This window comes from Gordonia sp. NPDC003422, from assembly GCF_053588675.1.
Window position 1 is genome coordinate 1 of the sequence record NZ_JBSFQL010000035.1, and the last position, 53,504, is coordinate 53,504.

The window sequence follows — 53,504 nt, forward strand, 5'->3', positions numbered from 1 at the left end:
TCCGCCACAAAAAGTAGGGGAAGAAGAAACTCTTCCCCGAGATTTTGCGGGTAGGATACCACGACATTTCCGCAGGTCAGCGGGGTCGGTCACCAACTCTTCGAGTCAGCCGCCGAAGCCGAAGTACCGTGCGATCCGTCCGCGTTTCGGTGCCGGTTCGGCTTCCTCGGTCACGGGTGTGCTCGGACCGTTCTGATCGCGATAGGCCGACAGATCGGTTTCCGTCGGCTCATAGTCGGATGGGTGGATCACGAAGCCGGTCACCGGGATTCGACGCGGATCGAGATCTGGTTCGACGACGGGCGGGGTGAACCGGAATCCGAGCCACGCCCGATTGGATTCCTCGGCGAACTGCGAGGGATGGAAGGGCAGCGCCATCGGTTCGGCGGGCACACCTTCGGCGTAGCGCAGCGGAACCTCACCACCCCAGAACGGGCCCTCGAAGGTGAACGGCAGTCCCTCGTCCTCGTCGATGTTGACCGGGTCGGCGGCGAACGAGCGGCGCAGGCTCCCCGATTCCCATCGGGCGAACACGCCGAGGGAGTCGTCGGGGTTGGTCCACAGCAAGGTCGACACCGCGCTCGGGCGGATCGTGGCGATCGTGCGGGTGAGGGTGGACGGTCGTCGCGTCGCGAACAGGGAACACGACACCACGGCCAACGGTCCGTAGCAGCCGGCGTAGACGTGGGAGTCCTGCGCGCCGGCAGCAGTGACCAGGTCGGTGTCGATGGCAGGCACGAGGACGCTGTCGCCGAAGATCTGGGTCGCAAGCTCCTGCGCGTGTCCGACGTCGTTGGGAAGGCCCTGCTCGACGTGGGCCCTGAGCGCATCGACGGGTTGGTCGGTGTCGATGAACCAGAGCGTGACGGCGCGCGCGGCCACCGGTCAGCTGCTCCCGTTGCTGCGCACGCCGAGCAGTACGTCCTCCCACGCAGGCACCGCGGGTTTACGCGATTTGCGTCGACGCTGCTTGTGATCGGCCGGGCCGCTGTCGGCACCTGCCGGGATGGGGTCGACAGCAGACTCCTCGGTGGAGGAATCCTGCGCGGGCGTCGGGTCGCTGGGGGCCGCGTCGGGCTCGGAAACGTCCCCGGGCCCGACGCGGGGATCGGGGTCCGCGACCGTGAAGTCTGTGGTCGAATGCACGGTCGCCGAATGATCGTCGGATTGGTTCGACGGCGGAACCTGATGCGACTCGTCATCGATCGCGTCGAAATCGAAGGGGACCGTGCCGTGTGCGTCGGAGTCGGGGAGCCGACGTTCGAGTCGGGCGCGTTGGGCGCCGATCACGGAGTTGGCGTCGACCGTGACCGCCTCATGTCCATCGGCGGCGACGTCGACCGGCGGGGTCAGCTCGGGGGTCGCAACCGGAGTCAGGCGACGTCGCGGGGCAATCCATTCCGGGTGGCTGAGCTCGTCGGCGAGGTCGTCGAGAGGGTCGACGGTGCCGCCGTGGGAGCCCGGTTGGAAGCGCCAGTGCGCAGCGTTGTCCGAGCGTCCGACCTGCCAGGTCACCTGGACGACCCAGTATCCGTCCTCGCCCTTCCACGCGTCCCAGGCTGCGTCCTGCGGATTCTGGCCGTAGGCCATGAGCGCTTCGGTGACGGACTCGTCGAGGGTCGACAGTGACGGGCCGTCGTGTCTGATCGGGTGAGCGTGGCCGGCCAGTTCGGCGGCGCGGGTGCGCTCCAGGAGCACCGGATGGGCGAAGCGTTCGATCTTGTCGACCGGCGCCCCGGCGATGGCCGCGACTTCGGCGACCGTGGCTCCCGCCCGGATGCGTGCTTGGATTTCGCGGGGTCTCAGTGCACTTTCCATCTCGATCTCGATCTGTCCCAATCGTGAGATGTCGCCGCGGGCCGCGGCTCGCAGACGTTCGTCGGAGGCGACGCGGAACTTCTCACCGGACTCAGGATCCTGGCAGATCACATGCGCGCCATCGGTTTCTACCCCGACGACCCGGAGCTCACGCATCTGCTCCTCCTCCGCTGAGTGCTGCAATTCCATCGCCACACTAACCGTTGCTCTGATGAATCCACGGTTGACACGCGGCAAAACCGCAGTTCAGAACTACTGTGGCCATAGATACACGCGTGATCGATGTGGTCATTGGTGTCCACGGTACGCGCGAAGTCAACCCCGCTCACACGGGGCGGCGTCGGTCAGAGACGCTCGACGATGTAGTCGATGCACTGGGTCAGTTTGGTGACGTCCTCGGGATCGATGGCCGGGAACATGCCGATGCGCAGCTGGTTGCGGCCGAGCTTGCGGTACGGCTCGGTGTCGACAACCCCGTTGGCGCGCAACGTCTTCGCGACGGCCGCGGCGTCCACCTCGTCGTCGAAGTCGATGGTGCCGACCACCTGGCTGCGATTCGACGGCTCCGCGACGAACGGTGTCGCGAACTCGCTCGCCTGCGCCCAGTCGTAGAGCCGCGAAGAGGAGTCAGCGGTGCGCGACACACACCAGTCGAGTCCGCCGTTGCCGTTCATCCACTCGATCTGATTCGCGAACAGCAGCAGCGATCCGACGGCAGGCGTGTTGTAGGTCTGGTTCTTGCTGCTGTTGTCGACCGCGGTCGGCAGCGACAGGAACTCCGGGCACCAGCGGTCGGTCTCCGCGATGCGTGCGACCCGCTCGAGGGCGGCCGGGCTCATCAGTGCAACCCAGAGTCCGCCGTCGGAGGCGAAGCACTTCTGCGGCGCGAAGTAGTAGACGTCGGCGTCGGCGATGTTCACCGGAAGACCGCCCGCACCCGAGGTCGCGTCGATCGCGATGAGCGCGTCGTCGGACTCGGCGGGGCGGACCACCGGCACGGCCACGCCGGTCGACGTCTCGTTGTGTGCCCAGCCGATCAGGTCGACGCCGCCGAAGTCATCGGCGGTCAGCGCGGCCGGATCGGGGGCGGTGCCGGGCTCGGTGGAGATGACCGCAGGCGAATCGAGGAACGGTGCCTTCTTGGCGACCGTCGCGAACTTCGATGAGAACTCGCCGTAGGTGAGGTGCAGCGACCGACGCTTGATCAGGCCGAACGCCGCGGCATCCCAGAACGCGGTGGTGCCGCCGTTGGACAGCACCACCTCGTAGCCGTCGGGCAGCGAGAACAGGTCGGCGAGACCGGCGCGAATGGAGCCGACGACGTTCTTCACCGGCGCCTGACGATGGCTGGTGCCGAACACCGATGCACCGGTGTCGACCAGCGACTGCAGCTGTTCGGGACGCACCTTCGACGGCCCGCAACCGAAGCGACCGTCGGCAGGCAACAGATCGGCGGGCAGGGTGATGGGTGCGGTGGCGGTATCGCTCATGCTCGCAATTCTAGGGTTGTGACCGCGACCACTATGGTGCGGCCCTGGTCGCCGCGTCGATCCCGGCCCGCCAACCGGGCGCGCGGCAACCGTCGGGCAATCCCGCGTCCTCGGTGTCGACGCCGCTCGCCGTCAACAGCCAGGCCAGGACAGCGTTCGAGTTCCACATCTCCGACGTCCCGGGTGCACGTCGGCCCCAGACGTGCGCAGGAACCGACGCGGTGAGTTCGACGACGCTCCGTGCAACGGTCTCGTCGTCGGGGACGGAGTGGCTTGCGATCGCGTACGCGAGGTCGGGGATCGGGCCGTCGCGCCAGCACCGGATCTCGTACCGGAACAACCTCGACCTTCCCAGGATGCGCAGGCCGACGGGGCCGGTCACCGTCACACCGCGATCGGCAGCGGGTACACCCCAGGCGGGCCTGTTCGACGACGTATCGCCGATGTCGACAGCCGACGCGACTCGTCAGTATCCGAAGCCGCCCGGTGGTATCCCGTGGGTCGGGTCCTTGGGGGCGTTCGCCATGAAGCCGCGTTGGGCCTGGCGGTAGTGGGCACGCCACTCGGGGAAGGCCATGAATCGGTGGCCTGCGCTGCGGCGATAGCTGCGGTACTGGATGTGAACGGTCCGGAACGTCCCCAACGACGCGAGTGCGAGCCGCCGGGCTTCGCCCACTGCCGCCGATTGTTCGTCCGCAGACAGTTCCGGTCCCTCGTCGGTGAAGATCGTCGTGATCGACCGCATGGCGCTCCCTGTCTGCTGCCTGCGAGTTTAGGCGGTCTCGGGCACGGTCGCCCGGATCGTCATGCGCCGGGATGACGTTGGCCGACATCTCACCCTTGACCGGGACTGAACGCGCGTTTAACGTATTAAACGTGCGTTCAACCACGGCCGACGACCGAACGACGCGTGCACGGATACGTGACGCGGCGATCGAGGTGTTTGCCCGTGACGGCTTCGACGCGACGGTGCGCACGATCGCCGACGCCGCGTCGGTCAGTCCGGGGCTGGTGATCCACCACTTCGGCAGCAAGGACAATCTCCGCGCCGAGTGCGACTCGTATGTCCTGACCCGCACCCGCGACGACAACCGGCGGAGCCTCGAGAAGGACGCAGGTGCATCGCCGTTCGGGGCGTTGTTGGCCCAGATGGACACCGTCGAAGACAGTGGCCCGCGCATCATCTACATCGTGCGGAGCCTCCAGTCCGGTGGTGCGATGGCGCGCGAGCTTCTCGACCACCTCGCCACCGACGGCGAGGCGACCTTACGGGCGGGCGTGGCCGCGGGCACCGTCAAACCCGCGATCGACGAGGCCGCCCGCGCCCGCTACCTGCTCGCGCAGTCGATGGGGGCGCTCCTCGTCGACGTCGTGATGTATCCGCCCGACGACTGGTCGGATGCCGGAGCCATCCTGCGGTCCTACGTCGATCGGGTGGTGGTCCCCGCCACCGAACTGGCGGTCCACGGCGTGATGGCCGACGAGAGTTTGCTCGATGCGGTGCTCGCGCACCGGACCGGCGCCAACCGAGAGGACGAAGGTCAATGAACACTCCGGTGATCGAGGTTGCGGGACTTCGCAAGCGGTTCGGGAGATTTCACGCTCTCGACGGCCTGGATCTCACCGTCGAACCCGGGGAGGTCGCGGGATTCCTCGGCCCCAACGGTTCGGGGAAGTCGACGACGATCCGGATTCTGCTGGGCATGTACCGCCACGACGGCGGTACCGCAAAGGTATTCGGACGGCATCCGCTGACCGATGCGGTGGCGATCCATCGGCGCCTCGCCTATGTGCCGGGCGATGTCAATCTGTGGCCGCAACTCACCGGCGGCGAATGTATCGATCTTCTGCTCTCCTTGCGCGAGGTTCGCTCCCAATCTGCCACTCGCAAAGCCGAACTCATCGAACGATTCGAACTCGACCCCACCAAGAAGGCGTCGACGTTGTCGAAGGGTAACCGGCAGAAGGTCGCGCTCGTCGCCGCGCTGTGTTCGGACAGTGAACTGCTGATCCTCGACGAACCGACCTCCGGACTCGACCCGCTGATGACACGTGAGTTCACGCAGTGTGTACGGGAGAGGGCCGCAACGGGATCCGCGGTTCTGATGTCGAGCCACATCCTCGCCGAGGTCGAGGAACTGTGCGAAACGGTGACCATCATCCGGGCCGGCAAGACGGTGCGGTCGGGCACGCTGACCGAGCTGCGGCATCTTCGGCGGTCGCGCGTCACGGTCACCCTCCGCGACGATCCGGCGGGCCTCGAACGTCTTGCCGCCGTCCACGATCTGGTCATCGACGGCCACCAGGCGACGTTCACCGTCGACGAATCCGGTCTTGCCGAGGTCACGCGTGCGCTGGCCAATCAAGGTGTGACAGCGCTCGCGGTCGAACCGCCCAGTCTGGAAGAGCTTTTCCTGCAAGCATATTCGGAGGCGTGATGACTGCACCTGCCGAATTGTTGATCTCCCGGGACGCGTTCGCCAACACGGGGAAACTGCTGCGGCTCATGCTGCGTCGCGAGCGCTGGACGATGCTGATCACGTTCGTGGTGTTCGTGGCGCTGAACGTGTCGACGGCAGCATCGATCGCCAGTGGGTATTCGACGACCCAGGAAAGGCTCGGAGCGCAAGCGGGTCTCGGCGGCAATGCCGCGTTCCGGTTCCTGCTCGGACCGCTGGACCACATCGATTCCACCGCGTCGATGACCGTGTGGCGGGCCGGCCTGTTCATGATCGCCGCGCTCGGTGTCTGTGTGGTGCTTCTGGTGGTTCGCCAGACCCGCAAGGAGGAGGAACTCGGGCGAACCGAACTGTTGCGGGCGTCGGTCACCGGGCCGCTGGCGCCCGTGGTCGCGGCGGCCGTCACCGCTCTGCTGTTCTCGGTGGTCGTGGCATTGGGTATGTCGCTCATGCTGTTTCCGCTCGGTGCGGGCCCGATGGATGTGGTCGCGGTGTTTGCCCAGTATGCGACGACGGGTCTGGCTGCGGCCGGGGCTGCGCTCGTCACGGCGCAGGTGGCGAAGACCTCGCACATCGCGAACTTGGCGGCCGCGTCGGTGGTGTTGGTGGGCTATCTCTTGCGCGGGGTCGCGGACGCGATCGACGGCTGGGATTGGCTGCGGTGGGTCACTCCGCTGGGCTGGGCGCAGTTGATCGACCCGTTCGGCGCCAACAACCTGTGGTTCGCGCTCGCGTCGATGGCGGTGTTCGTCTTCGGCCTGGCGTTGGCGTGCGGCGTGGTGATGCGGCGCGATATCGGCGCTGGACTCATCGCCCCGCGGCCAGGGCCGGCGTCGTCGGACCGACTGCGGTCGGTGCTGTCGATCCACGGGTGGCTGACGGTGCCGTTGCTCGCGTCATGGGCTGGTGGGGTGGCGGCATACGGGCTCATCGTCGGGTTCATGCAGCCCTCCGTCGAGCAATTGGCGTCGGGCAATTCACCTTTCGAGGATGTCGTGCGATCCTCCGAGCTCGGCGCAGACCTGAGCACACTGTTCGGGATGACGATGATGGGGTTCTTCGCGGTCGCCGCGAGTGCGTGGGCGGTGAATGTTGCCACCCGTATGCGTGCGGAAGAGGAGTCGTCGAGAACCGAGCTGATCCTGTCCAGTCCGACGTCGCGCACCCGCCAGCACCTCGCCTATGTCACGATCGCGGCGGGCGGTGTGGTGGTGATCCTGCTGTTGGCGGTCGCGGCGATGACGGTCGGGAATGCGATCGCGGGCGGCAATTGGTCGTCGGCCGGCTCCGATGCCCTGCGCGCCGGCGCGGCCCAGATTCCGGCATCGCTCGTCATGGCCTCTGTTGCTCTGGCGCTGTACGGTTTTCGATCGTCACTCGTGCCGGCCGGGTGGATTCTGGTGATCGCCGCACTGTTCTTGGGTCCGTTGTCGGGGATGTTCGGTCTCCCGCAGTGGGCCGAAGACCTCTCGCCGTTCACGCACACACCGCAGGTCCCGGTCGCGCGGATGCAGTGGACCCCGATCGTCGTGATGCTGTGTGTCGCCGCAGTGGTGACGGTCGCGGGATGGGCTGCCTTCCGCCGTCGCGACGTCGGCTGACCGTGACTTCGAATCGGTAGCATCAGTGCGCGTCTCGAGCTCACTATTGCTACGAATCCGAATTCAGGTTGTCAGAGACCGGGTTTCACCACATCGCCCCAGCCTTCGACGTCCTCCGGGCGTCGCGGTGCGGGGCCGGTGTAGATCGCGGCGGGTCGTACCAGCTTGCCGAGACGCTTCTGCTCGAGGATGTGCGCACACCAGCCGGCGGTGCGGCCACACGTGAACATGGCGGGCATCATGTGCGTGGGGACCTCGGCGAAGTCCAGGATCACCGCGGCCCAGAACTCGACGTTGGTCTCGATCGCGCGGTCGGGACGACGCTCACGCAATTCGGTGAGGGCGGCCTGCTCCAACGCGGCCGCCACCTCGTAGCGTGGAACGCCGAGATCCTTTGCGGTGCGACGCAATACGCGTGCACGCGGGTCCTCGGCCCGGTATACCCGGTGGCCGAAGCCCATCAGCTTCTCCTTGCGGTCGAGGATGCCCTTGACCAATGCGCGCGCGTCGCCGGTCTCCTCGACCTCCTCGATCATCGGTAGTACTCGCGCCGGAGCCCCACCGTGCAGCGGTCCCGACATCGCGCCGATCGCGCCCGACAACGATGCCGCGACGTCGGCGCCGGTCGACGCGATCACCCGCGCGGTGAATGTCGACGCGTTGAGTCCGTGTTCGGCGGCGCTCACCCAGTAGGCGTCGATCGCCGCGATGTGACGCGGGTCCGGGTCGCCCTTCCATCGGGTCATGAATCGCGCGGTGACGGTGTCGCATTCGTCGATGACGTGTTGCGGTACCGCTGGCTGATGGATGCCGCGCGCCGACTGCGCGACGTACGACAGCGCCATCACCGACGCCCGGGCGAGATTCTCGCGCGCGGTGGCGTCGTCGATGTCGAGAAGTGGTTCGTAACCCCAGATCGGGGCGAGCATCGCCAGTGCGGCTTGTACGTCTACGCGCACGTCGCCGGTGTGGATGGGCAGCGGGAACGGTTCGGCGGGCGGCAATCCGTCCCCGAACTTCCCGTCGACGAGCAGCGCCCACACGTCGGCGAAGGTGACCTTGTTCTCGACGAGGTCTTCGATGTCGACGCCGCGGTAGCGGAGATTGCCGCCATCCTTGTCGGGTTCGGCGATGTCGGTGGTGAACGCCACCACGCCTTCCAGACCGGGGACGAAGTCGTCGGGAACCGTGTTGGACATGCTGATCTACCCCTCGTCGACACGCCATCGTGTGCTGAGTTGATACGAACTAACTGAACTGTAGGACAGTCCGCCCCCGTCGGCATACCGGGGAGTAGCCTTTCCAAGGGTGGCGGACCAACCGATAGACCTTCCGAACATGCGCGTCGGGTATGGCGGCGGTATTCCGCCGAATATCGGCGAAGGGGACCGCGCCGCCGGTGCCGACGGCATCCGCGAGAATCTGGACCCGAGTTGGCTACGTGGTGATCCGCCCTGGCTCGAGCTGTTCACGGTGTGGCTGCGCGAAGCAGTCGACGCGCGCATCGCCGAACCGAATGCCATGGTGCTGGGCACCACCGACGCCGAGGGTCATCCCGCCACCCGCACCGTCCTGTGCAAGGGGGTCGACGCGAGTGGCATCGTCTTCTTCACCGGCTACGACTCCGACAAGGGCCGTGACCTCGCCGCCCATCCGTTCGCGTCGGTGACGTTTCCGTGGATCGCCCTCGAGCGTCAGGTGCATTTCCGTGGACCCGTCGAGCACGTGAGCATGGAGGAAACCGAGGCCTACTGGTTCAACCGGCCGCGCGGCTCGCAACTGTCGGCCCTGGCCTCCGACCAGTCCCGGCCCATCGGCACCCGCCCCGACCTCGAGGCGAAGGCCGCTGCCGTGGCCGAGCAGTTCGGTGGGTTCGACGGCGACGCAGACGTTCCGGTGCCACCCACCTGGGGTGGGTTCCGGCTGATTCCGACCGTCGTCGAGTTCTGGCAGGGCCGGGCGAATCGCCTGCACAACCGGGTACGACTCACGCACTCCGACGACGGCTGGCATGCGGCCCGGCTTCAGCCCTGACTCGTTGGGTCCGGTGACCGTCCATTGACCTGCGGGAATCTGTACGAGCCGGCCCGGCCGAGTGCACAGTGCAGTTCGTCGGACTGGGGAGTACAGCTTTCCAACCGTTACCTCGCCTAAGCTTCTCTGGTGCGACGTCTTCTCGCCGACACCACCCCGCTGCAGAATCCGTACTTCCGGCGGTTGTGGACGGCCAACATCATCACGGTCATCGGGGCACAGCTGACCATCGTCGCGGTGCCCGCACAGATCTACGTCATGACGGGGAGTTCGGCCTACGTCGGCCTGACGGGCGTGTTCGGTCTGGTGCCGTTGGTTGTCTTCGGGTTGTGGGGAGGCGCGCTCGCCGACGTCTTCGACCGTCGGACGCTGCTCGTCATCACCACGTCCGGCCTGATCGTCTGTAGTGCTCTCTTCTGGGCACAGTCGGCCATGGGTGTCCGGAATGTCTGGATCATCCTGGTGCTCTTCGCAATTCAGCAGGCATTCTTCGCCATCAACCAGCCGACGCGGACGGCCGTGCTCCCGCGGCTGCTCGACGATCGTGAGCTCCCGGCGGCGCTGTCGCTCAACATGACGGTGATGCAGGCGGGCGCGATCGCCGGGCCGCTGGTCGGCGGAGCCATGATCCCTGTGCTCGGCTATTCGCTGCTCTACTTCCTCGACACGATCTTCCTGATCCCGACGCTGTGGGCCGTCATCCGGCTGCCGTCGTTGCGACCCGAGAGCGACGACGCGCCCAAGGTGCCCGGCCTGCGGTCGGTGATCGATGGGCTGCGCTACCTGGGCGGCCACAAGATCCTGCTCGCGTCGTTCCTGGTGGATCTCATCGCGATGATCTTCGGCATGCCGCGGGCCTTGTTCCCGCAGATGGCGCACGAGAATTTCGGTGGTCCAACGGAGGGCGGCTGGGCGTTTGCGCTGCTGTTCACTGCCATATCGGCGGGCGCGGTGGTCGGCGGAATCTTCTCCGGCTGGGTCACACGGGTCAAGCGGCAGGGGCTCGCGGTGATCGTCTGCATCATCATCTGGGGTCTGGCGATCACCGGGACGGGCATCGCCGTCGGCCTCGCCGGAGGGACGGCCATCCCGATGCTTCCGATCACGCTTGTCCTGCTGATGATCGGCGGTGCCGCCGACATGGCGTCGGCCGCGTTCCGCCAGTCGATCCTGCTCGCCGCCGCCACCGACGAGGTGCGGGGTCGTCTGCAGGGCGTCTTCATCGTGGTTGTCGCGGGTGGACCGCGGATCGCGGACGTGTTACATGGTGCGGCGGCCGCGTCCTTCGGCGTCGCGGTGACGACAACGTTCGGCGGCATTGGCGTGGTGGTGCTGACCATCGTTGCGGCGCTGCTGATTCCGGCCTTCGTGCGCTACCGCGTCGGGCAGCCGAAGGGACGCGACGCCACACCGCCCACGGCCTGATCAGCGCGTTTGCCGATTCGATGTCACCATGGATGCCATGACCGCCGCCACCACCGGTTTTCGTGTGCCCATCGTCGACATCAGCGCGTACACCGCCAACGGGACTCCGGCCGACCGTGCGGTGGTGGCCGCCCAGATCGACGACGCAGCCAGTTCCGTTGGCTTCATCCAGATCGTCGGTCACGAGATCCCGTCCGCGGTGATCGACGAGTTCACCGCGGTGATGGACGACTTCTTCGCCCTGCCGCTCGAGGCCAAGAAGGCCTATCGCACTGCGCCGGAGATCAACCGCGGGTATGCGCCGCCGAAATCGGAGTCGCTGTCGCTGAGTCTCGGCCTCGAGTCGGCGGCCGGGATGAACGATTTCTTCGAGGCGTTCAATGTCGGCGTCGAGGCGGGCGAGTATCCCGAGCTGGAACTCCCCGCCGATCAGTACGCCGACAACACCTGGCCGCAGGTCGACCACTTCCAGGCCGCGGTGTCGACCTATTTCTCCGAGGCCCGACGCGTGGCGCACACCCTGACGCGGATCTTCGCCGACGCCCTCGACATCCCGCCGGACTTCTTCGACGGCTACACCGACCATTCGCTCGATGTCCTGCGCATGAACAACTACGCGCTCGAGCCGGGTGAGGTAACGCTGGATGGTGAACTGACCGGGATGGGCGAGCACACGGACTACGGCATCGTCACCGTGCTGTGGGCCGATCAGGTCCGCGGCCTGCAGGTGCTCGACCCTAACGGACAGTGGCAGGACGTCACACCCACCGAGGGAGCGCTGCTGATCAATCTCGGCGACCTGATGGCGCGCTGGACCAACGAACGCTGGATGTCGACGCTGCATCGGGTCAAACCACCCATCGTCGACGGCACCATCCAGCGTCGACGTTCGGCGGCCTACTTCCACGACGGCAACATCGACGCGACGATCTCCACCTTGCCGTCCTGCGTCGGCGCGGGCAGCCGCTACTCGCCGATCACCGTCGGCGAGCACATCGGCGCCAAGTTGGCGGGTTCGCGTGCGGGACAATCGAATCCATACGCCAAGCGGGAGGCTGCCCGAGTCCAGCGCGCGATGCAGCGCGGTCTCGGCCAGCAGTAGATCAGCTGACGTGCCCCGGATAGGTGGCACGACGCGCAGCGTGCACGGGGCAGTAGTGCATGGGATTGTCGCGTTCGGATTCCGGTGGCAGATTCCGCGTCGGTGATTCGACCAGCGGGGCGTCGGCGGCGACGCGACCATTCACCCGGTCCCAGGCGTCGCGGGCGCGGGGATGCAGCCGATAGCGACGCGGCGTTGCGGCCATGACGAACGCGACCAGCTTGCCGAACCGGACGAACCACCGCTGGTCGCGCTCCGACCAACTCAAGCCCATCATCTCGCGCACCGGCTCGTCGTAGAGGCCGGTGGTGATCCAGCCGAAGAAGCGTTGCGGCCCCACCGAGATGCGCCGCCACATCGGTGCAGGCACCCACGACATGAACGGCCGCGGTGGCAAGGTGGAGATGTCCAGAACGGTCCGCACGGCGGCATGGTCACGAAGAACGTTGCGGCACATGTGGTCCCAGTACTCGAGGAACTCCGTAGGTGTCCGGGCAGGGCCGCATCGATACCCCGTACATCGCATACCAGGTCTGCGATTCGGAGAACAGCTGTCGCTTCTGTTCTTCGGTGATGCGCGGACCGAAGATCTCGGCACTGCGGACCGCCCCGTACCAAAACGTGGCGTGTGCCCAATAGAAGACGTCGGGATCGAGCGCGTGATAACGAGACCCGTCCTCCGTCACACCCTTGACGGTGCGGTGATAGTCGCGAACCTCGTGACCGGTGTCGGTGGTGCCGTCGAACACGGTGCCCATGATCGGGTACAGGGAGCGCATCAGGCGCTGCCATCGTTCGCCGAAGAAATCCGAGTGATCCCACACGGCCGCACCGAGTTTCGGGTGCATGTTCTGCATCGAGCCAGACCACAGTCCCGACACCATGCCACGCCAGTCGCCAAAGAAGTGCCACGTGGCCGAATCCGGTCCGAGCGGTGTGTACGAATCAGCCGACCGTTGCTCGACGTCGGCCGACATCAACGGGTTTCGCTGACATGGCCCGGGTAGGTGGCTCGCCGGGCGGCGCCGACCGGGCAGTAATGCATCGGATTGTCGCGTTCGTTCTCCGGCGGCAGGTTGCGCGCCGGTGTCTGCACCAGCGGAGCGTCCTTGGCGACGCGGCCGCTGACCCGATCCCAGGCGTCACGCGGACGAGGATGGCGCAGATAGCGTTTCGGGGTCAGGCGGTGCATCACGAGGTTGACGACCTTGCCCAGCAGCCGGAAACGTCGCTCGTCGCGCTCGGTCCACGGCAGGTTCATCATCTCGCGGATCGACTCGTCGTAGAAGCCGGTGGTCAGCCAGGTGAAGAACCGCTGATTGGTGGGCACCATGAACTTGTGCCAGATGCCGTCGGGGATGAACGACAGGAACGGCGGCGGCGGGAGCACGGAGATGTCGAGGACCACCCGAACCGACTCGTGGTCGCGAAGAACGTTGCGGCACATGTGGTCCCAGTACTCGAGGAAGTCCTCGTAGGTTTCCGGGACCGGGCGCATGGACACGCCGTACTGGGCGTACCAGGCCTTGGACTCCTCGAACAGTTGCCGCTTCTGGTCCTCGGTGAGCCACGGACCGAACCGCTCGCAGAGGCGGACGTTGCCGTACCAGAAGGTTGCATGTGCCCAGTAGAAGACGTCGGGATCGAGAGCGTGGTAGCGCGAGCCGTCGGGCATCGTGCCCTTGATCTCGCGATGGTAGTCACGCACCTCGTGCCCGGTCTCCGCGCCGGCCACGCTGTCGAAGACGACGCCGCTGATGGGATACAGCGACCGCATCAGGCGCTGCCAGCGTTCGCCGAAAAAGTCCGAGTGGTCCCAGACGGCGGCGCCGAGCTTGGGGTGCATGTTCTGCATCGAACCGGCCCACAGTCCCTGGAACATGCCGGTCCAGGTGCCCCAGATCTGCCAGGTGAGGGAGTCGGGACCCAAGGGCGGGTACTCGCTGGTGTTCTTGGCGCCGGTGGTGGCGATCGTGTCGGCACCAATCGAGCCCTCGTCGTCCATGTGGTGCATCGGGCAGGTGGCCGCGGAGTCGTTGAGAAGCTCGGTCATGAGACGAAAGTTTATGTTCGTCTCAATCAGGTGTCAACGAGCCGGGTCAGCGTCGTCGGAACCGGATCGTCGAACCAGGGACCAGCTGCGCCGCGAGATCGATCGACGCGGCGTCGAGGACCGCGATCACCGGATAGCCGCCGGTCACCGGGTGATCGGCGAGGAAGATGACCGGCCGCCCGTTGGGCGGGACCTGGACCGATCCGTGCACGATGCCCTCGGATCGCAGTTCCTCGGCGTCCGGACGATGTGTGATCAACGGCTCGTCGGAGTTCTGAATTCGGCCGAGCCGGACGCCCACGCGGTTACTCTCCGCTCCCACTTCCCAGCGCCCCGTGAACAGCGCGGCGGGTTCTGCGACGTGGCTGGTGCGCGGACCGGGGGAGCAGATGAGTACTGGCACCGCTGCGTGTGTGGAGTCCCGCGGCGCCGACGACACCTCCGGCCACTCGCCGGCGTCCGTGCCGACCGGCAGCCGGTCGCCGGCGGCCAGCGCGTCGGGACCCAAACCCGACAGCACATCGGTGGACCGCGAGCCGAGGACCGCCGGCACGTCGAAGCCGCCGCGGACCGCGAGGTAGTTGCGGCATCCCCACGTCGGTGGGTCGACGGTCAGTTCGGCCCCGGCGCGCAACACGATGCCGGCGGCGAGCCCGACCGGCGTGCCCGCGAGGCGCACGGTGGCCTCCGCGCCGGTCACCGCCACCAGGACGTCGGTGTCGGCGCGCAACCGCAACCCGCCGAAGGTCGACTCGACGGCCGCCGCCGAGATGCGGTTGCCCACAAGGCGATTGGCCAGGGTGAGCGCGGCGCGGTCGGCGCCGCCGGAACCGGGCACCCCGAGATGTGCGTACCCGGGACGGCCGAGGTCCTGGATCGTCGCCAGCGGTCCGGTGGCGACGACGGTCACGACCGTCATGTGCGGGCCTCGACGAACCGGACGATCGTGCCCGGCGCCAGCAGCGCGGGCGGCGTCGCGGTCTGATCCCAGAGCGCAATTTCTGTGCGGCCCAACAATTGCCAGCCACCCGGGCTCTGCCGGGGGTAGACGGCGCTGTAGCCTGCGGCGATCGCGACCGCCCCCTCGGGTACCCGCGTGCGCGGCTCGGAGCGCCGACCGACGGTGGCAAACGGGTCCGACGCCGGATCCGCCGCTACCAGATATCCGAAACCCGGTGCGAAGCCCATGAATTGGACTCGCCAGGAGGTGTCGCGGTGCAATCGGCCCACCTCCTCGGCGGAGGTGTCGAGCAACCGTGCCACGTCGTTGATGTCGTCGCCGTCGTAGATCACCGGGATCTCGACCTCGGCCGGCGCTCGCGCGGGATCATCCCGCGCGCGACCCGATCGCAGCGCCCGATGAACTCCCAGCACATCGATGCCGCGTCCCGGGGTTGCCTGCACCACGACCGTATGGGCGCTGGGGATCACGTCGGTGACGTGGACGAGCCCGCCCGCCTCGATGGCCGCCCGCAGTGCCGACACCGCAGCCAGAACAGCGTCGGTGGGCGACTCGTCGAGCGCGAAATCGAGCACCACCGCGTCGTGACCGGCCGGCAACTCCCGCATGAACCGAGCCTACCGGCGTGGAACGCCCCGAGCGGGTATCACGCAGTGGCACACTGGGCCCGTGACATGCGTCGATCGGATGGCTCGATGAGGGAGATCGTCGTCTGCGGTGAGGCGCTGGTCGACGTCGTGGCGACCGATCGCGTGGCACGTGGGTCGGGGCGCCCCCTGTCGCCGCTGCAGCCCGCACTCGGGGGCGGCCCGTTCAACGTTGCGGTGACGCTCGGTCGGCTGGGCAGTGCGGTGTCGTTTCTCTCAGCGGTGTCGTCGGACACATATGGCACCGCAATCCTCGACGCCCTCCAGGCCAGTGGCGTGGGAACCGCGTTCGTCCAGCGCCGCGACGAGCCCACCTCACTCGCGCTGGCGACGATCGGTGACGATGGTGCTGCGCACTACTCGTTCTACGTCGGGGGCACCGCGGATCGTGCGGTCGGCGACCCGGGTTCGTTGCCGGCGACCGTTGCCGCCGTTTGTTTCGGCACGCTCTCGCTGGTGTTGGAGCCGGGCGCGACGGTGTACGAGAACCTGCTGCGCCATTGCCACGACGACGGTCGGCTGGTGGCCCTCGACCCGAACATCCGCGCGGCCGTGATCGACGACGCCGACGCCTATCGCCGCAGGTTCCGGGCCTGGATGCCCTTCGTCGACGTCGTGAAACTATCCGACGAGGACGCCGCGTTCCTGGCGTCCGGGACCGATGGAAGTGGTGCGCAGGACTGGATCGACAACGGGGTCACCGCGGTCGTGACCACCGCCGGAGCCGACGGCCTGAGCATCCGGACCGCCGGCGACACCGTGACAGTGTCTGCGCCCGAGGTCGACGTCGTCGACACCATCGGGGCCGGCGACAGCATCATGGGCGGCGTCCTGCACGGGCTCGACCGGCTCGGCGCGCTCACTCCCGCAGCCGTCGGTTCGCTGGGGTCCGAACAGTGGCGCAGCGTCGCCGAATTCGCAGTTCACGTCGCTGCGGTGACCGTCACCCGCCCGGGCGCGGACCCTCCGTGGGCGAGCGAGCTCAGAAGCGACTAGGTTTATACCTGTATGTCCCACCCGGACATCGTCAACTCTGACCTGAGCAAAGGGGTTCGTGTGTCTGCTGAAACAGTCCCAGCCGACCAGGCATCCGACACCGCATCAGCAACCGTCACCTACCCCGGTGGACAGCTGGAGCTGCCGATCCTGAAGGCCACCGAGGGCAGCGACTCCGTCGCACTCGGAAAGTTCCTCGCCGAGACCGGCCTGACCACGTTCGACGGTGGTTTCGTCAACACTGCGTCGACCAAGTCTGCGATCACCTACATCGACGGCGACGTGGGCATCCTGCGCTATCGCGGAATCCCGATCGAGCAGCTGGCCGAGAGTTCGACCTTCATCGAGGTCAGCTACCTGCTCATCTACGGTGAGCTCCCGACGCCGTCGCAGCTCGAAGAGTTCACCACCAAAATCCAGCGCCACACGTTGCTGCACGAGGACCTCAAGCGGTTCTTCGACGGATTCCCGCGCAACGCGCATCCGATGCCGGTGCTCTCGAGTGCGGTGAACGCACTGAGCGCCTACTACCAGGACTCGCTCGACCCGAAGGATCCGGAGCAGGTCGAGTTGTCGACGATCCGTCTTCTGGCCAAGCTCCCGACCATTGCTGCTTACGCCTTCAAGAAGTCGTCGGGCCAGCCGTTCCTCTACCCGGACAACTCGCTGAGCCTGGTCGAGAACTTCCTGCGGATGACCTTCGGCTTCCCGGCCGAGCCCTACGAGGTCAATCCCGAGGTCGCCAAGGCCCTCGACATGCTGTTCATCCTGCACGCCGATCACGAGCAGAACTGCTCGACGTCGACGGTGCGTCTGGTCGGCTCGTCGCAGGCCAACCTGTTCACCTCGATCTCCGGCGGCATCAACGCACTCTGGGGTCCGCTGCACGGCGGCGCCAACCAGGCCGTGCTCGAAATGCTGGACGACATCAAGGCTTCCGGTGGTGACACCAAGGAGTTCATGACCAAGGTCAAGAACAAAGAAGCCGGCGTCAAGCTGATGGGCTTCGGTCACCGCGTGTACAAGAACTATGATCCGCGTGCCGCGATCGTGAAGAAGACCGCCGACACGATCCTGGAATCCCTTGGCGTGCAGGACGATCTGCTCGACATCGCCAAGGGCCTCGAAGAGGTCGCGCTGTCCGACGACTACTTCATCGAACGCAAGCTGTACCCGAACGTGGACTTCTACACCGGGGTCATCTACCGCGCCATGGGATTCCCGACGCGCATGTTCACCGTGCTGTTCGCACTCGGACGTCTGCCCGGGTGGATCGCGCACTGGCGCGAGATGAATCAGGATCCCGCCGGCAAGATCGGCCGTCCGCGCCAGCTCTACACCGGTTACACCGAACGCGACTACGTCTCCATGGGTGACCGCTGACGCGTCCTGCGCACCTCTGATCCGAACGACTCAAAGGAGAGTCCAGTGACCAGTACCGAAAAGCCCGAAGTCGAATTCCAGGACGGCCCCGCGCCCGCCGAGCTGACCATCAAGGATCTGGTGATCGGCGACGGTGAAGAGGCCCAGCGTGGTGGGATCGTCGACGTCCATTACGTGGGAGTCGACTTCGAGTCCGGTGAAGAGTTCGATTCGTCCTGGGATCGCGGTCAGTCGGCCAACTTCCCGCTCGACCGGCTGATTCCGGGATGGCAGGAAGGGATTCCCGGCATGAAGGTCGGAGGGCGCCGTCAGCTGACGGTGCCGCCGGAGCTTGCCTACGGACCTGCCGGTGCCGGACACCGACTCTCCGGGCGCACTCTCGTCTTCGTCATCGACCTGCTGGGTGTCTGACACTTCTCTCCTGTGGTTGCGCCGCGACCTGCGGCTCGACGACCTTCCTGCGGCTGTGGCCGCGGCCGAACGTGGTCGTGTCCTGGTCTGTTTCGTCCTCGACCCGCTGCTGGAGAAGTCGTCGGGCGAGCGTCGCCTCGCGTTCTTGTTCGACTCGTTGCGTGAGCTGAACACCAAGCTCGACGGCAATTTGCTCGTGGTCCGTGGCCGGCCGGAGGTCGAGGTCCCGCGGCTGGTTGCGTCGGTAGACGCCGGTTCTGTTCATGTGAGCGAAGACTTTTCGCCGTTCGGGCGCAGGCGCGACGACGCCGTCGTGCGCGAACTCGGTGACGTGGCGTTCGAGTCGCTAGGGTCGCCGTATCTGGTGTCGCCGGGACGCATCACCAAGTCCGACGGTGAACCGTACAAGGTGTTCACGCCCTTCTTCCGGCAGTGGCGCGAGCACGGTTGGCGCAAGCCTGCGGGTCCGTTTGAGGCGTCGGACGTTGTCGATCCCAGCGATATTCGGAAGTCGGGTCGCATCCGCGTGCCGGCGTCCCCGACGAAGATCGACGTGGTTGCGGGGGAGGACGCCGCGCGTGCACGGTGGAACGAGTTCGTGGCGGAGGATCTCGACGGATACGACTCCGACCGTGACCGTCCCGATCTCGACGCGAGCAGCCGGATGTCGGTCTACCTGAAGTACGGAAACATCCATCCGCGCACGATGGCCGCCGATCTCGACGGGCGGAATCCTTCTGCCGCAGCCTATCTCCGCGAGCTGGCGTTTCGGGACTTCTACGCCGACGTGCTGTATCACTGGCCGGACAGTCTGTGGCACAACTGGAACAGCGGATTCGACGACATCGATCTCGACACCGACAAGGACGCCGAACGCCGATTCGACGCCTGGCGGGAGGGTCGCACCGGCTTCCCGATCGTCGACGCCGGGATGCGTCAACTGGCGCAGACCGGCTTCATGCACAACCGCGTTCGAATGATCACGGCGTCGTTCCTGGTGAAGGACCTGCATCTGCCGTGGTGGTGGGGTGCCCGCTGGTTCCTCGACCAGCTCGTCGACGGCGACATGGCATCGAACCAGCACGGCTGGCAGTGGGCGGCCGGCACCGGAACCGATGCGGCACCGTACTTTCGGGTGTTCAACCCGGAGACACAGGCCAAGAAGTTCGATCCCGACGGTGAGTACGTCGCACGCTGGGTACCCGAGGTCGGTACCGCCGACTACCCCGAACCCATCGTCGACCACAAGGCCGAACGCGAAGAGGCGCTGCGGCGCTACCGTTCTCTGTGACCACCCCTGCTGGTTGGAGCGGCAAGCTGCGCCAAACAACGCACGCCGCCCATTCCGCTGCTGACCTAAAGCGAGCGCAAGCGAGAGCGCTCCGCTGCCTGAGCCTGGATTCGTGGGAACGGAGCCAACCTCCGCTGCCTGAGGTGCGACGAGCGCCAGCGAGGAGCCTCGAAGGCCAGGTGAGACGACATCGCATATCTCACCAGGGGCTTCGAGGCTCGCAGGCTCGCACCTCAGCCGGCGAGTGGGGACTCGCACCGCTCGGCAGTGGATGCATCACCGCGACAGCCGCAGTGCCTCACCCCATTTGACGCGCGATCCGGTGCGGAGGATGGATCGTTGGTACACCTTGGCGGCCAGCCAGGTGGCGATGACGCAGGCCGCGACCATCAGCAGCAGCGAGACGACGATCTGAACCGGATCTGTGTCGCCGGTGGCGATTCGGATCGGGATGAGCACTGAGCTGAACGGCGGTATCCAGGACAGCGTCTGAATGAACGTCGAGTCGAGTGCCTGGATGCCGAAGATGCCCGAGTACATGACGGCCAGGGACAGGATCGTCAGCGGCGTGATCGTCGACCCGATTTCCTCCTGTCGGGACACCATCGCCCGGCGGCAGCGTACAGCGTTGCGAAGAACACGAATCCGAGCAGGAACCAGATCAGTACCGCGGCGAACATGCCGAGTGCTGTACCCGCGATGGTGAGCATGCCGGTGGCCGTGCCCGCGATGAGCGCGGTGATTCCGAGCAACACCATCTGACCGAGCGCGACCACCCCGATACCGATGATCTTGCCCCACATGAGGTGCAGCGGTTTGATCGTGGCGAGCAGGAGTTCGACGATGCGCGACGTCTTCTCCTCGACCACGCCGACGGCGATCATGTTGCCGCCCATCATGATGGCGGTGATCAGCAGCATCGATCCGACGATGGCGACGACGATCCGCTGCCCCACGGCGGGGTCCGCGGGTTCGGTCTCGCTCATCGAGATGGATGGCTGCGGCAGTGTTGTGGCGTCGACGTTGCGCGCGGCAAGACCGCGAGCGAGTTCGGTCTGGGCGATCGCACCGCGCAGGACGCCGGACAGCGACTCCTCGATGCCGTCCTTGCTGATCAGGGTGTACGACGAGTTGGGCCCGGTGACGACCACGGCTTCCAGATCGCCGTCGGCGACCCGGTCACGGGCCTGATCGGTGGACGCCAGTGTCACCACAGTGACCGGTGTGCCACTCTGATCCCCGACCGCGGTGATCGCGGCGGTCAGGGTAGAGTCGTTGCCCACCAACCCGATTCGTTCCTTGGAGTCTCCGCCGCCGCTGAAGACCGACCACACGATGAGGCCCGCGATGATGACGATCATGAGGATCGCGGTCGTGGCGACAAACGACCTGGTGCGTACGCGAGTCGTGATCTCCCGCTGGGCGATGAGAGCGATCGACGTCGTCGCGCGGGTTTCGGGGGAAATGCTGTGCGTGGTCGTCATACGGACACCACCTCTCGGAAGAGTTCGGTGAGGGATGGGGTGGAGGTGGCGAACCGGTGCACCGGACCGTGGTGCAGTGCGGCAGCCAGGATCTGCTGATCGTCGACGCCGTCGGGATCGATCCGCAGTACGGTACGGCCGTCGCGCTGGTCGGAGTAATCGGCATCGAGGACGCCGGAAATTCCATCGGCCCAACGGATGTCGGTCCTTGGGCCGATCACCTCCAACGTCATACCGTCCCGCCCGCGAAGCGCGTCGACAGCGCCGAGGGCGCGCATCTGTCCCTTGGCGACGATTCCCACCCGGTCGCACAATCGCTGCACGAGGTCGAGTTGGTGCGACGAGAAGATCACCGGGATTCCCTCGGCGGCCTTCTCTTTGAGGACGTCGCTCATCACGTCGACGGCAACCGGATCGAGTCCGGAGAATGGTTCGTCGAGCACCAGCACGTCGGGGTCATGGACGAGTGCCGCGGCCAGTTGGACGCGTTGCTGGTTGCCGAGGCTGAGGTCGCCGACGTTGTCGTCGACCCTTTCGCCGACCCCGAGACGCTGCGTCCACCGTCTCACGGCGTCGGCTGCCTCCGACGGCGTCATGCCGTGCAGTCGGGCGAGGAACCGAAGTTGTTCGCCAACCTTCATCTTCGGATACAGTCCGCGCTCCTCGGGCATGTAGCCGATGCGTCGGCGGAGTTGCAGGTCGATGCGGCGGTCCCCGAGCCGAACCTCGCCGGCATCGGCGGACAGCACACCGAGGACGATCCGCATGGTGGTGGACTTGCCTGCCCCGTTACTGCCGACGAATCCGAAGATCTCACCGGGATCGACGTGAAAGGTCATGTCCTGCAGGGCTATCAGGTCGCCATAGCGTTTGTGCAGGCCGTCGACGATGAGCGGTGCGGTCACTGTGTGGTCCTTTCGGTATCGTCGAGATCTTTGGGGATGGCGAGGTCCTCGGGGTCGGGTTCGCTCATCCACCAGGCGGTGAGCATCGTCGGGACGCACATCGCGGTCAGCAGCAGCGAGATGAGCAGTACCGCAGTGCCGTACACGAGGTCGGCGGACACCGGGTCGTCGCCGATGCTCAGGGCGATGAGGACGAGGTACGGGACGAACATGAGCACGAACATGACGAACAGGCCGATCGAACGCGCCGAATTCCGCTGTGCCAGTTGTATTTCGTCGAGTGCGGACACCGGGGCGTCGGCCACCGACCCGGTGACGATGCGCAGCAGATACAGCGAGGCCATGACCCCGGCGAGGCCCACCAGGAACGGGATGACGAACCAGGTTCGGCTGCTGAACGCCATGACGGTTGCCACGATCATCATGGCGAGCATGAAAGCGAGCAGCAACACGAGCCGCCGATACCCAGGGCGATTGCGCCACGTCGAGAGCTGATGTGCGTGACGCTGATTGAACTGAAGGTATCGATTGCCGCGCCATTCGTCGTAGCGTCGCCAGAGGGCCGGTGTTGCCTCTGCGGGTATCGCGACGTTGGGGTCGTTCATTGCATACCTCCCTAGTCGGGTGCTTGTGTCAGTCGGGTGCTGGTGTCATCGTGACGTCGGTCTTCGTGCCGGTGATCTGCGTGTCGCCGCGTTCGGCGGTGCGGCGGTAGAGCTCGGCCGACATCGCGCCGAACTCGGTGCGGCTGAACACGGCTTCGACGGGGAGGTCGAAGACCGCGCAGATCCGGAACGCGAGGTCGAGGCTGGGGTAGTTGTCGCCGCGTTCGAGTGCGCCGACCGACTGAACATTGATGCCGACCAGCGCGGCGAGATCGGCCCGCGACATCCTGCGCTCGGCACGCAGCACCGCGATGCGGTTGTAGATCGGGAGCTTGTCTCCGCGTCGTACTGGACTCACATATCAGAGTGTTGTGAAAACACAACGAAATGTCAACAGCGACCATCACTGAGGAGCCGAATTGTTCGGTTGTGTTAATGATCTGGGTGGGTCGCCCGATATGACCGATGTGACGTGGCCGACAGTGCCCGCACATCACCCGCAGACGAAAGGAAGTTCGTGAGGAATACCGCTCGCACCGCCATCGCTGTCTCGGCACTAGGGCTCGGTGCCGCTGTCCTGCCCGCTGCCGTGTCAGCGCCTGCGCAGGGTGCGACCACCCAGTTGTGCTCGTTCACCTATGCGAATCCGAACCTGTTTGTCATCCAGGCGAACAGCACCGCGTCGGCGACCCAGATCGGCTCGGACACAGTGACGTTCACCCTGAAGACCAACTCGATGTCGTTGCTGGGATACCAGCAGACCTTCCGCGTGACCTGGGCGAATCTCGACACCGGCAAGAACGGTGGCGGTGACGTACGTAAGCGGGTCGTCGGATCTGCCAATACCCTCACCGTGCCGAATCTGAAGACCGGCAAGGGGCGGATCGCGCTGGTTCTCGCTGCGGCGAATACCTCGAGCATCGGCCCGGGCAGCACCAACGGCGACTGCGGCAAAGAGCTCCGCGTCGGCTGATCGGAGCGTACTGCTTTGGCCTTCTGAACTGCGGGAATCTGTACCTGGGGGCCAGATCAAGTGCACAGTGCACTTGGACGGGCTGGGGCGTACAGACATCCAACGGATTGGCTCGCACGTCAGCCGGCGGAGGAGGGTCTCGCGAGCAGATCGCGAGCCACGCGGGCGGCCTCGCGCCCGGCGCGGTTCGCGCCGATGGTCGACGCCGACGGTCCGTATCCGAGAAGTTGGACGCGGGGATCGGATTCGACGACGGTGGCGAGACGTCCGGTCATGGTGATGCCGCCGCCCGGTCCACGCAGATGCAGCGGCGCGAGATGGTCGAGGGCGCTGCGGAATCCGGTGTTCCAGAAGATCACGTCGACGTCGAGGTGGTCGCGGCCCTCGTCGCAGTCCCAGCACACACCGGTCTCGGTGATTCGGGTGAACATCGGTCGCCACGTGAGGATTCCGTCGTCGCGGGCCGCTGCGACCGCCGGCGTGAGCGCCAGCCCGGTCACCGAGACCACCGATGTCGGGGGCAGGCCCGCGCGGACGCGACGTTCGACGCGGGCCACCGCTTCCCGCCCCTGCTCGGGCGAGAACGGGCGGGGATTGAACACCGGTTCGGTGCGTGAGCACCAGAAGGTCTGTGCGCCTTCGGATTCACGTGCGATCTCGATGAGAAGTTGGATCGCGGAGATGCCCGCACCTACCACCAGGACCCGTTTGCCGGCGAACTCGTCGGGGCCGGTGTAATCGTGGGTGTGCAGTTGTCGCCCACCGAAATCCGCGGCACCGGGCACATGTGGGATGAACGGACGATCCCAGGTGCCGGTGGCGTTGACGATGAGTTGCGACCGCACCTCGCGGCCATCGTCGCGCGTCGACAAGAACCCGTCGGCATCGTGGTGGACCGAGCGCACGTGCACGGGACGCTCGACGCGTAGGCCAAACTTCTTCTCGTACTTGCCGAAATATTCGGGTACTGCCGTTCGTGCCGGGAACTCGTCGCACTCGACACCGAGCGCCTCGATCAATCCGTATCCGGGAAGATCGTGGACGTGGTTGGCTGCGGCCAGCGTGAGCGTCGGCCAGCGGAACTGCCAAGCGCCACCAGGGTGAGGGGCGTGGTCGACGACGAGATATCGGTCGTCGAGGCCGAAACGCTGCAAGAAGTAGGCTGCCGACAAGCCCGCTTGGCCCCCACCGATCACCAGCACGTCGGATTTGGCGGTGTTGTCCACTCTGCAAGCCTGGCATGGCAAGAGAAAATTGACCTGCGCGACACCGGCGGGCACAGCGATCGGTAGGCTTCCGCGCATGGTCAGTTCAGCTCAGCGGATTCACTTCAGTACGCAAGATGCCGTCGTCACGATCGAGTTGGATCGCGTAGACAAGCGCAATGCGCTCGACGAGCTCATGGTGTCCGAACTGGCGGACGCTTTCGCCGGAGCGGTCGAGCAGGGGGCGCGCGCGATCGTGCTGACCGGCCGTGGTCATGTGTTCTGCGCCGGGGCCGACCTGTCAGGACCCGTCTACGACAAGAACTTCCTCGACAAGCTCATCGCGACACTGCAGTTGATCGAGTCGACGCCGGTGCCGGTGATCGCCGCGCTGAACGGAAGCGCGCTCGGCGCGGGCCTGCAACTGGCGATGGCAGCCGACCTCCGGGTGATGGCGCCCGACGCTCTGGCCGGCATTCCGGCCGCGAAGATCGGTGTGGCGGTTGATGAGTGGACGATCCGACGGCTGGTGTCGCTGGTTGGTGCCGGGCATGCGCGCGGCATGCTGATCGGCTGCGATCCGCTGACCTCCGACCGGGCCCACCAACTCGGATTCGCCAACCGCATCGGCGATCTCGCTGACGCGCAGCACTGGGCGTCGACGATCGCAGCGTTCGCGCCGCTCACCCTTCAGCACTACAAGCTCGTCCTCAACGGTGACGGCGCGCGCGATGCCGCCCCCGAGGAGCGCCTCGCGGCAATGATGCGCGCTTGGGAGAGTGCGGATCTGCAGGAGGGTCGCGCGGCGCGGACCGAGAAGCGGGCCCCCAAGTTCATCGGCGCCTGACAGGCATCGATCATCCCGACATATCGGACATCTGGCCCGAATTATCCTCGCGGAAACATTTCGATCAACTGACCGAAACACGCGATCCTTAGCTTCCCTTCAGGCAATCCCGTCACATAGCAGGGGAGAAGTATGTCGAAGGAAGCTCATCATTTCACCGAAGACATCGGTGATATCGAGAACGCAGAACACAGCATCATCGCCACCGGTGCAGCAGCCGCCGCGGCGCGAGAATCGCTCGAGGACTACACACTGCGGTTTGCGCCGCGCAGCTACCGCAAATGGGGTCCCGGCGTCGTCGCGATCTCCGCGCTCGGCGGTATCGCCTACCTCGCCGACTTCGCGATCGGCGCCAACATCGGCATCGCCAACGGAACGGGTAACGCCCTCTGGGGCATCCTGTTCTTCGCGATCGTCATCATGCTCACCGGCTACCCGCTGTCGTACTACGCGGCCCGGTACAACATCGACCTCGACCTCATAACGCGCGGAAGTGGATTCGGCTACTACGGGTCAGTCCTGACCAACGTGATCTTTGCGTCGTTCACATTCATCTTCTTCGCGCTCGAGGGGTCGATCATGGCCCAGGGCCTCAAGCTCGGCCTCAACATCCCGCTGTGGCTCGGTTATCTGGCGTCGTCGGTGCTGATCATCCCACTGGTGATCTACGGCATGAACACCCTTGCGAAATTGCAGGTCTGGACGACTCCGCTGTGGTTGCTGATGATGGTCGCGCCCTTCCTGTACCTGGTCTTCAAACACCCCGATGCCATCGGTGATTTCCTCTCCTTCAGTGGTGGCACCGACGGCCAAGCCGGGCACGGGGTCTCATTTGCCGGCACCATGCTCGCCGCCGGTGTCTGTCTGTCGCTGATCGCGCAGATCGCCGAACAGATCGACTACCTGCGCTTCATGCCGCCGAAAACCCCTGAGAACAGCCGCAAGTGGTGGACCGCCGTGCTGACCGCCGGTCCCGGCTGGGTCATCTTCGGTGCCATCAAGCAGGTCGTCGGTCTCTTCCTCGCGGTGTACCTCATCATGAACTTCGCCGAGTCGGCTGGAGTGGCCAATGAGCCCGTGCACCAGTTCCTGGCCGTGTACGAAGAGTTCATGCCGCACTGGCTGGCCATGACGCTGGCGGTGATCCTCGTGGTCATCAGTCAAGTGAAGATCAACGTGACCAACGCGTATTCGGGCTCGCTCGCCTGGACCAACAGTTTCACGCGTGTCACCAAGACCTACCCAGGACGTCTGGTGTTCCTGGTCTTCAACGTCACCATCGCCATCGTGCTGATGGAGGCAAACATGTTCAGCTTCCTCAACGAACTGCTGAACTTCTACGCCAACCTGGCAATCGCCTGGATCGTGACCGTCGCCTCCGACATCGCGATCAACAAGTACCTACTGAAGATCTCACCGAAGGAACCCGAGTTCCGGCGCGGCATGCTCTACAACTTCAACCCGGTCGGCTTCGTGTCGGTGATCGTCTCCGGCACCCTGTCGATCATGGTTTACTTCCATGTCTTCGGGGACACCATCCAGCCGTACTCGCCGCTGGTGGCCTTGGTGCTCGCGCTCGTGCTGCCGCCCATCATCGCGCTCGCGACCAAGGGCAAGTACTACCTGCGCCGCACCGACGACGGTATCGACATCCCGATGTACGACGAACACGGCAATCCGACCGACGTGCGACTGTTGTGCTGTGTCACCGGCATCGAGTTCGAACGGCCCGACATGATCGCCTCGGCGGTACCGGGGCCGAACGGGGAGAAGCAGTACATCAGCTCGTTGGCGTTGTCATGTGACAAGACCGGCGAGCACGTGCTGCCCGCTCAGCCGCCCGTGTCCGCGTCGGCGACGTCGGACATCGCGGTGGATGCCCCGGCGGAGTCGGCGGAGAAGGAGCCGACCGACTGATCGTCCTCGGCCCACTTCCGCTCCTGAGCTGAGGTGGGCCGAGTGGTCTCCGTCGCGCCTCAGACAGCGGTGGGGCCGAGCACGCGGTCGAGGTAGGGGTTGGTGAACACCCGGTCGGGATCGTATCGGTCACGCACCGAGAGGAATTCGTCGAATCGCGGATAGACGCTGCGCAGGTGGTCGGCGTCGCGTGTGTGCATTTTGCCCCAGTGCGGTCGACCGCGATGCTCGACCATGATGGACTCGACATCGGCGAAGTAGGCGGCGGCATCGGCCGGGTTGTCGCGGTGATACCGGTGCACCGCGACGTAGCCGCGCGCGCCACCGGAAGCGGTCGACAGCATCAGATCGTCGGCGGCCGCGGCCCGTACCTCGACGGGGAAGCTCACCCGATACCGCCGCCGATCGATCATCGTCCGAATCTCGTGCAGCACATCGGGAATCGCGTCGAGCTCGACCGCGTACTCCATCTCGCGGAATCGGACGGTGCGCGACGAGATGAACACCCGGGTCGAGGTATCGGTGTACGTGCGGGCCGACAGCGCTCGACCGGCGACCTGGGCGATGGCGGGCACGGCGGACGGTATCCGCATTCCGATCTCGCACATGCCGTGATAGAGCTTGTTGCTGAGCAGTTCGTCGTCGATCCACCGCCGCACCCGTCCGGGGCCGGACACCTCGGCGATGGGTCCGAGTCGGGTGTTCGTCTTGGCGAGAGCGCAATTGGTGTGCGGAAACCAATAGAACTCGTGATGGTCGTGGGCGTGGACCCGCTCGAGGAAGCCGTCGATCGCATCGTCCGCCGACACGGGCAGTTCCTCCGCGCGCATGTAGAAGGCCGGCACGCATGCCAGGGTCAGGTCGACGACTACGCCGAGAGCGCCGAGCCCCAGTGCCACTGCGGGCAGGTCCGGGTCGTCCTCGCCGATGGTCCGCACCGCGCCGGTGCCGGTGACGACGGTGGCGCCGACCACCTGCGTGCTGATGCCGCCGAACCGAAGGCCGGTGCCATGCGTGCCGGTCGACGTCGCGCCGGTGATCGTCTGCCGGTCCACGTCACCGAGATTGGCCATCGCAAGCCGGTGTGGAGCAAGGAGTTCCGGGATCTCGAACAGGTGCGTGCCGCCGCGAAGGGTGACCCGCGACCGGTCGGCGTCGGCCTCGATGAGGCCGCGCATGGCCGAGAGGTCCACGAGGATGTCGCCGGGCACCCCGATGCCGGAGAAGCTGTGCCCGGCGCCCGCCGGTTTGACGGTGCGCCCATCGGAGCGGGCCCGGGTGATCACCTCGACGAGCTCTGCGGTGTCGTGCGGCGTCACCACCAGAGAGGGTGCCGCCGACTGGGTTCCACCCCAGTTGCGCCACACCGGCGTTGCCGACCCCTGCGTTATAGAAAGCACTGTCCCTCACCCCGATAGGTCGGGACGACGTCGCGTACCCGGGTGGTGCCGTCGTCGTCCCGTTCGATCAAGGCCACCTCGGTGGCCCGCTCACATGCCTCGCCGGATTTCGTGTGCCGGAACCACACTCGGTCGCCGATGCTCAGCTTTGTGGCGGACCGGCCACGCAAGGGCGTTTGAACCTCGCCGGCCCCTTCTGTGCCGAGGAATCCAAGTCCGCTGGGCCACACCGGCTTCGGTTGACGGTCCGAGCCGGGCGGTCCGGACGCGATCCATCCGCCGCCCGCACAGGTCGCGATGTCGGTGGCCGGGCGGCGGACCACGTCCAGACCGAAGCCCAGGGCTGGCGCCGGCCGGAATCGCCGGTATCCGTCGAACAGGTGACCGCCGAAAAGCCCGCTGCCGGCGGCGATGTCGGTGATCGAACGGTCGCGCGCGGTCTCCTCGATCGAACCGGTGCCGCCCGCGTTGACGATCTCGAGATCGGCAACCTCGCGCAGCGCCGCGATGATGCTGCCGCGGCGACGGCGCAGTTCGGCCATCGATCTGCGCTGCATCAGCGCGACCGCCCGGTTGCGCAGTGCCGATGATTCGACCGCGTCGCCGACCCCGGCGACCTGGGCCTCGTACGACATCGCGCCGACGAGCCGAAATCCGGGCCGCGCAGCGATCTGCCTGGCCAGGCGCACCGCATCGGTCCGGCTGTGCACCGGAGACCGGCGCACTCCGATGTGCACGCGTCCATGCAGCAACCGATAGGAGGCGTCGACGTCGATGGCCACACGGATCGTCGGCCGCCGGTCAGTTGGCACGACCGCGTCGATGAGGTCGAGTTGGTCGGTCGAGTCGACAAGGAGCGTTACCTGCGCCGCTGCCACCTCGTCGGCCGCCAGGGCGGCAATCGCCGAGCGCCTCGTCGACGGATAGCCGACGAGAACGTCCGCGACGCCGGAAACCGTTGCCAACCAGACGGCTTCGGCGAGATCGTAGGCCAGGACGCCGGCGAAACCGGGCCGGCGCAGCACGTCATCGATGACCGACCGCACCCGCAGCGACTTCGACGCGATCCGGATCGGAACCGATCCGGCCCGGGCGGTCAGGTCGGCGACGTTGTGGTCCAGTGCTCTGCGATCGAGAGCGAGGACGGGCGCGTCGAGTCCGGCGTCGCGGACCGCCCGGTCGATTCCCGCCCAGTAGGCGTCGGGATCGTCGGACCAGACCAGAGAGTGCGGATCAGTCCTCGACGACATAGGTCATCATCGCCCGCACGGCCGACGCCATGACCGAGCGGATCACCTCCTCGTCGGCGGTACTCAGATAGATCAGGGTGATCGAGTTGGTGGTGGCGATCACGGTGGGACCCAGCGTCTCGGGTGGTTGACTCCACCGCACCCCCGACCGTTCCGCGGCAATCCGCAACGCGACGGCAGCCACCTCGAACTGCTTCTCGTACATCCGCTTGCCGTAGCTCTGCAGCTCCGGATGGTTGTGTGCGTAGATGCCCAGCGAGATGGTCGCCTGTGTGCGCCCGGGGTCGGCCTTCACCAGATCGAAGAACGTCGTCAGCTGACGTTCCATGTTCTCCTGCATCCCGAGGCGTTTGCTGTTGCTATCTGCATTATCGACGTCGGTGTCGTGAATCACCGTGTCGAGCATTTCCGTGATGTCGGTGGGTACCGCAGTCTCCATCACGGCGCTGAGCAAGGCCGTTCGGCTCTCGAACGCATAGTGAAAGCTCGCGAGGGGCATCCCCGCGTGAGCGCAGATCCGCCGCGTCGTGGCCCCCTCCACGCCGTGGTCGGCAATTACGCGAAACGCTGACTCGATGAGCGCCCTGCGTCGCTCGTCGACCGACATCCGTGCCACAGAACGTCTACCTCTACGCCCGCACGCGACCCAGCGCGTGCGTATGAACAAGTGCTCAGGGAGCTTATCAGTGGCAACGACCTGTCGAGCGATCTTGATCGACCGTGCCAAACTCGTACCACTAGGTTGGTGATCGTGACATCGATGACGGGCAAGGGTGGTACCGAAGTGGCGACACGGGCGATCGGCCGGGTTGCGTTGGCGGGTTCTAAGGTGGCCGACGCCGCAGTCGGCCGGCTCGCCGATGCCGGCCTGGCGCCCGCGATGGCGCTCGGGGCGACCCGCGACGAGATATTGCCGCACGTCGAGGCCTCGCCGCACCGCGTCGGAGGTGCCTTCGACAATCCGGAACCGGCCGGCGAGGCGACCCCGGATCTGTCGGTGTTCGCCGACATGCTCCGGCGTCCCGGCCGCCCGCGTCGTCCCATCATGGTGACGCGGCCCGAGTTCGACGAGCCCGGCTCACTGGCCGTGACCTGGCTCGGACACGCTTCGGCGTTGATCGACATCGACGGGGTGCGGGTGCTCACTGATCCGGTGTTCAGCCTGCGGTGCTCACCGAGCCAGCAGATCGGACCTGCGCGACTGCACCCGTCGCCGGTGACGGTGGCCGACCTGCCGCCCGTCGATGTGGTCCTGATCAGCCACGACCACTACGACCATCTCGACATGGAGACGGTGGCGGCCATCGCGCGAGCGATGCCCGACGCGATCTTCGTCGCTCCCGTCGGTGTGGGCGCACACCTGGTGCGCTGGGGTATCCCGGGAGTCCGTATCCGGCAGGCGGATTGGTGGGGGGACGTGACGGTGCAGACACCGTCGGGCGCAGTGACGTTCACGTGTGGTCCGGCGCGACACTTCTCGGGTCGTGCGCTGGCCCGCAACCTCACCCAGTGGGCCAGCTGGGCGATCCGGGGGCCGGTGCATCGCGCATTCTTCTCCGGCGACACCGGGTACACCGAACGCTTCGCCGACCTCGGCGCACTGCACGGGCCGTTCGACGTGACCCTCATCGCGGTCGGCGCCTACGACCCGGTCTGGCCCGACATCCACGTCAACCCGGAGGAGGCGGTCGCCATCCACCGGATGCTGTCGGGCTCGGCGGGTACCGATGCGGTGATGATCCCGATCCATTGGGGCACTTTCAATCTGGCCCGTCACCCGTGGGGTGAGCCGATCGCTCGGTTGCTGCCGCATGCCGCCCGCAACGCCACTACGGTCCTCGTGCCGCAGCCCGGCGGCGCCATCGACCTCGTTTCCCGCGCAGGCACTGGCCTGACGAGCCGTGACTGGTGGGAGAAGTCCGCGTGACGTCACCGACGACGGCCGCCGTGCCCGGCCTCACCGCAGACGAGGTCGCGGCGCGCGTTGCGGCCGGTCAGGTGAACGCACTGCCGGACCGGTCCGGACGGACCGTCTCCGACATCGTGCGGGCCAACGTGTTCACCCGCATCAACGCGATTCTCGGCGTCCTGTTCGCGATCGTGGCCTTCACCGGTTCGTTCATCAACGGATTGTTCGGATTGTTGATCGTGGCCAACAGTGGAATCGGCATCATCCAGGAGGTTCGGGCCAAGCGGACCCTGGACAAGCTCGCCATCGTTGGGCAGACCCGTCCGCGTGTTCGCCGCGACGGGGTCGTCAGTGAACTCCCACCCGACGAGGTCGTCCTCGACGACATCATCGAGATCGGGGCCGGGGATCAGATCGTGGTGGACGGCGACGTCGTGGAGGCTGTCGCGCTCGACGTCGACGAGTCGTTGCTCACCGGCGAGGCCGACCCGGTCGACAAGGATCCAGGTGCGCACGTGCTCTCGGGGAGCTTTGTGGTCGCCGGCGGCGGCGCATACCGGGCCACCAAGGTGGGTGGCGAGGCGTATGCGGCGCAGCTCGCCGCGGAGGCGTCGAAGTTCACGCTGGTGTCCTCCGAACTCCGGTCTGGGATCGATCAGATCCTGCGGGTCATCACGTGGTTGCTGATCCCCGCGGGCATCCTCACGATCGTCAATCAGCTCTTCATCAGCCAGAACGGGATCAAGGCGTCGCTTCTGGGCATGGTGGCCGCGCTGGTGCCGATGGTGCCGGAGGGCCTTGTGCTGATGACCTCGATCGCCTTCGCCGTCGGCGTGGTTCGGCTGGGTCAACGGCAATGCCTGGTCAACGAATTGCCCGCCATCGAGGGCCTGGCCCGCGTGAACGTGGTCTGTGCCGACAAGACGGGGACGCTCACCGAGAACGGCATGCGATTGGCGGAGGTCCGAGCGGTCGAGCAGTCGCCGCCGGCCCCGCCGGAGACCGTGCTGTCGGCGCTGGCCGCCCACGACCCGCGGCCCAACGCCAGCATGCAGGCGATCGCCGAGGCCCAGCCGCAGGCTCCGGCCTGGACGCCGACCGCCGTGCAGCCGTTCACGTCGGCCAAGAAGTGGAGCGGGATATCGTTCCGCGACGACGCCGGTGGCGCCGACGTGGGCAACTGGGTGATCGGCGCCCCGGACGTGCTGCTCGATCCGGAGAGTGAGACCGCTTCGGTGGCAAGCGAACTCGGGTCCACCGGGCTGCGAATACTGCTGCTGGGCCGCACCGACGTGCCGGTGGACTCGGAGCCGGCGGCCGGCTCGAGCGTGCCGGGTGCCTTTGTTCCGGTGGCGCTCGTGGTGCTCGAGCAGAAGGTTCGTCCGGATGCCCGCGACACCCTGGAATACTTCGCGGAGCAGCGAGTCGCGGTGAAGGTGATCTCCGGCGACAACGCGCGCTCGGTCGGCGCGGTGGCGCAATCGCTGGGACTCGGCTCACCGGAGACGTCGGTGGACGCGCGTGAATTGCCCACGGACACCGAGCAACTCGCCGAGGTCGTCGAGTCCGGCGTGACCTTCGGCCGAGTGCGCCCGGACCAGAAGCGGGCCATGGTCAAGGCGTTGCAGTCCCACGACAACACCGTCGCGATGACCGGCGACGGAGTGAACGACGTCCTTGCCCTCAAGGATGCGGACATCGGCGTCGCAATGGGGTCGGGGAGTTCGGCGGCGCGGTCGGTTGCACAGATCGTGCTGTTGGACAACAAGTTCGCGACGCTGCCGTATGTGGTCGGGGAGGGCCGCCGGGTCATCGGCAACATCGAACGCGTCTCCAATCTGTTCCTCACCAAGACCGTGTACGCGGTGCTGCTCGCGCTGTTCGTGGGCATCGGTGGGGTGGTCGGAAAGATGCTCGGCACCGACCCGCTGAGCTACCCGTTCCAACCCATCCACGTGACCATCTCGGCCTGGTTCACCATCGGCATCCCCGCGTTCGTGTTGTCGTTGGCGCCCAACAACGAACGCGCCCGACGCGGGTTCGTGCGACGCGTCCTGCTGATGGCCGTCCCGAACGGCATCATCGTCGGCCTCGCGGCGTTCACCACCTACGTCCTGGTGAATCCGGGCGGTGCGGGAGTCGAGGTCGGCGGAGATGCTGCCGACCTGTCACCGGCGCAAACGCAGGCCGCCACCGCGACGCTGATGACGTTGATCGCGATCGCCGTGTACGTCCTCGCCGTGGTCGCACGCCCGTACACGTGGTGGAAGGTGGTGCTGATCGCGGCATCGGCCGGTGCGTACGTGATCATCTTCGCCTGGCCGTTCACCCAGCACCTTTTCAAACTCGATTCGTCGAACTGGGAGATGAACTCGGTGGCGTTGACCTCGGCGGCAATCGGGATTCTCGCCGTGGAAGCCGTGTCGCGGATCGTGCCTCGCGTGGTGGCTGCCCGAGACGTGCGTCGCGCCCAAGCCAACTCGAAAGATCAGGCCGACTCGTCAGATCAGGTGCAGTCGATAGACTGATTTCAAGCCGCCGGAGACGCCGGCGCGTCGATCAGGAGATGTGATGGACCTCAAAGGGCTCGTGGACAAGGCCAAGGCAGCACTGAAGGGCAACCCCAGCCTCATCGACAAGGGCGGCGACGCCGTCGACAAGGCGACCGGCGGCAAGTACGCGAAGCACGTCGACAAGGCACAGGACGCCGCTCGCAAGGCCGTCGGCTCGGATAAGCCTCGCGACCCGCAGGCCAACGATCCGCAACAGGGTGCGCCGTAGTCGCTCCATTTCGGTAGTCAGTTCGTTCTCGAAGCACCGCCGACCGCCTTCGGGTGCCGCCGATACGCCGATACCGTCGGGTCGCCGGCGATCCAGTGTCGCCACGGGCGGTCGGCGGCCCGGCGAACCCCCACGCGCGGTCCGGATTCGATGGTGAGCGGACTGCTTTCGATCGCGTCGAACCGAACCGGTCCCGCGCCGGCCAGGTCGGTGTCGAGGTCGGCCATGGTGATTCCGAGCGCCCGCGTCAGGTTGCCGGGTCCGCGCGCCAGGTGTGCCGATGTGCGAGCAGCCGGTCGTCGGGCGAACGCCAGCTCTTCACCCGCGACGACCTCCCCGGCTCGCAGGAGGACGGCCGACGCGCTGCCCTCGGGGCCGTGCACCACGTTGGCGCAGTGGTGGCCGTGGATGCGGTAGACGTAGAGCCGACCGGCGGGGCCGTACATGATTTCCGACCGTGCGGTACGCGTGTAGGCGTGCGACGCCGGGTCGTCCGGACCGGCGTACGCCTCCACCTCGGTGATCCGGAGGGTGACGCCGTGGCCGGTCAGGCGACCGCCCAGCAGTGAGCGCGCGAAGGCGTTGACGCTATTCTCTCTGTCCATGGCCAAGACGAGCAGCTCCATCGAGGTCGACCTGTCACCGGAAGATACCTGGTCGGCGGCGTCGGATCTGTCGCGGTATGACGACTGGCTCGTGCTGCACGACGGTTGGCGCAGCCCGCTCCCGGCAGCCGGTGAGCTCGCCAAGGGCGTCGAGGTGACGTCTGTGGTCAAGGTGAAGGGCACCCGAGTGCGCGTCGACTGGGTGATCGAAGCGTACGAGCCGATCACCAAGGTCCGCCTCAAGGGCAACGGCAAAGGTGGGGTGAAGGCCAAGCTCGAGCTGGGCATCGTTCCCATTTCTGCGGGATCGGCAGTAACCTTCACAGTTGATCTGGGTGGACTGCCACTCATCGGGCCTGCAGGAAAGGCAGCGGCGATGGCGGTGTCGGGGGACTTGCGCAAGTCGCTGGACAATTTCCGTGAGGTTTTCGGCTGATTCATCAGCAGTAGGGGAACGAGGCAAGACATGGGGCGTCACAGCTCCGGCTCCGACCGGCCCGTCAACGGGTCGGGCAGTGCCGATCAATCGAGTTCGAACACAGCGCGAGTTCAGCGCCGCACCACCGGCCAGTCGGCTGGGGGCTCGACGACTGGGGGCTCGACGACACCGTCGGGCCGTGTTCCGTTGGCGACCAAGCCGGTTCCGGCCGACGACGACTTCGGGTTCGAACACCGCGAGGTGTCCTCCTCCGGCGGACGTCGAGGCTGGTGGTGGGCGCTGGCCGCGCTCGTCGTGATTGCGGCGCTGGTCACCGGGTTCATCCTGTGGCGAGCCGGATCATCCGGCTGCGGTGGTGACCGGAAGACGGTGGCGGTGGCGTCCGACGCCGCCATGACCGGCGCGCTGCGCGACATCGCGGCCAAGGCCTCCGCGGATTCCTGTTTCGACTTCGACGTGCAGAGCGCCGCAGGTGCCGACGTTCCGGGCCTGCTCACCCAGGGCGACAAGGCGCCCGACCTGTGGCTGGCCGATTCGCAGGTGCAGGCCCGACGGGTCACCACCCAGGTGCGTCAAGACCTCGACCTGGTGACGCCGTCGATCGCCGTCACGCCGACCGTCGTCGCCGGACGACAGGTGCCTGCGCTGCAGAGCTGGGTCGACGTGATGAAACTGCAGGATCTGCGGACCGGCTCGCCATTGGACACCTCCACCGGCGACGCCCCGATCATCGGCGCGCTCGCCGAGGTCGACTCGGGTGCGTTGACGCAGCAGGAACTGACCGGCGCGATGTCGATCCTGGCGATCCAGCAGAACAACGCCCGTCTCACCAACGACAACGAGGGCACCCGCCTCAATCTGGCGAACACCTCGACCGTGCCCGTGGTCACCACCGAACAGCAGTTCCTGCTGTTCACCCGCACTCACCCGGGTTCCGAACTCAAGGCCGTGGTTCCGGCCGACGGCACCGTCATGCTGGACTACCCGCTGGTGAACACCGCGTCGTCGGCACGGCATGGCGACGCCGCCGACGCCGGCGCAGCGCTTGTCGCGGCGGTGAAGACCGATGACGGGCGCAAGGCGCTGGCGGCTGCCGGCTACCGCGCCCCGGACGGCAGCGGTGCAGCGCAAGGCGGCGTGGGTGAAGACGTGAAGGTTCTCGCCCTGCGCGATCCCGCGGCCGTCGACCGCGCCCTCCGGCAGTGGCAGGTCCTAGGCGTGCCGATCCGCACACTCGTCGTGCAGGACACGTCCGGGTCGATGCAGACCCCCGTCGGCAACACCACACGCGCCGGCCTGCTCATCGACGCGTCGATGACCGGCCTCGACATCTTCCCGCGCAATGCGATGGTCGGCGGCTGGGCGTTCGGGATCAACAAGGGTGGACAGGGTCAGGACTGGGTCGAGCTGGCGTCGATCCGGCGGCTGGATGCTCCCGCGGAGGGCGGCGACCATCGCGACGAACTGGCCGCGGCCGTTCGTCAGGGATTGGCGCCGTCGGCGCTCGGCGGCGGCACGGGTCTCTACGACACCACCTTGGCGGCGTTCAAGAGGGTTCAGTCCACCTACGACCCGAACTACTCCAACAGCGTCATCATCATGACCGACGGCAAGAACGAGGATCCGGACAGCATCAGCCTGAGTGAACTTCTCGCGACGCTGAAGCGGCTCGAAGATCCGGCCCGCCCGGTTCTGATCCTGACGATCGGGATCTCCGAGGACGCCGACACCACCTCGCTCAAGAAGATCGCGCAGGCCACCGGCGGCACCACCTACGTCGCCGAGAACGCGGGCGACATCAAGCAGGTGTTCACCAACGCCATCGCGGCGCGCGTGCAGGCGGCCGGACGATGAGTCGGCGCGGCCTGTCCTTTACCTGAGGATTACCTACTGAAACGTCTGCGGGGGCTGCCTTCCTCGTGTTCGGTGGGCACAATTGTCGTCATGACCGCCACCGCGCCTCGATCGCCCAGCACTGTCCCGACCGCCGGCGCCCGCGGGCAGACGCTGAGACGGACCGGGGAGCCCTCGCCGCAATGGCCGCGGTCGGGATGGTCGCCGCGTGCGGTTCCGACGACGCCGACTCGTCGAGCAGTACCGCGGCCGAATCGACCACCGCAACCTCTGCTGCGGGTTCGACTTCGGCGTCGGGTTCGGGTGAGTACAAGGACGGGACCTACACCGCGACCGGCGAATACACGCGACCCGGTGGTCAGCAGGAGGTCGGGGTGACGGTCACCCTCGCGAACTCCATCATCACCGGCGTCACCATCGACACCAGCTTCGCGAAGGGCCCGTCGGCGGAGTATCAGGGCAAATTCTCGAGCGGCATCAGCGCCGTGGTCGTCGGCAAGAACATCGATGACATCGACGTGCACAAGGTATCCGGCTCGTCGCTGACGTCGGGCGGATTCAACCAGGCGATCGAGAACATCAAGACCCAGGCTCAGGCCTGACCCGGCGCACCTTCGACACGCAGGATCGATGAGCGCGCCGGCCGGTAGTGACTGGGTGTTCGACGCCCTCGGCACCCGCTGGACGATCACCACGCCGGCACCGATGTCCGCATCGGCGCGTGCCGAGGTGGCGGGCGAACTCGACCGCATCGACCGCGTTTGGTCGCGCTTCCGCGCCGACTCGTTGGTCACCGAGATCGCCGCGCGGGCAGGTGATTACCCGATCGCAGAGAGTGATCGGCCACTGATGGACTGGTATCGGCAACTGTACGAACTCACCGCGGGTGCGGTGTCGCCCTTCGTCGGCCAGACCCTCGTCGATGCCGGCTATGACGCCGACTACACGCTACGGCCATCAGAGCGCGTCCGTGCTGCGCCGCCGTGGGAAACCGTGCTCGGTGGTCACGACGGTGTGCTCGACGTCCTGGTCCCCACCGTCATCGATGTGGGCGCTGCGGGCAAGGGTTTCGCCGTGGACCGGGTTGCCGCCATCGTGTCCGAGTCCACAAACGACTACATCGTCGACGGCGGTGGTGACATGTTCATCTCGGCGTTCGACACCCCGCGCCGGGTCGCGCTCTAACATCCCTCCGCCCCGACGAAGGCGATCGGCGTGGTCGAGGTGAGCGGGGCGGCGATCTGTGCGTCGGCGAGCAATCGTCGGACGTGGGCGCAGTGGCATCACATCGTCGATCCGCGTACCGCATCGCCTGCGCGAGAAGTGTTGGCGACGTGGGTGATTGCGCCGACCGCGATGATCGCTGACGGTTTGGCGACCGCCCTGTTCTTCACCCCGGCGGCCGCGCTGCGCACTCGGTTCGACTATTGCCCCGAGGGTTTCCATCACGTGACGGTTCGACGCGGAGGTGGCGTCGAGCACACGGCGGTGCCGGGATTGGAGTTGTTCCTGTGAATCGTATTCTTGGACCCGGTCGATGGGCGTCGCGACGGCTCACTCCGCACCGTGCGGTGCTGCTGGCCCTGCTTCTCCTGGCCGCGGCGGCCTTCGTCGTGTCGGCGCTCGACGCTGACTTCGGCTACGAACCGTCGGACCTGCTGACCTGGATTGTCGTCGCCGTGGTTGTGAGCGGTGCGGTGACGTACTTGTGCGCGTTCATCATTCGCGTTCCGCCCAATTCCGACTCGTGGCTGATCACCGGACTGATCCTGTTCTTCGTGCTGCCCGGTGGCTCGGCGGAGACCGCCGTCGCGACGGTCGCTTTGGGTTCGGCGGCTGCGGCGGTGTCGAAGTACGTGCTGGTTTGGCGGCGTCGGCTCATCATCAATCCTGCTGTGGCGGGGGCGATCACCTGCTACGCCGTCGCCTATGCGGGCGCCGACGACGTGAGCTATCCGTTCTGGTGGGTCGCCGCGAAGCCGTTGCTGATCCCGATGATCGTGATCGGGGCGGTGTTGGTGACGGTGCTGCGGGAGTGGCCGCTGATTGTCGGCTATTTCGTTGGCGCGCTTGGGGCCATCGGCTATGTGCAGCTCGACCAGGGCGGTCAGGATCTCGAGCTGTGGCTGACGTCGAGTCCGATGATCTTCCTGGCGGCGATCATGTTGCCCGAACCGTTGACGTCGCCCGCCACGAGGGTCGCCCGCGTTGTGTACGGCGTGTTGGTCGGCGCAGTTCTGCACTGTCAGCAACTCGTCGAGATCACCGATTCGTACACCCTCGAATTCACGCCGGAGATCGCACTGGGGATCGGTTGTGTGTTCGCCTTCGTCGTGCGGCTGGCCACGCGGTCGGCGCGCCGTGTTCCGCTGACCGATATCCGGGTGGACCCGTTGGCGGAAAACATATTTGGCGTGCAGGGCTCGGTGTCGAGTGGCGCACCGCCCAGCTACGCGCCCGGCCAGTGGGCCAGTGTCAGCGTACCGCGATGGAACCGGCCGCTGTGGCAGAGTTCGCGTCGGGTGTTCTCGTTCGTGTCGGCATCCCGAACCGCGCCCGTCGAGTTCGGCTTCACCGTGGCCGGACCGCCGTCGCCTTTCAAGCAGGACCTCATCGACGGAACTGCCTCGCGAGCCTTCATCGACAATCGCGGTGGCGGATTCGTGCTACGCGATCGGCTGCTCGCACGGTCGCCCGTTGTTCTGGTCGCCGGCGGAATCGGGATCACGCCGTTTGTCTCCATGCTTCGGGCCCGCCTTGATTCGGGTGTTGATCTCTCGAATCTGACTGTGGTGCATATTGTCCGGTCGGATGCGCGTCGGGTGTACACCGACGTTCTCGACGCGGCAGCGGCCGCAGGTGCTCGCGTCGAGGTTGTGGTGTCAGCGGACGGCGGCGTGCCGAAGGGGCTGTTGTCTGCAGGTGCGCACTACTTTGTGTCCGGAGCGCCGACGTTTGTTTCGGACACCTCGTCGTCGATCCGGCGACTGGACCCGTCGACCCGCCTGCGCCCGTGGCGCATTCACACCGACACCTTCGTCGGATACTGAAAGTAGGGGAGGAAGTTTCTTCCCCGGGGTTTGGTGTCTTCCCCTCGAAAATATGCGGGGAGGACACCAAGAGTAGGGGAGGAAGTTCTTCCCCTACTTTCAGGGCGGGCTCTTGTGGCAGCCTGAAAGGCATGGACTTCGAGTACCACTGCGACATCGTGATGCTCGTGGTGTCGCCTCGTCATGCCTATTTCGGCCGACCCAAAGACGGTCCGGCCGACGATGCGCCCACCACGACACCCGACGCCGTGGAGGTGATCGCCGACAAAGGGATCCGCGGCGACCGGTTCTTCGGGGTGCGGGCGCACACCGAGGCTGCCGTGACCTTCCTCGCCATCGAGGCGTGGGAAGCCGCTGCCGGACAGGCGGACCCGATCCTCGCGCGCCGCAACGTCGTCGTCCGAGGCGTCGAACTCGACCCGCTGCGCGGTCGCGAGTTCGCGATCGACACCGGCGACGGACCCATCCGATTCCGCGGCGGCCGGCCGGCGCATCCGTGTGCGTGGATGGACACGATGGCCGGTGAAGGTGTGCGCAAGGCGCTGATCGGACGCGGTGGCCTACGCGCACAACCGCTGTCGTCGGGCACCCTGCACGTCGGGCCCGCACTGTTGCGCTGCGACGTCGAACTCGATGCCACGCGTGCCGCCGATCAAGTGCGACGCGCGCAGCCGATGTGACGGACAGTCAGCCGGCGAGGGCGCGAAGGAAGAAGCCCAGGTTGGCAGGCTTCTCGGCTAGCCGACGGACGAAGTAGCCGTACCATTCCTCGCCGTACGGGATGTACACGCGGACCCGTGCACCCGACTGCACCAGACGGCGCTGTTCGTCGGTCCGGATGCCGTACAGCATCTGGTGTTCCCACGAGTCGGGCTCGCGGCCGAGTTCGCGAGCCAGAACGCCGGCCGCTTCGATGATCACCGGATCGTGGCTGGCCACCATCGGATAACCGTTGCCCTTCATCAGGATTCGCAGACAGCGCAGATAGGCTTCGTCGATCTGACGACGATCGGGGAAAGCGACCGACGCGGGCTCGGCGTAGGCGCCCTTGCACAGCCGGATGCGGGCGCCGGACGCAGCGAACTCGGCGCAGTCGTCCTCGGTACGACGCAGATACGCCTGTAGCACCGTCCCGACCTCGGGGAAGTCGCCGCGGAGCGACCGCACGATCGACAGTCGTTCGTCCACGGTCGTGTGGTCCTCGGCATCAACCGTGACGAGTACTCCCGCCGCACGGGCCGCGGATGCGATGCGCCGAGCATTGGCCTCCGCGATCTTGGCACCATGCTCGGGGAGTGACTGCCCGAGTGCCGTCAGCTTGAGCGACACCTCAAGCTGACCCGAAGCAGTCGCACCCAACCCCGACATCGCCTCCAGTAGCGACAAATACGCGGTGACCGTCGCGTCGGCCTGGGCCTCGACCACGGTGTCCTCACCGAGGAAGTCGATCGTCACCGAGAGTCCGTCGTCGAACTCGGCTCGAATGGCGGCGAGGACGTCGACCTCGCGCTCGCCGGGGACAAATCGGCGCACGACGCGCTCGGTGACCGCGAGGCGCTGTGACGTCTCCTTGATGCGGTCGCTCTTGGCGGCGGCGGTGATGGCCGGCCGGAGTACCGAATCGAAAACCTTGCTCACAACCGTTCCCCCTTCACTCTGCGTTCATGTGCGGATAGCCGGAAACCGTCGGTGGCACAAAGGTTTCCTTGATGGTCCGGGTCGATGTCCAACGCATCAGGTTCGCCTTCGACCCCGCCTTGTCGTTGGTGCCCGACGCGCGCGCACCGCCGAACGGCTGTTGGCCGACGACAGCGCCGGTGGGCTTGTCGTTGATGTAGAAGTTGCCCGCGGCGTTGCGAAGACGGTCGGCGGCCGTGGCCACCGCGCCGACATCGCCGGCGATGATCGAGCCGGTGAGGGCGTAGCGGGCGGTCGAATCCACTTGTGACAGGGTCGATTCGAACTGTGGATCGTCGTAGACGTGCACCGAGAGGATCGGCCCGAAGTACTCGGTGGAGAACGCCTCATCGGTCGGGTCGTCGGAGAGCAGCACCGTGGGTCGCACGAAGAAGCCTTCCGAATCGTCGCATTCACCGCCGACCGCCACCGTCAGCGATGGCGTCGACTTGGCCCGGTCGATCGCGGCGACCTGCTTGTCGAATGCGCGCCGGTCGATCAACGCGCCACCGAAGTTGGTGAGGTCGCGAACGTCGCCGTAAGTGAGTTCGGCTGCCTCGGAGAGGAAGTCGTCGCCCATGCGGTCCCACACCGAGCGTGCGATGTAGGCGCGCGAGGCGGCCGAACACTTCTGGCCCTGGTACTCGAACGCTCCGCGGATGAGAGCGGTGCGCAACACGTCGGGGTCGGCCGACGCATGTGCCACGATGAAGTCCTTGCCGCCGGTCTCGCCGACGATTCGCGGATAGTTGCGATAGCGGTCGATGTTGGTGCCGACCTCGCGCCACAGATGCTGGAAGGTTGCGGTCGAACCGGTGAAGTGGATGCCGGCCAGGTTCTCGTCGGCGAGTGCGACGTCGGAGACCGCGCGGCCGTCGCCGTTGACAAGATTGATCACGCCGGCGGGTAGCCCGGCCGCCTCGAGCAGCTTCATGGTGAGGTGGGCTGAATATGCCTGCGTCGGTGATGGTTTCCACACCACGGTGTTGCCCATCAGCATCGGCGCCGTGGGCAGGTTGCCGGCGATGGCAGTGAAGTTGAACGGCGTGATCGCGTAGACGAAACCGTCGAGCGGACGGTGGTCGAGCCGGTTCCAGACACCAGGAGAGGAGATGGGTTGCTCGGCCAGGATCTCTCGGGCGAAGGCGACGTTGAAGCGCCAGAAGTCGATCAGCTCGCACGGCGCGTCGATCTCGGCCTGCTGCACCGTCTTTGACTGGCCGAGCATGGTCGCCGCGGCGATTCGCTCGCGCCACGGCCCGGACAGCAGATCGGCCGCACGCAGCAGCACGGCGGCGCGGTCGTCGAAGGAGGTGTGCGCCCAATCGGCGGCGGCAGCGCGGGCGGCGTCGACAGCTGCCCGGGCGTCGTCGTGGGTGGCGTTGGTGATGGTGCCCAGCACCTCGCGGTGAGCGTGCGGCGCTACGACGTAGATGGGTTCGCCGTCGCCGACATGTGCGGCGCCGGCGATGACGTGCGGCAGTTCGCGCGGTTCGGCCGACGACTGTGCCGCGAGTTCCTCGGTGATGCGGCGTCGTTCCGGGGTGCCCGGTGCGTAGGTGTGAACCGGCTCGTTGGCCGGTCGTGGTGGCGTGGTGATGGCATCCATACGCCAAGTTCACCCGGAGCAAGGCACTCCCGAGTATGTCTGATTGCAAAAGATAGAGGCGTAGTGTTTGTCCATATGGACAACACGCGCGGTCTGCCACTGGGGCGATTGCTGCTGGCCCTCGACCGCACGGTCGTCACTCTGGTCACCGCTCCGCGAGGGCTGGACGAGTCGGTGTCGTCGCTGGCCATGATCGACATCGACGACATCCACTACGGGTTGGGCCGCGCGGCGCGTGGTGCCGATCTGTATCTGCTGGTCGGGCTCGACGACGAGACGACCCGCAGGCTGCTGGCCGGTCTGGGCGGGCATCGTCCGGTCGCGGTGATGTCGAAATCGCCGTCGGAGGAGGTGGTGGCGCTCGCCGACCGACTCGGGATCGCGGTGATCTCCGTCGATCCGCACGCCCGCTGGGAGCGGCTCTACAACCTCGTCGTCCGGGTGCTCGACGGTGTTCGCGTCCTCGACGACGACGGCGGTGAGTCGATGCGGGCGGGCAACACCGGGGATCTGTTCGAACTCGCGGGCGAGGTGGCACGCCGGACGGGCGGACTCGTCAGCATCGAGGACGAAGGATCGCACGTACTCGCCTACAGCACCGCGGGCGACGAGGCCGACGAACTGCGCCGACTGTCGATCCTCGGCCGGGAGGGGCCGCCGGAGATGCTGGCGTGGCTCCGGCAGTGGGGCGTCATGGACGCCTTGCGCACGTCGTCGGACGTCGTGGTCGTCGACGAGCGTGCAGATCTCGCGTTGCGCCGCAGGTTGGCGGTCGCGATCCGCACACCGAGCGGTGGCGAGCAACTGGGCGCGTTCCTGGGTGTGGTGTGGCTTCAGGAGGGTGCGACACCGCTCGCCGACGATGCGTCACAGGTGTTGGTGGGAGCGGCAGCGGTGGCGGCCCGGGTGATCGCGCGGCGCCGCGCCGCCGGCAGCGACCACGACGACCTCGTGCGGCGACTCGTCGGCAGCCGCGGCGAGGTCATCGACGCCGGACATCTGGGCGCCCAGTTGGGTATCGATCCCGCGAGCCCGGTGTCGGTGGTCGCCTTCGGTGTTGCCGAGGGCGAACCGGCTGCCCTGGACTCCGTCACCGGCCACGTGTCGGCATTGATGTTGCACGCCAGCGCATTCAGTCCGCTGTCGGTCACCACGCTGGTCGGCCCACGGGCGTACGTGGTTCTCCCAGGTGTGAGCGCCGATGCCGCGATGTCGTGGGCCCGAGCCGCGGTGGACGCGACGCATCGTCAGTTCGGTGTTCGGGTCCGGGCGGTGATCGCCGGACCCGCAGACGGTTTGGCGGAGGTGCCCGCGTTGCGGACACACGCCGACCAGGTGCTCGACGCCGCCGAGCGCGAAGGGGAACTCATCGACGACGTCACCACCGTCGAACGTTCGCGTACCGGCGTGCTGCTGGGAGAGATCGTCGGAATGCTCTCGGAGAACCCGGATCTCGTCGACCCTCGGGTGACGTCACTTGCTGCCCTGGACGACGAGTCGGGCAGCGAGTTCACGCCATCGCTGCGCGCCTACCTCGACCACTTCGGCGATGTCCGCACCGCCGCAAGCGATCTGCATGTGCACCCGAACACGTTGCGTTACCGCATTCGCCGTATCCAGGAACTGACCGGCATGGACCTCGACGACCCGGCCACCCGGCTCGTCGTGGCGTTGTCGTTGCGAGTGAGCTGACACACGAAGAGTACTGCCGCCGGCCTCCTGACCTGCGGAAATGCGCAAGCGTCGTGGCCGAAAAACCTAGGGGAAGAGTCTCTTCCCCGGGGTTCGAAGTCGTCCCCTAGGAAATTCTGGGGGAGGACTCCAAGGCTAGGGGACGAGTTTTCTCCCCCTAGTTTCTTGGGCGGAAGACGGTGCTTTCTGTGCTCGACGACGATGTTCCCGAGTCCGAGGACTGCGCTGCGACAGGGACCTCGTGTCTGGTCAGAAACCCGAGGCGCACCAGCGGTTTCTGGCCAGACCTGCGGTTTCTGGCGAGAGGGCTGTTACTGCAGCGAAGCCACGCTCTTCCCGCGTCCATGTTCGCCGACGGGGTCGGCACATGGGTCGCTGACACGAAAGTGCCCGCCGGACACCAGGTCCGACGGGCACTGTCGTCAGTTGCGCGACGATCAGAGGATCGTGAGCATCTCGTTGTAGGTCGGCAGCGGCCAGAGGTCGTCGGCCACAATGGCTTCCAACTTGTCGGCAACCTCGCGTACAGCGGTCATCGCCGGGATCAGGTTGTCCAGCGCGTACTTGGACTCCTCGTACTCGTCCTCGCCGTGCATGCCGGCGATGCCCTCGTCGAGCACCACCATGGCCTTCTGCAGATCGCCGATGAGTGCGGTGATCTCCGTCAGCAGCGGGGTCTCGACAGCGATCTCGGCTGCCTTCAGCGACGCCGCGACTGCGGCCAGCTCACCCTGGTAGCGGATGGCGGCCGGGATGATCATCGTCTTGGCGATCTCCGCGGTCTCCTTGGCCTCCACCAGGATGGTCAGGGCGTAGTACTCGAAGATGACGTCCTCGCGTGCCTTGAGCTCACGCGCGGACAGCACGCCGTACTTCTCGAAGATCTCGATCGCCTCGGGTGAGGTGTACTCGGTGACCGCGTCGACGGTGGTGCGCAGGTTCTTCAGGCCACGTGCGGCGGCCTCTTCCTGCCATTCGTCGGAGTAGCCGTTGCCGTTGAAGATCACCGCGCCGTGCTCGTTGATGATCTCCTGCAGCACCTTCTGCACCGCGTCGGCCAGTTCCATGCCGCCCTCGATCAGGCCCTCGAGTTCACCGGAGATGTAGTCGATGGAGTCGGCGAGGATCGTGTTGATCGCGACCATCGGGTCGGAGATCGACTGGTTCGATCCGGGGGCGCGGTACTCGAATCGGTTGCCGGTGAAGGCGAACGGGCTGGTGCGGTTGCGGTCGCCCGGATCGGCCTTGAGCGGTGGGAGGGTGTCGACGCCGAGCTCGATGACGCCGGCCGACTTGGAGCCGGTGGCCCCGCCCTTGGCGATCTGCTCGAAGACGTCCATCAGCTGCTCGCCGAGGAAGATCGAGATGATGGCCGGCGGAGCCTCGTTGGCTCCGAGGCGGTGGTCGTTGGAGGCCGACGCGACAGCCGCGCGCAGCAACCCGCCGTACTTGTGCACGGACCGGATGATGGCACCGCAGAAGGTGAGGAACTGCATGTTCTCGTGCGGGGTGTCGCCGGGGTTGAGCAGGTTGCCCTGGTTGCTGTTGCCCAGCGAGAAGTTGACGTGCTTGCCCGATCCGTTGACGCCCGCGAACGGCTTCTCGTGCAGCAGGCACTTCATGCCGTACTTCTCGGCGACGGCCTTCATGATGGTCATCATCAGCTGCTGATGATCGTGGGCGAGGACCGACCGCTCGAACACCGGGGCGAGCTCGAACTGGCCCGGTGCGACCTCGTTGTGGCGGGTCTTGGACGGGATGCCCTGCTTGAACAGTTCACGATCGAGTTCGATCATGAAGGCCAGCACGCGCTCCGGGATGGCGCCGAAGTAGTGGTCGTCGAACTCCTGGCCCTTGGACGGCTTGGCGCCGAACAGGGTGCGATTGGTGGTCATGATGTCGGGACGGGCGTAGTAGAAGTGCTCGTCGATAAGGAAGTACTCCTGCTCGGCGCCCGCGTAAGAGACCACGGTGTCGACGTCGGCGTGACCGAACAGCTTGAGCAGGCGCATTGCCTGCTTGCTCATCGCCTGCTGGCTGCGCAGCAGCGGGGTCTTCTTGTCCAGTGCCTCACCGGTCCACGAGATGAAGATGGTCGGGATGCACAGCGTGTTGCCGTTGGGGTTCTCCAGGATGTAGGCCGGGCTGGTGACGTCCCAGCCGGTGTAGCCGCGGGCCTCGAAGGTGCCGCGCAGGCCGCCGTTGGGGAAGCTCGACGCATCCGGCTCACCCTGCAGCAGCGTCTTTCCGGCGAATTCGGCCAGCGACGCACCCGAGGAGTCGGGCTCCAGGAACGAGTCGTGCTTCTCCGCGGTGAAACCGGTCAACGGGTAGAAAACGTGCGCGTAGTGGGTGGCGCCCTTCTCGATGGCCCAGTCCTTCATCGCGACCGCGACGTAGTCGGCGAGGGTCGGATCCATGGGTGCACCGGTGTCGATGGTTGCCGCGACGGCCTTGAAGACGTGCTTGGGCAGACGCTTCTTCATCACGGACAGGCTGAAGACATTGCGGCCGAAGGTGTCCGCCAACGGCTCTGGGAAACCGTCGGTCTCCACTTCGTACGTTGTGACGGCCTTGATGGCCTGACGTCGGGACATGCTGCCACTCATGGTTACTCCTGAGAACCGGTCGTCGTTTGCCGCCCACGGGTGGGTGCGTGCACGACGATGTCGCTGGGGGTGTCGCAGTTTGCGAGCGACTCGACGCTATGAGCGCGGTGTATGCGGGTCGTTTCCCCTGTGTGACGCGCAGGAAAACACAGTCGTGAACCCGAACTTCGACATCAGTCGTGTGCAGTGATGGTGAGTGCGGCGATCACGATGCCCACGACGATGCCGATCAGCGTGTCCAGGACGCGATCGACGGCGGCCACAGGGGAGAGGCCTGCGCTCAACGCGGTGAGCAACAGGGCCATCGGCGTGACGACACTCGACGCGATCGTGTAGTTCACCGGTGCGGTGATCTCGGCGATGACCTGGAAGATCACGATCGCGATGACCGCGCCCCAGTATCCGAGAGGCACTGCGAGCAGCGCGGCGGCGATGGCTGCGCCGGCGACGTTGCCGAGCAGGCGAGACAGTCCGCGGGTCACCGTGACGTGGTACGAGAGTCCCTGCAGCGCGGCGACGGCACCCATCGCGGCCCACATCGGGTGCGACAGCCCGGCGGCAGCTGCGGCGGTCGCACTCGCGGCCGCTGCCAGCATCGTCCGGGTGGCATTGACGACGATCGGTGTGTTGGTCACGCGGGCCAACGACCGCCAGATGGACTCGTAATGCGGGTCTGGCTCGTCGGTGTCGAGGTTGCGTCGTGGGTGCCGAACACGCTGCCACAGCCACGGCGCCAGGGACGCGACGATCCCGATCACGGCGCCGGCGGCCGTCGCTCCGACCGCTCGGATCAGCCCGGATGCGTCGTCGACTGCTCCGGCTGCCGCGGTTGCCGCGAAGACGAACACGACCGCGCCGGGCCCGGCGATCCGGACCGACGCGATGAACGCCGCAGCGGCTCCGGCCAGCGAGGCGATGACCACGATCTCGGTCACCAGCGCACCGCCGCTGAGCCCGACCACCCCGCCGATCACCGTCGCGGCGGTCATGCCCACGCCGAGCGCAAGGAGTCGCACCGATCGCACCCGATACGGATCCGGTCGGCAGAATGCCGAGACCAGCGCGCCAAGGGCGGCGAATCCGGCGATGTCGTGGAGTCCGAGGACGCCGCCGACCACGAGGACCGCGCCGACCGCGACGCCGACGCGGGCCGGGACCGCCCACGACGCCTTGCTCAGGTCCAGCGAGAACGCGTCACGCCACGTTCGTGGCCGGATGGGGTGAGCAAGTGCGTCGACACGGGTACGGATGGTCGTCGGCATGCGGTTACTTTATCACTATTTTACTAGTAAAATAAATGGCATGGCCCCCTCCGACCTCGTCGACCGCATCCAGCAGGAATGGGCGCGCGCCTATCCCGACCTCGACGTCGCACCCGTGGGCGTCCTCGGCCGCGTGCAACGGCTCGCCGCAGTCACCACGCATCGGTTCGACCGCAACCTCGACCGTCACGGCATCACGCGCTCCGAGTACGACGTCTTGGGGGCGCTCGCCCGCGCCGATGGTCCGATCCGGGCGAGCGAGGTGGTGTCCACGACCATGCTCAGCGGTGCGTCGATCACCAAGCTGACCGACAGTCTCGCGAAGCGAGAGTTGCTCGTGCGGAGACGATCGGAACGCGACGGTCGGGTGGTACTGCTGGAACTCACCGACGCCGGCCGTGCACTCGTCGACGTCGAGTTGCCGCGACGGCTCGACGACGACGAGCAGGTTCTCGCGGCACTGACGCCGGCCGAGCGGGAAACACTCGCCGGCCTGCTGCGTCGGGTGTTGAGTTCGTTGGGGGAGTGAACTACTGCAGCGTCCCGTCGTCGCCCATGACGGCACCTTCGCGACGAGGATCGGCACCACCGATCCAGCCGCTCTCGTGGCGGCGGAGCGCGCTCAGTCCGCTGGATTGGTCGGCGACCGAGACCTGTTCGCCTCGCTCCCGGAGTCCTTGCGCGAGTGGATCGTTCGCGCCGTCGTCGGCGGTGTCCACCAGCGGATGCTCACCACCCACATTCGACACGGGCGTATTGGCCGATCCGAAGTCGATCATCGACACCGCCTGCTGCGGGTCGAGTCCCCAGTCGAGCATCGCGACCAGGGTCTTGATCACGAACTGGATGATCACCGACCCGCCGGGCGAGCCGAGAGCGGCCAGCAGGGTCGCCGGTGCGCCGTTGGTGCCGGGTGTCAGGACCAGAGTCGGCGCCATCGACGAGCGTGGGCGTTTGCCGGGTGAGACGCGGTTGGCCACCAGGTTGCCGTCGTCGTCGCGGGGGTCGGCGGAGAAATCCGTCAGCTGATTGTTCAGCACGAAGCCGTCGACCATGTGGAAGCTGCCGAAGGCCGACTCGACGGTCGTGGTCATACTCGCGACGTTGCCGTACCGGTCGGCGACGGTGATGTGACTGGTGCCGTGCTCCGGCCCGGGATACGTGCCCACCGGCACCGGTCCGAGATTCCCGGCGGGCGCCTCGCCCAGCGAGCGGTCGGGGGAGATCAGCGTGGCTCGCTTCTTGAGATATGCGGGGTCGAGGATGGTCGCCACGCCCCGGCCGGGCAGAGGAACGAAATCCGGATCGGCGACGTATTTGTTGCGATCGGCGTAGGCCAGACGCTCTGCTTCGTTGATGAGGTGCACGGCTGCCGGATCGGGTCGTCCGCCATCGCGGTCGAGGTCGGTCGGCTTCATCGACGGCAGGTCGAAGTTCGACAGGATGCCCAGAGCCGAGGCGACCGCGATGCCGCCCGACGACGGACCGGGCATCCCGACGACCTGATGTCCGCGGTAGTCCATGGTGATCGGGGTGCGTTGGATCGCACGGTAATTCGTGAGATCCTGCGCGGTCATGAGGCTCGGCGTCATGCCGTTCGCCGTGCTCGTCGCCTTTGCCACGATCGCGGCCGCGATCGGTCCGGCATACAGCGCGCCGGCGCCGTCGGTGGCGAGCGCGCCGAGGGTCTTGGCGTACGCGGGGTTCGTCAGCCGGGTGCCCGTCACCTTCGGCGAGCCATCGGGATTCAAGAAATAGGCGCGGGCATCGGGGTCGGCGGACAGATCGCCTGCCGCGGCGGCGATGGCGGCGGCGAGGCGGGGACTGATGTCGAAACCGTTGTCGGCGAGCATGATCGCCGGGTCGAAGAGCGAACGCCAGTCCTGTTGCCCGTACGCGCCGTGCAGCATCTCGAGCATCCGCATCGCGCCGGGAATGCCGATGGATCGGCCCGACGCCCGCGCACTCGGTTTCGGTTCGGTCCGATCGGTTGCGCTGACGTAGCGCAGATAGTCCTCGGTGGCCGCGGCCGGCGCCGTTTCGCGGCCGTCGTACGCGTGCACCGTTCCGCTCTTCGCGTCGTAGTACAGCGCGAACGCGCCGCCCCCGATACCCGACGACTGAGGTTCCACGAGACCCAGGACGAGCTGTGCGACGACGAGCGCGTCGACGGCCGTCCCGCCGTCGCGGAGCACTTCGCAGGCGGCCTTGGTGGCGAGCGGATTGGCGGTCGCCGCGGCAAAGGTGCGGGTGGTCACCGGTCGCATCCCGGTCCGGTAGCCGGTGGCCACCTCGGGATTGGTCGAGATGTCGGTGGAGGCGTTCGAGGTCGGCGACGCCGCGATGTGCTCGCCGTTGGGGATCTCCGTGCAGGTCACCGGCGCCGCCGTGTCCGAGTCGTCGCCACAGGCGCTCAGCGCCATGGCCGCGAGGACGATGGCGCCGGCGACGGCGACCAGTCGGAGTCGAAGACGGCCGCGGGGGCGTCTCATAGGGGCCAGATTAGACGGACACTTCGGAGACGGGGCGCTTTGCGATCGTGTAGTGCCGATCACATAGGGTCGGACGTCGAGGCCGGTGGAGGGCCGGTCCGCATTGTCGTTCGTCCGGAGGGAGCCCCGCTGTGGGAGTGGTACGGCATGAAGCATTGATCGACGGTCCGCGCGACCAGATCTTCACCTACGTCAACGGGTACGAGAACGTCCCCGAGTACATGTTCGGCGTGCAGCGGTTCGAGCCGACATCGGACATTAAGTCGGGCCTCGGCTCGGTCTTCGACGTGACCATCGACGTCGGCCCCAAGAAGCTGAAGTCGACCGTCGAATGCATGGAGTGGGTGGAGAACGAGCTCATCGTCCTCAAGGCGATCGAGGGTTTCAAGGCCGACACGACGTGGAAGTTCGCCGACAAGGACGGCGGCACACAGGTCTTGGTCGAATTCGGTTACACGCTTCCGGGTGGACTGGCCGGCCGTGCGCTCGGCGCCACCATCGGACCGTTCGCGTCGCAGGGTGTGCGATACACCGACTCCAAGATCAAAGCCCATCTCGCTCAGGCAGATTGAGCACGGAGGGTCGGGGCCGGCGGCCAGGATCGGGCCCCTGACGGTGGTCGTCCGGGTATGTCCCGGAAGCGGACGCTCTCGGGCCCGATCTCAGTCACCGATTGTCGGCCATCGCGTTCTACCGAACGCGATGCCAGGAACACGCGCCCACAAAAAGCAGGGGAGGAAACTTCTTCCCCGGCCCTTGGTGTCTTCCTCCAGAAAATTCTCGCGGACGACTACGAACCCCGGGGAAGAACTTCTTCCCCTAGATTTTTCGGGCACGACGGTATCGTGTTTCTGCAGCTCAGGAGGCCGAAGGCAGTACTCTTCGAGTCAGCGTCCCTCCGTCGGCGTTGCCGACGATCTTGGACGTGGGAAGAACGTGGCCGCCCACGCGGCCCGGAGGCTCCGCGCGGCCGGCACCCGCGACAACAGGAGCCGAATTGGAGAACGCGAGTGCTGCAGCACTCGCGTTCTCCAACTCAACTCGAGTTCTCGCAGGACGACGCGAGAGGTGGCCATACCGAAGCCGCGCCCGACCTGGGCGGTGATGTGCCATGGGTGGCCTCAGGCCACACCCTGTGCCGAATCGGGTCAACCGTGTGCTGCAGCACACAGATTCGGCTCTTCTGTCATGGATGTGGGTGGGTGTGGGTGTGGTATGGGAGTTCGAGGGTGACCGGTCCGCAGGCGAGCAGGATCATGGCGAGTGCG

45 protein-coding genes and 4 pseudogenes are annotated in these 53,504 nt (G+C 66.4%); 25 read left to right on the plus strand and 24 right to left on the minus strand.

Going from position 1 to position 53,504, the window contains the following annotated elements; genetic code table 11:
• Positions 1-105: 105 nt before the first annotated feature.
• From ACWDTF_RS22410 to ACWDTF_RS22430, 5 genes are all read right to left on the minus strand, one after another.
• Positions 106-882 (minus strand): DUF6928 family protein, encoded by a 777-nt coding sequence (locus ACWDTF_RS22410; RefSeq protein WP_240857674.1) that lies wholly within the window; start codon positions 880-882, stop codon positions 106-108.
• A 3-nt stretch (positions 883-885) separates the two neighbouring features.
• On the minus strand, positions 886-1,974 hold the full coding sequence (gene sepH / locus ACWDTF_RS22415; RefSeq protein WP_355279365.1) for a septation protein SepH: 1,089 nt from the start codon (positions 1,972-1,974) through the stop codon (positions 886-888).
• Between the two features lie 188 nt (positions 1,975-2,162).
• On the minus strand, positions 2,163-3,308 hold the full coding sequence (gene serC, locus ACWDTF_RS22420) for a phosphoserine transaminase (RefSeq protein WP_240857672.1): 1,146 nt from the start codon (positions 3,306-3,308) through the stop codon (positions 2,163-2,165).
• A 31-nt stretch (positions 3,309-3,339) separates the two neighbouring features.
• The gene (locus tag ACWDTF_RS22425) at positions 3,340-3,690 is read right to left on the minus strand and encodes a hypothetical protein (RefSeq protein WP_355279363.1); all 351 of its coding nucleotides are present in this window, start codon (positions 3,688-3,690) and stop codon (positions 3,340-3,342) included.
• Between the two features lie 84 nt (positions 3,691-3,774).
• A complete protein-coding gene (locus ACWDTF_RS22430; protein ID WP_355279361.1) occupies positions 3,775-4,053 on the minus strand; it encodes a hypothetical protein in 279 nt (92 codons plus the stop codon).
• A 131-nt stretch (positions 4,054-4,184) separates the two neighbouring features.
• On the opposite strand from ACWDTF_RS22430, the gene ACWDTF_RS22435 reads away from it, so the two are divergent.
• From ACWDTF_RS22435 to ACWDTF_RS22445, 3 genes are read left to right on the plus strand one after another with little or no spacing between them, the layout of a single operon-like run.
• Entirely contained in the window at positions 4,185-4,856 is a 672-nt protein-coding gene (locus ACWDTF_RS22435) for a TetR/AcrR family transcriptional regulator (protein ID WP_240857670.1), read from the plus strand.
• Entirely contained in the window at positions 4,853-5,746 is an 894-nt protein-coding gene (locus tag ACWDTF_RS22440) for an ABC transporter ATP-binding protein (RefSeq protein WP_240857669.1), read from the plus strand. The genes ACWDTF_RS22435 and ACWDTF_RS22440 overlap by 4 nt, the downstream gene beginning before the upstream one ends.
• The gene (locus ACWDTF_RS22445; RefSeq protein WP_355279358.1) at positions 5,746-7,368 is read left to right on the plus strand and encodes an ABC transporter permease; all 1,623 of its coding nucleotides are present in this window, start codon (positions 5,746-5,748) and stop codon (positions 7,366-7,368) included. The genes ACWDTF_RS22440 and ACWDTF_RS22445 overlap by 1 nt, the downstream gene beginning before the upstream one ends.
• Positions 7,369-7,439: 71 nt before the next feature.
• Here the strand turns inward: ACWDTF_RS22445 and ACWDTF_RS22450 are convergent, their stop codons facing one another.
• On the minus strand, positions 7,440-8,567 hold the full coding sequence (locus ACWDTF_RS22450) for a citrate synthase 2 (RefSeq protein WP_240857666.1): 1,128 nt from the start codon (positions 8,565-8,567) through the stop codon (positions 7,440-7,442).
• Between the two features lie 139 nt (positions 8,568-8,706).
• Between ACWDTF_RS22450 and pdxH the strand changes: the two genes are divergently transcribed.
• From pdxH to ACWDTF_RS22465, 3 genes are all read left to right on the plus strand, one after another.
• Entirely contained in the window at positions 8,707-9,402 is a 696-nt protein-coding gene (pdxH, locus tag ACWDTF_RS22455) for a pyridoxamine 5'-phosphate oxidase (RefSeq protein WP_433259422.1), read from the plus strand.
• 129 nt (positions 9,403-9,531) lie between these two features.
• A complete protein-coding gene (locus ACWDTF_RS22460; RefSeq protein WP_355279353.1) occupies positions 9,532-10,827 on the plus strand; it encodes an MFS transporter in 1,296 nt (431 codons plus the stop codon).
• A gap of 28 nt (positions 10,828-10,855) precedes the next feature.
• Positions 10,856-11,929 (plus strand): isopenicillin N synthase family dioxygenase, encoded by a 1,074-nt coding sequence (locus ACWDTF_RS22465; RefSeq protein WP_449755093.1) that lies wholly within the window; start codon positions 10,856-10,858, stop codon positions 11,927-11,929.
• A 1-nt stretch (position 11,930) separates the two neighbouring features.
• Here ACWDTF_RS22465 and ACWDTF_RS22470 read toward each other — a convergent pair.
• The 4 genes and pseudogenes from ACWDTF_RS22470 to ACWDTF_RS22485 form a co-directional block, all read right to left on the minus strand.
• Positions 11,931-12,906, minus strand: a pseudogene (locus ACWDTF_RS22470) (oxygenase MpaB family protein).
• The gene (locus tag ACWDTF_RS22475) at positions 12,906-13,982 is read right to left on the minus strand and encodes an oxygenase MpaB family protein (protein WP_240857662.1); all 1,077 of its coding nucleotides are present in this window, start codon (positions 13,980-13,982) and stop codon (positions 12,906-12,908) included. Before ACWDTF_RS22475 ends, ACWDTF_RS22470 begins: the two are co-directional and overlap by 1 nt.
• Before the next feature lie 46 nt (positions 13,983-14,028).
• On the minus strand, positions 14,029-14,901 hold the full coding sequence (locus tag ACWDTF_RS22480; protein ID WP_240857661.1) for a 5-oxoprolinase subunit C family protein: 873 nt from the start codon (positions 14,899-14,901) through the stop codon (positions 14,029-14,031).
• The gene (locus ACWDTF_RS22485) at positions 14,898-15,551 is read right to left on the minus strand and encodes a 5-oxoprolinase subunit B family protein (protein ID WP_355279285.1); all 654 of its coding nucleotides are present in this window, start codon (positions 15,549-15,551) and stop codon (positions 14,898-14,900) included. The genes ACWDTF_RS22480 and ACWDTF_RS22485 overlap by 4 nt, the downstream gene beginning before the upstream one ends.
• Before the next feature lie 87 nt (positions 15,552-15,638).
• Between ACWDTF_RS22485 and ACWDTF_RS22490 the strand changes: the two genes are divergently transcribed.
• From ACWDTF_RS22490 to ACWDTF_RS22505, 4 genes are read left to right on the plus strand one after another with little or no spacing between them, the layout of a single operon-like run.
• Positions 15,639-16,586: a carbohydrate kinase family protein gene (locus ACWDTF_RS22490; protein WP_449755094.1), complete on the plus strand. Its 948-nt coding sequence runs from the start codon at positions 15,639-15,641 to the stop codon at positions 16,584-16,586.
• A 60-nt stretch (positions 16,587-16,646) separates the two neighbouring features.
• Positions 16,647-17,969, plus strand: coding sequence for a citrate synthase (locus ACWDTF_RS22495; RefSeq protein ID WP_240857658.1), 1,323 nt, complete (start codon positions 16,647-16,649; stop codon positions 17,967-17,969).
• A 45-nt stretch (positions 17,970-18,014) separates the two neighbouring features.
• Positions 18,015-18,380 carry an FKBP-type peptidyl-prolyl cis-trans isomerase gene (locus ACWDTF_RS22500; protein WP_240857657.1) on the plus strand — a complete coding sequence of 122 codons (366 nt, stop codon included), beginning with the start codon at positions 18,015-18,017 and terminating at the stop codon, positions 18,378-18,380.
• Positions 18,381-18,396: 16 nt separating this feature from the next.
• Positions 18,397-19,671, plus strand: coding sequence for a cryptochrome/photolyase family protein (locus tag ACWDTF_RS22505; RefSeq protein WP_449755103.1), 1,275 nt, complete (start codon positions 18,397-18,399; stop codon positions 19,669-19,671).
• A 276-nt stretch (positions 19,672-19,947) separates the two neighbouring features.
• Here ACWDTF_RS22505 and ACWDTF_RS22510 read toward each other — a convergent pair.
• The 4 genes and pseudogenes from ACWDTF_RS22510 to ACWDTF_RS22525 all read right to left on the minus strand — a co-directional run bounded on the left by ACWDTF_RS22510 (position 19,948) and on the right by ACWDTF_RS22525 (position 23,023).
• A pseudogene (locus ACWDTF_RS22510) lies at positions 19,948-21,155 on the minus strand (ABC transporter permease).
• On the minus strand, positions 21,152-22,060 hold the full coding sequence (locus tag ACWDTF_RS22515; RefSeq protein WP_449755095.1) for an ABC transporter ATP-binding protein: 909 nt from the start codon (positions 22,058-22,060) through the stop codon (positions 21,152-21,154). Before ACWDTF_RS22515 ends, ACWDTF_RS22510 begins: the two are co-directional and overlap by 4 nt.
• Positions 22,057-22,665 (minus strand): hypothetical protein, encoded by a 609-nt coding sequence (locus ACWDTF_RS22520; RefSeq protein WP_449755096.1) that lies wholly within the window; start codon positions 22,663-22,665, stop codon positions 22,057-22,059. Before ACWDTF_RS22520 ends, ACWDTF_RS22515 begins: the two co-directional genes overlap by 4 nt.
• Before the next feature lie 28 nt (positions 22,666-22,693).
• Entirely contained in the window at positions 22,694-23,023 is a 330-nt protein-coding gene (locus tag ACWDTF_RS22525) for a helix-turn-helix transcriptional regulator (protein ID WP_240857653.1), read from the minus strand.
• Positions 23,024-23,182: 159 nt separating this feature from the next.
• Between ACWDTF_RS22525 and ACWDTF_RS22530 the strand changes: the two genes are divergently transcribed.
• On the plus strand, positions 23,183-23,638 hold the full coding sequence (locus tag ACWDTF_RS22530) for a hypothetical protein (RefSeq protein ID WP_355279291.1): 456 nt from the start codon (positions 23,183-23,185) through the stop codon (positions 23,636-23,638).
• A 119-nt stretch (positions 23,639-23,757) separates the two neighbouring features.
• Here the strand turns inward: ACWDTF_RS22530 and ACWDTF_RS22535 are convergent, their stop codons facing one another.
• Positions 23,758-24,864, minus strand: a complete 1,107-nt coding sequence (locus tag ACWDTF_RS22535) for an NAD(P)-binding domain-containing protein (protein WP_240857651.1) — start codon at positions 24,862-24,864, stop codon at positions 23,758-23,760.
• Positions 24,865-24,940: 76 nt separating this feature from the next.
• Between ACWDTF_RS22535 and ACWDTF_RS22540 the strand changes: the two genes are divergently transcribed.
• Both ACWDTF_RS22540 and ACWDTF_RS22545 read left to right on the plus strand, forming a co-directional pair.
• Positions 24,941-25,690 carry an enoyl-CoA hydratase gene (locus ACWDTF_RS22540; RefSeq protein WP_449755097.1) on the plus strand — a complete coding sequence of 250 codons (750 nt, stop codon included), beginning with the start codon at positions 24,941-24,943 and terminating at the stop codon, positions 25,688-25,690.
• 132 nt (positions 25,691-25,822) lie between these two features.
• Positions 25,823-27,607 (plus strand): purine-cytosine permease family protein, encoded by a 1,785-nt coding sequence (locus ACWDTF_RS22545; RefSeq protein WP_240857649.1) that lies wholly within the window; start codon positions 25,823-25,825, stop codon positions 27,605-27,607.
• A gap of 59 nt (positions 27,608-27,666) precedes the next feature.
• Here ACWDTF_RS22545 and ACWDTF_RS22550 read toward each other — a convergent pair whose 3' ends face one another.
• The 3 genes from ACWDTF_RS22550 to ACWDTF_RS22560 are packed head-to-tail and all read right to left on the minus strand — an operon-like array spanning position 27,667 to position 30,864.
• On the minus strand, positions 27,667-28,998 hold the full coding sequence (locus ACWDTF_RS22550) for a D-arabinono-1,4-lactone oxidase (RefSeq protein WP_449755104.1): 1,332 nt from the start codon (positions 28,996-28,998) through the stop codon (positions 27,667-27,669).
• The gene (locus ACWDTF_RS22555) at positions 28,995-30,257 is read right to left on the minus strand and encodes an alanine racemase (protein WP_240857648.1); all 1,263 of its coding nucleotides are present in this window, start codon (positions 30,255-30,257) and stop codon (positions 28,995-28,997) included. The genes ACWDTF_RS22550 and ACWDTF_RS22555 overlap by 4 nt, the downstream gene beginning before the upstream one ends.
• A complete protein-coding gene (locus ACWDTF_RS22560; protein WP_449755105.1) occupies positions 30,241-30,864 on the minus strand; it encodes a TetR/AcrR family transcriptional regulator in 624 nt (207 codons plus the stop codon). Before ACWDTF_RS22560 ends, ACWDTF_RS22555 begins: the two co-directional genes overlap by 17 nt.
• Before the next feature lie 138 nt (positions 30,865-31,002).
• Between ACWDTF_RS22560 and ACWDTF_RS22565 the strand changes: the two genes are divergently transcribed.
• Genes ACWDTF_RS22565 through ACWDTF_RS22575 form a run of 3 tightly spaced genes read left to right on the plus strand, consistent with a single transcriptional unit; the run spans position 31,003 to position 34,947 of the window.
• Complete coding sequence (locus tag ACWDTF_RS22565; protein ID WP_433258293.1) at positions 31,003-32,184, plus strand: MBL fold metallo-hydrolase; 1,182 nt, start codon at positions 31,003-31,005, stop codon at positions 32,182-32,184.
• Positions 32,181-34,694 carry an HAD-IC family P-type ATPase gene (locus tag ACWDTF_RS22570; RefSeq protein WP_449755098.1) on the plus strand — a complete coding sequence of 838 codons (2,514 nt, stop codon included), beginning with the start codon at positions 32,181-32,183 and terminating at the stop codon, positions 34,692-34,694. Before ACWDTF_RS22565 ends, ACWDTF_RS22570 begins: the two co-directional genes overlap by 4 nt.
• A gap of 43 nt (positions 34,695-34,737) precedes the next feature.
• Positions 34,738-34,947: an antitoxin gene (locus ACWDTF_RS22575; RefSeq protein WP_240857645.1), complete on the plus strand. Its 210-nt coding sequence runs from the start codon at positions 34,738-34,740 to the stop codon at positions 34,945-34,947.
• 17 nt (positions 34,948-34,964) lie between these two features.
• Here ACWDTF_RS22575 and ACWDTF_RS22580 read toward each other — a convergent pair whose 3' ends face one another.
• Complete coding sequence (locus ACWDTF_RS22580) at positions 34,965-35,573, minus strand: DNA-3-methyladenine glycosylase (RefSeq protein ID WP_355279184.1); 609 nt, start codon at positions 35,571-35,573, stop codon at positions 34,965-34,967.
• On the opposite strand from ACWDTF_RS22580, the gene ACWDTF_RS22585 reads away from it, so the two are divergent.
• The 6 genes and pseudogenes from ACWDTF_RS22585 (at position 35,551) to ACWDTF_RS22610 (ending at position 41,575) form a co-directional block, all read left to right on the plus strand.
• Positions 35,551-35,988: a type II toxin-antitoxin system Rv0910 family toxin gene (locus tag ACWDTF_RS22585; RefSeq protein WP_240857643.1), complete on the plus strand. Its 438-nt coding sequence runs from the start codon at positions 35,551-35,553 to the stop codon at positions 35,986-35,988. The genes ACWDTF_RS22580 and ACWDTF_RS22585 overlap by 23 nt on opposite strands.
• Before the next feature lie 30 nt (positions 35,989-36,018).
• Positions 36,019-37,845, plus strand: coding sequence for a substrate-binding domain-containing protein (locus tag ACWDTF_RS22590; RefSeq protein ID WP_355279189.1), 1,827 nt, complete (start codon positions 36,019-36,021; stop codon positions 37,843-37,845).
• A 90-nt stretch (positions 37,846-37,935) separates the two neighbouring features.
• Positions 37,936-38,447: pseudogene (locus tag ACWDTF_RS22595) on the plus strand (FMN-binding protein).
• Positions 38,448-38,475: 28 nt separating this feature from the next.
• Positions 38,476-39,360 (plus strand): annotated as a pseudogene (locus ACWDTF_RS22600) (FAD:protein FMN transferase).
• Entirely contained in the window at positions 39,357-40,895 is a 1,539-nt protein-coding gene (locus tag ACWDTF_RS22605) for an oxidoreductase (protein WP_449755099.1), read from the plus strand. The pseudogene ACWDTF_RS22600 and the gene ACWDTF_RS22605 overlap by 4 nt, the downstream one beginning before the upstream one ends.
• A gap of 131 nt (positions 40,896-41,026) precedes the next feature.
• On the plus strand, positions 41,027-41,575 hold the full coding sequence (locus tag ACWDTF_RS22610; protein ID WP_240857639.1) for a molybdenum cofactor biosysynthesis protein: 549 nt from the start codon (positions 41,027-41,029) through the stop codon (positions 41,573-41,575).
• A 7-nt stretch (positions 41,576-41,582) separates the two neighbouring features.
• On the opposite strand, the gene ACWDTF_RS22615 is transcribed toward ACWDTF_RS22610, so the two are convergent.
• Together ACWDTF_RS22615 and pruA are read right to left on the minus strand one after the other, a co-directional pair.
• Positions 41,583-42,533, minus strand: a complete 951-nt coding sequence (locus ACWDTF_RS22615; protein WP_433258307.1) for a proline dehydrogenase family protein — start codon at positions 42,531-42,533, stop codon at positions 41,583-41,585.
• A 13-nt stretch (positions 42,534-42,546) separates the two neighbouring features.
• Positions 42,547-44,181: an L-glutamate gamma-semialdehyde dehydrogenase gene (gene pruA / locus ACWDTF_RS22620; RefSeq protein ID WP_433258309.1), complete on the minus strand. Its 1,635-nt coding sequence runs from the start codon at positions 44,179-44,181 to the stop codon at positions 42,547-42,549.
• Between the two features lie 75 nt (positions 44,182-44,256).
• On the opposite strand from pruA, the gene ACWDTF_RS22625 reads away from it, so the two are divergent.
• On the plus strand, positions 44,257-45,873 hold the full coding sequence (locus ACWDTF_RS22625) for a PucR family transcriptional regulator (protein ID WP_355279201.1): 1,617 nt from the start codon (positions 44,257-44,259) through the stop codon (positions 45,871-45,873).
• A 437-nt stretch (positions 45,874-46,310) separates the two neighbouring features.
• Here the strand turns inward: ACWDTF_RS22625 and ACWDTF_RS22630 are convergent, their stop codons facing one another.
• Both ACWDTF_RS22630 and ACWDTF_RS22635 read right to left on the minus strand, forming a co-directional pair.
• A complete protein-coding gene (locus ACWDTF_RS22630; protein WP_240857635.1) occupies positions 46,311-48,482 on the minus strand; it encodes a glutamine synthetase III family protein in 2,172 nt (723 codons plus the stop codon).
• Positions 48,483-48,655: 173 nt separating this feature from the next.
• Positions 48,656-49,744 (minus strand): FUSC family protein, encoded by a 1,089-nt coding sequence (locus ACWDTF_RS22635; RefSeq protein WP_449755100.1) that lies wholly within the window; start codon positions 49,742-49,744, stop codon positions 48,656-48,658.
• A 40-nt stretch (positions 49,745-49,784) separates the two neighbouring features.
• On the opposite strand from ACWDTF_RS22635, the gene ACWDTF_RS22640 reads away from it, so the two are divergent.
• The gene (locus tag ACWDTF_RS22640) at positions 49,785-50,273 is read left to right on the plus strand and encodes a MarR family winged helix-turn-helix transcriptional regulator (protein ID WP_240857633.1); all 489 of its coding nucleotides are present in this window, start codon (positions 49,785-49,787) and stop codon (positions 50,271-50,273) included.
• Between the two features lies 1 nt (position 50,274).
• On the opposite strand, the gene ACWDTF_RS22645 is transcribed toward ACWDTF_RS22640, so the two are convergent.
• A complete protein-coding gene (locus ACWDTF_RS22645; protein ID WP_449755101.1) occupies positions 50,275-52,236 on the minus strand; it encodes a gamma-glutamyltransferase family protein in 1,962 nt (653 codons plus the stop codon).
• Positions 52,237-52,367: 131 nt separating this feature from the next.
• On the opposite strand from ACWDTF_RS22645, the gene ACWDTF_RS22650 reads away from it, so the two are divergent.
• Positions 52,368-52,808, plus strand: coding sequence for an SRPBCC family protein (locus ACWDTF_RS22650; RefSeq protein WP_449755102.1), 441 nt, complete (start codon positions 52,368-52,370; stop codon positions 52,806-52,808).
• The last annotated feature ends 696 nt before the right edge of the window (positions 52,809-53,504 follow it).

Bases quoted from the DNA above. Each gene is read 5' to 3' on its own strand.
- pruA (WP_433258309.1), bottom strand. From the start codon at position 44,181: ATGGATGCCATCACCACGCCACCACGACCGGCCAACGAGCCGGTTCAC.
- ACWDTF_RS22635 (WP_449755100.1), bottom strand. From the start codon at position 49,744: ATGCCGACGACCATCCGTACCCGTGTCGACGCACTTGCTCACCCCATC.
- ACWDTF_RS22630 (WP_240857635.1), bottom strand. From the start codon at position 48,482: ATGAGTGGCAGCATGTCCCGACGTCAGGCCATCAAGGCCGTCACAACG.
- ACWDTF_RS22445 (WP_355279358.1), top strand. From the start codon at position 5,746: ATGACTGCACCTGCCGAATTGTTGATCTCCCGGGACGCGTTCGCCAAC.
- ACWDTF_RS22450 (WP_240857666.1), bottom strand. From the start codon at position 8,567: ATGTCCAACACGGTTCCCGACGACTTCGTCCCCGGTCTGGAAGGCGTG.
- pdxH (WP_433259422.1), top strand. From the start codon at position 8,707: ATGCGCGTCGGGTATGGCGGCGGTATTCCGCCGAATATCGGCGAAGGG.
- ACWDTF_RS22480 (WP_240857661.1), bottom strand. From the start codon at position 14,901: ATGACGGTCGTGACCGTCGTCGCCACCGGACCGCTGGCGACGATCCAG.
- ACWDTF_RS22580 (WP_355279184.1), bottom strand. From the start codon at position 35,573: ATGGAGCTGCTCGTCTTGGCCATGGACAGAGAGAATAGCGTCAACGCC.
- ACWDTF_RS22540 (WP_449755097.1), top strand. From the start codon at position 24,941: ATGGTCAGTTCAGCTCAGCGGATTCACTTCAGTACGCAAGATGCCGTC.
- ACWDTF_RS22590 (WP_355279189.1), top strand. From the start codon at position 36,019: ATGGGGCGTCACAGCTCCGGCTCCGACCGGCCCGTCAACGGGTCGGGC.
- ACWDTF_RS22520 (WP_449755096.1), bottom strand. From the start codon at position 22,665: ATGAACGACCCCAACGTCGCGATACCCGCAGAGGCAACACCGGCCCTC.
- ACWDTF_RS22430 (WP_355279361.1), bottom strand. From the start codon at position 4,053: ATGCGGTCGATCACGACGATCTTCACCGACGAGGGACCGGAACTGTCT.
- ACWDTF_RS22545 (WP_240857649.1), top strand. From the start codon at position 25,823: ATGTCGAAGGAAGCTCATCATTTCACCGAAGACATCGGTGATATCGAG.
- ACWDTF_RS22440 (WP_240857669.1), top strand. From the start codon at position 4,853: ATGAACACTCCGGTGATCGAGGTTGCGGGACTTCGCAAGCGGTTCGGG.
- ACWDTF_RS22490 (WP_449755094.1), top strand. From the start codon at position 15,639: ATGAGGGAGATCGTCGTCTGCGGTGAGGCGCTGGTCGACGTCGTGGCG.
- ACWDTF_RS22475 (WP_240857662.1), bottom strand. From the start codon at position 13,982: ATGACCGAGCTTCTCAACGACTCCGCGGCCACCTGCCCGATGCACCAC.
- ACWDTF_RS22465 (WP_449755093.1), top strand. From the start codon at position 10,856: ATGGATGCCATGACCGCCGCCACCACCGGTTTTCGTGTGCCCATCGTC.
- ACWDTF_RS22555 (WP_240857648.1), bottom strand. From the start codon at position 30,257: ATGTCGTCGAGGACTGATCCGCACTCTCTGGTCTGGTCCGACGATCCC.
- ACWDTF_RS22640 (WP_240857633.1), top strand. From the start codon at position 49,785: ATGGCCCCCTCCGACCTCGTCGACCGCATCCAGCAGGAATGGGCGCGC.
- ACWDTF_RS22625 (WP_355279201.1), top strand. From the start codon at position 44,257: ATGGACAACACGCGCGGTCTGCCACTGGGGCGATTGCTGCTGGCCCTC.
- ACWDTF_RS22645 (WP_449755101.1), bottom strand. From the start codon at position 52,236: ATGAGACGCCCCCGCGGCCGTCTTCGACTCCGACTGGTCGCCGTCGCC.
- ACWDTF_RS22560 (WP_449755105.1), bottom strand. From the start codon at position 30,864: ATGTCGGTCGACGAGCGACGCAGGGCGCTCATCGAGTCAGCGTTTCGC.
- ACWDTF_RS22485 (WP_355279285.1), bottom strand. From the start codon at position 15,551: ATGCGGGAGTTGCCGGCCGGTCACGACGCGGTGGTGCTCGATTTCGCG.
- ACWDTF_RS22575 (WP_240857645.1), top strand. From the start codon at position 34,738: ATGGACCTCAAAGGGCTCGTGGACAAGGCCAAGGCAGCACTGAAGGGC.
- sepH (WP_355279365.1), bottom strand. From the start codon at position 1,974: ATGCGTGAGCTCCGGGTCGTCGGGGTAGAAACCGATGGCGCGCATGTG.
- ACWDTF_RS22610 (WP_240857639.1), top strand. From the start codon at position 41,027: ATGGACTTCGAGTACCACTGCGACATCGTGATGCTCGTGGTGTCGCCT.
- serC (WP_240857672.1), bottom strand. From the start codon at position 3,308: ATGAGCGATACCGCCACCGCACCCATCACCCTGCCCGCCGATCTGTTG.
- ACWDTF_RS22585 (WP_240857643.1), top strand. From the start codon at position 35,551: ATGGCCAAGACGAGCAGCTCCATCGAGGTCGACCTGTCACCGGAAGAT.